This window comes from Sinorhizobium chiapasense (assembly GCF_036488675.1).
In the GTDB taxonomy this organism is placed as follows: Bacteria; Pseudomonadota; Alphaproteobacteria; order Rhizobiales; family Rhizobiaceae; genus Sinorhizobium; species Sinorhizobium chiapasense.
On the sequence record NZ_CP133148.1, the window covers coordinates 3,286,035 to 3,343,705 of the forward strand.

A 57,671-nucleotide genomic window follows, 5' to 3' on the forward strand; every position below is an offset into this window, starting at 1 on the left:
GTCATGGTGATCATCGTCGCCGGCCTCAACCAGGTGCCGAAGGAGTTCAGGGAGGCGGCCGAAATCTTCGGCGCCGGACCGTGGACGCGCTTCTGGCGCATTACACTGCCGCTCATCCGGCCGGCACTGCAATCGGCGCTCATCCTGCGCACGGTGCTCGCCTTCGAGGTCTTCGCGGTCGTCTATGCGCTCGGCGGGCGCAATTTCCCGGTCCTCGTCGGCGAAGCCTACACATGGCAGAACCAGAACCAGAATTACGGCGTCGCGGCGGCCTATGCCGTGCTGATCATGATCATCTCGCTCGCTGCCACGCTTATCTATCTGAAAGCCATCAAGGTCGACGCGGAGCGCCTGCCATGACTGCGCAAGCAACGAGTACAGCAACCCCGGCAGGCTTCGTATCCTCCCGCCGCTGGCTCCTCTGGAGTGGTATCGCAGCGCTCTGCGCCTGGGTCCTGGCGCCGATTTACCTCGTGGCCCTCGGTGCGCTCGGCGGCCGTCAAGGGGTTTACCAATGGCCGAAGACCGGTCTGCCGACTGGCATCTCGCTCGACCCCTTCATCCTGTTCCTGAAGACGGAGGGCGTGCTGCAGTCCTTCCTGAATTCGCTGGGGGCGGCCGGGATCACCGTGGCGCTTTCCATCCTGCTTGGCGCACCGGCGGGTTACGCGCTCGCCCGTTACAATTTCCATGGCAAGGACAGCTACCGGCTGCTGGTGCTGCTCACCCGCGCTTTCCCGCTGGCGATCCTGGCGCTGCCCCTCACCGTTTCCTTCATCAAGCTCGGCCTCTACGATACGATCGTCGGCGTCGGTCTGATCCATACGGTGCTTGCCCTGCCGTTTGCCGCGCTCGTCACGCAAGGCATCTTCCTCGGGGTGCCCAGGGAGTTGGAAGAGGCTGCCTGGGTGTTCGGTTGCACCCGCGTTCAGGCCTTCTTCAAGATCGTTGCGCCGCTGGCGCTGCCCGGCATCGTCGCAACGGCGGTCTTCGCCTTCGTCATTTCCTGGAACGAGGTGTTCGCGGCCTCGGTGCTGACGGTCCGCAACCGCACGCTGACGGCCTATTTGCTGACGGTCCTGTCCGAAAGCCCGATGCACTACCGCTTCGCCGGCGGCCTGATGCTCATCCTTCCCTCGGTCGTCTTCATTTTCGCGGTGAGGCGCTACCTCTTCGCGATCTGGGGCATTTCCTCCAAGTAACGGGACCATATCCATGGCCAACATTGTCATTGACCGCATCCGCAAGAGTTTCGGGACCTTCGAGGCGCTGAAGGAGGTCTCGCTGACGATCAACGACGGCGAATTCGTTTCGCTGCTCGGTCCTTCCGGCTGCGGCAAGACCACGCTTCTGCGCATCATTGCCGGATTGGAAACCTCCACCTCCGGCGATGTTCTGATCGGCGGCAAGTCGGTGATCGGTCTGCCGCCCAAGGAGCGTGGTCTGGCGATGGTCTTCCAAAACTACGCCGTCTTTCCGCATATGACAGTCTACGAGAACGTCGCCTTCGGCCTGCGCATGCAGAAGACCGATGGTGCGCGGGTGAAGGCGCAGGTCGAGAAGGCGGCGGGCCTGCTCCACATCGAGCAGTATCTCGATCGCTATCCGAACAAGCTCTCCGGCGGCCAGCGCCAGCGCGTCGCGGTTGCCCGTGCGTTGGCGGTCGAGCCAAAGGTTCTGCTGATGGACGAGCCGCTTTCCAATCTCGACGCGCTGCTGCGCCTCGAAATGCGCACCGAGCTCAAGACAGTTCTGCAATCGGCCGGCACCACGACGATCTACGTCACTCATGATCAGACGGAGGCGATGGGGCTCTCCGACCGCATCGCCGTCATGCACAACGGCGTGGTCGAGCAGGTCGGCACGCCGGTCGACGTCTACAACTACCCCGCGACGCGCTTCGTTGGCGGCTTCATCGGCAACCCGCCGATGAACTTCATCAAGGTTCCAGTTACCAACGGTCAGGTGGCCGCCGGCAGCGAGCCGCTTACGGCGCCCAAGGAAACCGGCAATGAAGTGATCCTCGGCCTGCGCGGCGAGGCCGTCCAACTGGCGCCTCTGCCCGCGGGGCTGGAGATGAAGGTCCGTGTCGCCGAGCCGATGGGGTCGCATTTGCTGCTGACCGGCTCGATCCACGACCAGCCGGTCCGCGTCATCCTGCCGTCTTCCGAGACGGTCAGAAGCGGCGACGTCATCGGCCTCAAGCTCGACCCGAAGCGCATCACCTGGCTTTCGCCCGAAAGCGGCAAGTCCTTTCCGGCCGCAACGGCCTGATAATTTTGGAGTACCCGGCATGAACATGCATATCGACCAGGCCAAGCGGATTCTCGTCGCCAACGATCGCGGCGGCTATACCGTGCCGACCGACCGGCTCTATCCCTTCCAGTGGAACTGGGATTCCGCCTTCGTCGCCATGGGCTTCGCGCTCTACGACACCGACCGCGCCTACCGCGAGCTGGAGCGCCTGGTGGAGGGCCAATGGGCGGACGGCATGATCCCGCACATCGTCTTCCACCAGCCGAGCGATACCTACTTTCCCGGCCCGAACGTCTGGCGCACGAAACATACCGTCCAGACCTCTGGCATCACCCAGCCGCCGGTGTTCGCAATTGCGCTGCGCAAGCTCTACGAGGCTGCAGGCAAGCAAGCTGAAGCCCGCACCCTGCCGCTCTACGAGGCGGCGTTGAAATGGCACCGTTGGTGGTACAGGGCCCGGGATCCGGAAGGCACCGGCCTCGTGGCGCTGCTTCATCCCTGGGAAAGCGGAAGCGACAACTCGCCGGCCTGGGACATCGCGCTCGCCCGCGTACCCTCCACCACCGATACGCCCGTGGTTCGCAAGGATACCGGCCATGTGAATGCCGAAATGCGACCGCGCGATGAGGACTACAGGCGTTTCATCCATCTGGTCGACGCCTATGCCGCCTGCGGCTGGGATCCAGCAAAACAATGGGAGGAGGCGCCGTTCAAGATCGCCGAAATCCAGACGACCGCGATCCTCTTGAAAGCCGGCGAAGACCTTGCCCATCTCGCCGACTTGTTCGGCAGGACGGAAGACGCGGCCGAGATCGCCGGCTTCAATAAACGCACCCGCAAGGCCATCCTCGCCCAGTGGCGACCGAAGCTGTCGCGCTTCGTTTCCCGCGACCTGATCTCCGGCGACGATGTGGAAGCCGCAACACAGGCGGGCTTCATCCCCCTCCTTTCGCTTGATCTTGATCCCGGGATTGCCGGCGCGCTGGTGACCGAGATGAAGGCATGGTCGAAGGGCCTCAAGGTTGCCTTCCCGACCACAAAACCGGGCATCGCAGGCTGGGAGCCGAAGCGCTACTGGCGCGGCCCGGCCTGGGCGATCATCAACTGGCTGCTGATCGACGGGCTGAAGCGCAACGGCCATCCGGATGCGGCGGAAGAGCTCAGGAAGTCGACGATTACGGCAATCGAGACGGAAGGTTTCGCCGAATATTTCGACCCGGTAACCGGAGAGGGCTGCGGCGGCCTGGGTTTTTCGTGGACGGCCGCCGCCTATATGTGGCTGATGAAAGCCGCACCTGCAGCGCCGCGCGTCCAATGAGACGCGCAAAGAACGCTTGAAAACTACGCGAATTCCAGAGAGGCGCTCTTCCGTCCCTGATCCGCCCTTTCAGCGAAACGGCGGATTCTTTGATCGAAGCAAGGGGTCCGTCAGTGCGCCACCTGCGATGCCGCCGACATCACCTCGTCGGGCGCCGGAGCACGGAACATGTTGCGGCCGTCAGGCGTCACCTCCGTGAAGCACCAGCGCACCACGCCGTCGCGGTCGAGCAGGAACTGCCCGACCAGCTGGCCCATGCCCGTGGCGACCATCCGGTTGTCCTCGTCCGTCATCTCGTAGTCATCCCTCTTGTCGAGATATTCGGATGCGGCGAACGGGTCCATTGGCTGCGGCAATTCTTCGGGCAGGTCGATGCGCATTTGCATTGCGGTCTGCATACCGATCTTGTGCGGCCAATCATCCTCGTTTTCGGTGAATTCGAGGTTGGGCAGACCGAAGGCGCGGTGCGAAATCCGCTCCGGATCGGCCGCCGCGAGAAGGTTCGGCAGGGGATGGTAGCGGAAGTAGAGCCGCGCCCGTTCGATCGGTGTATTCACAACCGTCAGGCTTTCGACGCCTTTTTCGTTCAACGCGCCCTTGAGCTGCGCCATGGCGGCGATGTGCCGGCGGCAAAACGGACAATGCAGGCCCCGAAACAGGCCAACCAAGACCGGCTTGTGACCGCGAAAATCATCAATAGCGATCTTGCCTTCCCGCGTGATCGCGTCGAGCACGACATTCGGCGCACGATCGCCCGGCTGCAATGGTCCGGTGGTATGATATTCAGCCATGATGCTCTCCTCCCGCTAACAGTTCAGCGCCAGCAATCGAAGTGCGATCCTTAGAATTGCATCATTTCAAAGAGTTAGATCATTTCACTGTTTTCAATGAAACAATTGAACGATCTAGTCGAGAAACGGCAGTATCATCAATGCTTCGGGATCAAGATCGTGACGCGCGCAGATGTCTCGAGCCAGTGTAAAATAGCGCTCGGCCGCCTCCAGATCTCCCGCATCAAGGCAGAGCGCTCCAAGACCATCATAGCACGGAAACAGCACCTGCGCTTCGCTCGTTTCGGCGGCGACGTCGAGCGCTTCGCCATAAAGCCGGCGCGCCTCGTGCGGGCGATCGTGGCACTGGTAAATCTGCCCCAGCACAAGCAGGGACACCGGCAGGTGATCGCGCTGGTCGAGAGCGCGGTCGATTTCGATCGCTTTCTGCGCGGCGGGCACGCCCTCGGCCGCGCAGCGGTCGGTGAAGGTACAGTAGGCTACGGCCAGGTTGGCGAGCAGCCGCGCCTGAAAACCGAGATCGCCGATGCGCCGCGCCATGTCCAGGCCGCGTTGGCAGACGTCGATCGCCAGTTTCGGATCGACGATCGTGTAGAGCACGCCGAGATTCGTGTATCCGCGGCAGGCCGCCTGCATCAGGGTGGCCGCCTCGGCAACGCTAACGCTCTCCTCGACCGCAGCGATCGCCTCGCGCCTGCGGCCACGGCGTGCCAGCGCCACACCCTTGGTGTTCAACGCCTCGGCGGTAACCAGGGCGGCCTCGCGCCGCGTCTCGTCACTTGCGTCGCGTGCCAGGTCCCTGACACGGCTCAACGCGTCGTCCGCCCATTGCGAAGCGGCAAGATAGTCGCCCATCCGAAAAGCGAGATGTCCACGCTCCTGCAGAAGGGAAGCGCTCTCCACCGGCGCATCCGCACTTGCGAGGAGGACGGCCGCATCGCTGAAATTCGCTTGCGCCTGCTCGCGATTGCCGGCCTCCCAGAGGAGATGGCCGAGCTTGCGAAGGATCCGTGCGGAGACAACCGGATCGGTCGAGACCCGCTCATAGCCGAGGAGCGCGCGATAATGCTCCTCCGCAGCGGCGCGCTCGCCGGTCGGCTCCAGGAGATCCGCGACGCGCTCGCGGGCAACGAACCATTCCGGCCTTTCTTCGCTCAAGGCCGCAAGCGCCGCCATGGCTTGCCGGTAGTAGCGGATGGCATCCTCGTTCGCTGAGAGCTGGCGCGCTCGATCGCCGGCCGCCATGAGGTAGCGTGCGCCCTTGCTCCGGTCCGCCGACTGGCTGAAATGGTGGCCGAGCAGCGCCAGTTCCTCGAACCGCTGCGGATTTTCGCCGTAGCGACGCTCGAGCGCCTCGGCGATGGCCGCGTGAACTTCCGTGCGCCGCTTCACGAGCAGGTTGTTGTAGACGGCCTCGTGGAGCAGCGACTGCGTGAAACGGTAGGATTGCGACGATCGCTCGCTCCCGGCCTCCTCTATGATTTCCGTGTCGCAAAGCAGCTCCAGGCCCCGGTCCACATCCGCCGGCGCGACGGCAATGCTTCTCAGCAGGCTCGCGTCAAAGCTCGGCCCTATGACGGCGGCACAGTGAACCAGGCGGCGCACCTCCTGCGGCAACCGGTCGATTCTCGCCAGCAGCATCGCTTCGATCCCGACGGGGATGTCGACCGTCGCTTCACCGCCGGCCACGCGCCAATGGGAACCGTCGCGCCTCAGCGTTTCCAGATCGATCAGGCTGCGAACGATCTCCTCGACGAACAGCGGGTTGCCGCCGGCCCGACGCAGGATCCGCTCACACAATTTGTTAGGCAGGCGACCTTCTCCGAAGAGCGCCGACAGAAGTTGTTGACCATCGGCCGCGGTTAATGGACCGAGCCGCAAGGCGGTGATGCTGGTGCGGCCGGGCGTCAGCCTGTCGAGACCGGCATCCGGGCGCTGCGTCGTCAGGAGCATCAGCGGCCGGCGATCCAGCCTGTCCAGCACGAAACGGAGTGCCTCGAGCGAAGCCGCATCCGCCCAGTGCAGGTCCTCGATGACGAGGAGAAGCGGCGCCTGGTCGAGCCGCCGCTCCAGGATGGTCCGGATGGCGGAGAACAGCTGTCGCCGAACCTGTTCGGGTGCGACATGCTGCAGCATCCCGTCGCGATCGCCGATGCCGAGAATATGAAAGAAGAGCGGCATGAGTTGCTCGATCTCGGCCGGCGGAAAGCCGATTTCGGCAAGACCGAGGGACAGGCCCTCCTGCGTCTGCTCCGGCGTGTCCGTCGAGGATATGCCGTAGGCGCTGCGCAGGACCCGGGCGAGGGTTCCGTAGGAGGTTTCCCCGAGCGGAGAACACCCTGCCCGCCGCACGGCGACGTGCGCAAACTCGGCATCTTCGCCAAGGCCGGCGAGAAACTCGTTGACAAGACGTGTCTTGCCGATCCCGGCTTCACCGGTCAGGCGCACCAATTGCGCCGTGCCGTTGCAGGCCAACGCAAGACAATCACGCAAGCGCCCGATTTCCTTGTCGCGCCCGATCATCGGCGCGCTCAGGCCGAGCGCGTCGAGCCCTCGTGCCGCGCGCGGCACCTCGAGCGCGCCGGTCATGCGATGAACCTGCACGCTGCCGGTCTTGCCGCGCAAGGCGACCGCCCCGAGCGTCTCGTAAGCAAAGGCGTGCCGCGTGAGGCGGTGTGTCACCGGCCCGACCAGTATTTCATCCGGCCCAGCCATCGACTGCAGCCGCTGTGCGGTGTTCACCGTATCTCCGGTGACCGAATAGGATTTGCTGTCGCCCGCACCGAAGGCGCCGGTGACGACGGGGCCGGTATTGACGCCGATATGGAGGTTCAGCGGCAGACCGATGCGTTCCCGCCAGCGTTCGCCCACCAGCGCTGCCCGATGCACCATTTCCAGCGCGGCACGAAGCGCCCGCTCCGGATCGTCCTCATGCGCCACCGGTGCACCGAAGAGGGCGAGCAACGCGTCGCCGATGAACTTGTCGACGAACCCGCCGAAGGTTTCCACGGCCTCCGTCAACGCCTCGAAGAGCTCGTTCTGCAGCGCCTGCAAGATCTCCGGATCGACCTGCTCGCCCAAGGTGGTGAAGCTGCAGAGATCGGCAAAGACGATCGTGACCGTTCGGCGGTCGGCACCACTATCCGCGCTCGAACGGGGCGGAGACACGACCTGAGGCGCCGTGCGGGAAACATCTGGCCGCCGCGCTGGCGCGGACCGAGGCTCCGACGGTGCCGACGCGTCGATCTGGGTGCCGCATTGCGGGCAAAAGGCGAAGTGCGGCGGACAGGAATAGCCACAACCCGGGCACAGGTTCTGCTGTTTCGCACCGCACTTCGGGCAAAATGCAAAACCGCTTTGTATTTCGTAACCGCATTCGTGACAGTTCATCTCGGACGAGCCCCGGAAAGCCATGGTCGCCAGAAATTCGCGGCGGGCAGGCATAAGTGCCCGAATGGCCGCACAGCAAGCGGAAGCAAAGCCGCAACGACATGCGCGTTCCACGTGTCCGTCTGAGGACAATGGACTTGTTGTACTACCTTGGCAAGCGATGCGACATTGTCGCCTCGTCAGCGGCCGCGCCGGAAAATGGCAAGATCGACGGTGATTCCTTCGGGTGCGCGGCAAACCTCCTCGGCATGGCCGTTGCACTCCTCGACAGCGAAATGGATCGCTGCGGCCTCGCTGGTAAACACGCCTCCGACCCGCTCGCGCCGGTCGGACACGACCCACCGGCCACGCCGGTCGCGACCGACGACGAAACGGGCTTGGCCCGAGAACTGTTGCCTAATTTGGTACATGCTACCCATGGTCAGATTCCTTGTTTGAGGAGCTTTTTGGGAGGTTCATTCGGCGAGCCACGGCAAGCTGGCCTGGATGACATAAGCCAGGCCGAGCACGAGCCCGAGCCGCACGACCATTCCCAGAAAGGCGGTGCGCGGGTGGGTGCTGTCGCGACGCTTCTCGAACGCTCCGATCGAATCCTCTCGATCGGTGCTGTTGTCAGGGAAGTCAGGAAAGTGGGGCATGAGAGATCCTTCGCTTGCCAGCGCAAGTGCCTTCGAGGGGCCTGTGCTCGTGGGGAAACGCCCGATTTGAAGGGGAGACGTGCTGGATCGTCGGGGCGCCGGTCTCAACCGGCAACGGCCACGCGCCCTAGTCCGCCGACCTGGCTCACGTTGCGGAGTTCCGTTAGTGCTTCCAGCGCGACGCGAATCTCGGCGGCCGTTTCCGGCAAGACAGGCGTCAGCGGAAGCCGCACTTCGGGGCTCAACCCGCGTAGCAGATGCAGAGCGTATTTGATCGGTCCCGGGTTGGTTTCGCGTTCGAGCGCCGCAAACAGCGGCTGAAGGCGCTGGTGGATCGCTATCGCCGCTTGGCCGTTGCCGGTGGCGATCGCCTGATGCATCGACACCACCAATCGGGGTACGACATTCGCCGCCACCGAGATCGTGCCGTGGCCGCCGCAGAGATTGAAGGGCAAGGCCGTCGCGTCATCACCGGAAAGCTGAAAGAGCCGTGCCTTGACGGCGGGAGAGGTCGACAGATAGCGACCGATATCGCCCGTCGCGTCCTTGATACCCGCGATGTTCGGCAGTTCGACGAGACGCTCGAGCGTTCGCGGCGAAAGATCGACGCCAGTCCGCGCCGGCACGTTGTAGACGATCAGCGGCAGATCGACGGTCTGGGTGATTGCCTGGTAATGGCGATAGAGCCCCTCCTGCGACGGTTTGCTGTAATAGGGCGTCACGACCAGCGCCGCATCGGCGCCAAGCGCCCTCGCCTCGGCCGTGAGCTCTATCGCCGTCTCGGTGCAATTGGTGCCGGTCCCGGCAATGACCGGGATCTTCTTCTCCGCGACCTCGACGCAACGCGCGATCACCATTGCCCGTTCGGCGCGAGAAAGCGTCGCCGCCTCTCCGGTTGTGCCGCAGGCGACGATGCCGGAGACGCCGTGGCGCATCTGCCATTTAATGAGCGACATAAGGCCGACAGTATCGACTTTTCCATCCTTGAACGGGGTGATCAGGGCGGAGATCGCCCCTTCGAGGCGAAGATAGGAAACGGACATGGGAATTCCTTCACATCGGAAGATTAGGGCGGATGTCGCTCGGGACGGGTGCCGCCTGAATGCGGCAGGAGCGCAGGAAGGCGACGAGGATCGCTCCCGCGAGATCGGGGTGTCGCGCCTTGAACGTCACCCTGCCGCCGATCGACGGTGCATAGCGCAGGGAACACGTCCAGAGCCCCTGTTCGTGGCTGACACTGCGCAGACAGAGCTTGGCCGTGGTCGCGTTGGTGAGGTGGATCACCGCATCGACAAGCGCGCTGGCCGCGACGAGCTCGCGAAAACGTCGCGACGGCCAGCCAGCGTCATCGGAGACTGCAAGATCGGGAATGTCGCGGACGAGGCGCACCGTTTCCCAAATATGGTGTTCACGCAGCCAGCGCGCGGCAGCTACGCGCATGATTAACGCGTCTAACGCAACCCTCGGCGTGCGGGACGGATTGTCGACCGGTTCACGTTCGGCAGAGTACTGCTCATCGCGCGAATGAAGACGGAAACTGATGTTGTGAGAGCGCATGGCATTTCATCCGTATTGCATGAAACCATGCTACGTCCGCTTAGGATATGAATTCCATTCCAGCTTTCATCGTCGCGCCTAGTATTTCCATAAAACTATCCAGGATAGCTCTTGGATAGTACAGCGCCGCGCGTCTTGTCAGACGCGCAAAGGACGCTGTAGCACTTTGAATTACTGCATATTTTTATCCTTAAACCGGGTACGATTTAAGGAAACATGCGGTGGGCTTGCATGAAGGCGTGTATGCGAAACACGGAAATAATCTGACGCAAAAGATGACGCGCGCGCAATTTTGCGCTAGTACCCTGCACCGGCGCTCCTGGATCGCCACATTCGCGTAAAGACTTTCGTCCGTGAAGGAATACGTTCATGCCTGCCTATCGCTCCCGCACCACCACCCACGGCCGCAACATGGCCGGCGCCCGCGGCCTCTGGCGCGCAACGGGCATGAAGGACAGCGACTTCGGCAAACCGATTATCGCGGTGGTGAACTCGTTCACGCAGTTCGTGCCGGGCCACGTGCATCTTAAGGATCTGGGCCAGCTCGTCGCGCGCGAGATCGAAGCGGCCGGCGGTGTCGCCAAGGAGTTCAACACGATCGCCGTCGACGACGGCATCGCCATGGGCCATGACGGCATGCTCTATTCGCTGCCGTCGCGCGAAATCATCGCTGACAGCGTCGAATATATGGTCAACGCGCACTGCGCCGACGCCATGGTCTGCATTTCCAACTGCGACAAGATCACCCCCGGCATGCTGATGGCCGCACTTCGCCTCAACATCCCCGCCGTCTTCGTCTCCGGCGGCCCGATGGAAGCCGGCAAGGTCGTTCTGCACGGCAAGAAACACGCGCTCGATCTCGTCGACGCGATGGTCGCTGCCGCCGACGACAATGTCTCCGACGAAGACGTCAAGGTCATCGAGCGTTCCGCCTGCCCGACCTGCGGCTCCTGCTCGGGCATGTTCACGGCGAACTCGATGAACTGTCTGACCGAGGCGCTCGGCCTGTCGCTCCCCGGCAACGGTTCGACGCTCGCCACCCACGCCGACCGCAAACGCCTCTTCGTCGAGGCCGGGCACCTGATCGTCGACCTCGCGCGCCGCTGCTATGAGCAGGACGACGAACGCGTCCTGCCGCGTTCGATCGCGACCAAAAAAGCTTTCGAGAATGCCATGGCGCTCGATATCGCCATGGGCGGCTCGACCAACACCGTGCTGCACATCCTCGCCGCAGCCTACGAGGGCGAGGTCGACTTCAGCATGGACGATATCGACCGGTTGTCGCGCAAGGTTCCCTGCCTTTCGAAGGTCGCACCCGCAAAGGCCGACGTGCATATGGAAGACGTGCACCGCGCCGGCGGCATCATGTCGATCCTCGGCGAACTCGAAAAAGGCGGCCTCATCAACCGCGACTGCGTGACCGTGCACAGCGAGACGCTCGGCGACGCCATCGATCGCTGGGACATTACCCGCACGTCGAGTGAAACCGTCCGCAACTTCTTCCGTGCCGCGCCCGGCGGCATCCCGACCCAGGTCGCCTTCAGCCAGGAGGCGCGCTGGGAAGACCTCGACACGGACCGCGAGAAGGGCGTCATCCGCTCGGTCGAGCATCCTTTCTCGAAGGACGGCGGTCTCGCCGTCCTCAAGGGCAACATCGCGCTCGACGGCTGCATCGTCAAAACGGCGGGCGTCGACGAAAGCATCCTGAAGTTTTCCGGCCCGGCCCGGGTCTTCGAAAGCCAGGACGCCGCCGTCAAGGCGATCCTCGCCAACGAGATCAAGGCGGGCGACGTCGTGGTCATCCGCTACGAAGGTCCGAAGGGCGGCCCGGGCATGCAGGAAATGCTCTATCCGACGAGCTATCTGAAGTCGAAGGGCCTCGGCAAGTCCTGCGCGCTCATCACCGACGGCCGCTTCTCCGGCGGTACCTCCGGTCTTTCGATCGGTCATGTCTCACCCGAGGCAGCGAACGGCGGCACCATCGGCTTGGTGCGCGAAGGCGACATGATCGACATCGACATCCCGAACCGCACGATCAGCTTGCGGGTCGACGACACCGCGCTCGCCTCCCGCCGCTCCGAGCAGGACGCCAAGGGCTGGAAGCCGGCGGAGCAGCGCAAGCGCCGGGTGACGACCGCGCTCAAGGCCTATGCCGCTTTTGCGACCTCCGCCGACCGCGGCGCCGTGCGGGACCTCGGCGACAGATAGTCACCGCCACGGCAAACGTAACAAAGGCTCCCGCCGCCGCGGGAGCCTTTCGTTTTGTAGGCCCGAAATCACATGTGCCTCGTCTCGGCCGGCACATTCCACCAGTTGTTGTGCAGCCCATCCATGTACTGGATCGGCAGCGACGCAAGTGCGGCTGGATCGACGTCGTCGAGACATGCGACGTTGATGGAGACGAAGGCGCCGCCGAGCTCCTCGACATATCCGGTGCCGTAGGGCGCCACACCGCAAGCCGTGCAAAACCGGTGGTGACCGCTCATCGTGTTGAACTGATAGTCGCCGACGCCCGTTTCTTCAGACAGCAGGCGGAAGTCCTCCGGCTTCACCAGCGCGCCCCAGTAGCGGGTTTTCGAGCAATACGAACAATTGCAGCGGCTTGTTCCGGCCTCGAGATCAGCATCGACCTCGTAACGAATCCGTCCGCAATGGCAGCTACCCTTGTAGGTCATCTTCATCGTCGTTCCTCCCACCTGAAAAGCCGCGGCATCGCAGCGACGCGGCGTTTGCCGGCGAGATCAGCACGATCTTCAACGGAAAGCCATCCTCATAATCCAGGGTCTAAGTTGGAAGGCGCTGATTTGCACGTCGGAGCGTGTTTGTGGTTTTCTGCCTGTCCCGGCATCACGTGAACGCAAGGAGATCGGCGCGCAGGCGGTCTGGAACATTCGCGCCGAGCTGTGCATCGACCTCGGCATGCGTTTCCTTCCAGATCGGCACTGCCCGGGCGAGCAACCGCTCGCCTTCCGCCGTCAGCCTCAGGCGGCGCGACCGACGGTCCTCCGGGGCGACAAAGACATCCACGAGCCCGCGACGCTCAAGCGGCTTCAGCGCCGCGGTCAGCGTCGTACGGTCCATGGCAAGCAGCGACGCAACCATGCTGATGCTCGGCGGTTCCGGCCGGTTGAGCGACATCAGCAGCGAGAACTGCCCGTTTGTTATATCGAGCGGTCGCAGCGCCTCGTCGAACCGCCGTGCGAGTGCCCGGGCAGCGCGCTGGACATGCAGGCACAGGCAGTTGTCCCTGACGAGGACGGTGGTGGCAAAAGGTACGAGTGGCGACTTTGACATGGTTGAGTAATGTTGATATCAACGTAATTAGTCAAGTGCTACATTTCGTGAGGAGGAAAGAGCATGAGACCGGACCATGCCGTCGTGTCGCCCGAGGAATGGCTGAAGGCGCGCAAATCGCTTCTCGCCCTGGAAAAGGAACACACCCGCTTGCGGGACCGGATCAATGCGGAGCGCCAGGCTCTGCCCTGGGTGAGGATGGACAAGCCCTATGTCTTCGAAACGCTCGCCGGCCCGAAGACATTGCCGGAGCTTTTCGACGGGCGCAGCCAGCTCGTCGTCTATCACTTCATGCTCGGAGCAAATTGGGAAGCCGGCTGTTCAAGTTGTTCGTTCCTGGCCGACCACTTCGCCGGCATGCTGCCGCATCTCAATCATCACGACGTCACGCTGATCGCGGCTTCGAATGCGCCGCTCGCCAAGATCGAAGCCTATCGCAAGCGAATGGGCTGGCACTTCCCTTGGGTGTCGGCCCAGGGCAGCGACTTCAACAGCGACTTCCATGTGTCCTTCACGCCGGCCGAACTCGCTGGTGACAAGGTCGTCTACAATTTCACCGAAATCGAAAGCGGCGAGGCTTACGAAGAGCTTCCCGGGCTCAGCGCCTTCTACAAGGACGAGGACGGCACCGTCTACCACACCTATTCCACCTATGCCCGCGGCCTGGAGGAACTTGTCGGCACCTTCATGCTGCTCGATCGGGCGCCGAAAGGTCGGAACGAAGGCACGATCATGGACTTCGTTCGCCGCCACGATGAATATGAGGCAGCGCCCCGGCAAAGAGCCTGAGCCTGATGCCAACAGGGGAACCATCGGCGTTTCCGAACGTTGCTATGTCACGCGGCGCTCCAGTCCGGGGCGACGCGTCTCGCCATTGGAGGGATTGATGAAGGCGGAGCCTCAGGAAGAACACCGCTGGCTGGAACAATTGCTCGGTGAGTGGGAGGTCATGTCGACAACTCCGGATGAGTGCCAGTCGCAAACTCCGTGGACGGAAAATGTGCGCTCGATGCAGGGTCTTTGGGTCGTCTGCGAAGGACAAGGCACGATGCCGGATGGCAGCGCCGGCCAGTCAATGATGACGCTTGGATTCAATCCGCTCACGAGCCGCTATGTCGGCACCTGGGTCGGCTCGATGATGACGCATATGTGGATCTATGACGGCGTGCTCGAGGACGACGGCAAGACGCTCACGCTCAACTGTGAGGGGCCGGATTTCGACAGACCCGGCAGAACCGCCAGCTATCAGGACGTAATAACCCTCGTCGACGCCAACCATCGCAGGCTGACGGCCCGTGTCCAGACCGAAGACGGAAACTGGAAGGAGATCATGGCCGCCGAATATCGCCGGCGCTGACGCATGTCGCCCGAAAGTGTGCAGAGGTCTTGGGACAACGACATGCATAAGAACAAAGATCTCAAGCGCGTTGCTTGAATTCGTCTGAACGCGACGCACTTTAATGACGGCAGGCAAACCACGCTGCCGCGAATGACAGCACATTCCCACAGCAAGAAACCGGAGGACTAACAATGACGGGTCAGCATGGGAAATTCGTCTGGTATGAACTGATGACAACCGACACGAAGGCCGCCCAAACTTTCTACGAGAACGTGGTTGGCTGGAGCGGCAGCGATGCCGGTATGCCGGGAATGGACTACACGCTGTTCTCCGTCGGTGATCGGCATGTGGCGGGACTGATGACAATGCCCGAGGGCGCGCTCGAGATGAAGATCCCGCCGGCCTGGCTCGGCTATGTCGCCGTTGATGACGTCGACGCAGCCGCCGCGAAGCTCGCCGCGGATGGCGGCAATGTTCACCGCGCTCCCGACGACATCCCCGGCGTCGGCCGCTTCGCCATCGTCACTGATCCGCATGGCGCGGTGTTCGCGCTTTTCAAGGGAACGAGCGAGGAACCTCCGGCCCTTGAGCAGATGGCTGCTGGAAACGTCGGCTGGCACGAACTGATGGCCGGCGACCTCGATACCGCCTTTCCCTTCTATTCCAACCTGTTCGGCTGGACCAAGGACCAGGCGATGGACATGGGCGATATGGGCACCTACCAGATCTTTGCCTGGAACGGCACCCCGATCGGCGGCATGATGACCAAACCGAAGGACGTTCCCGCCCCCTATTGGCTCTATTATTTCAACGTCGAGGCGCTGGATGCTGCAATCGAGCGGGCAAAATCCGGCGGTGCAAAGATCGTGCTCGAACCCATGGAAGTGCCGGGCGGATCCTGGATCGTCCAATGCATCGATCCGCAGGGCGCGCTTTTTGCCCTCGTCGCACCGAAACGTTGACGGGCGGTGCTTACAGCGCCGTGCGTCCTTCAGGACGCACAAAGGACGCTGTAAGTCTTTGATTCTGCGCATCGTGCTTTCCGAAAATCGATTCCGATTTTCGGGCCGATGCGCTGGAACGCACAACTCGTGACTCTTTAGAAACGAGGGGCGCCGTTTCGTGCGGGCGCCCCTCTTCCATTCGAGCCGATCATACGCCGTCTCACGCCGGCGCGGTCTTGAGTTCAGCCTGATGATCGCTCGCCCGCGCGACCGGTTCCGGCGGCACTCGAGCACTCCTACCAAGAAAGTCGAGGACGGCCCGAATACGCGCGGGAAGCGCGCCGCCCTGGCCGAGGAAGACGGCATGAATCTCTTCCAGATCGCCGGGATTCAAGTTCTCCAGCACGGGAACGAGCCGCCCGGCGTCGATGTCTGCGCGCACGGTGAATTCCGCAAGCCGCGCCAGTCCGGCGCCGGCAAGGGCGAGATGGCGGAGCCCCTCGCCGTCGCTCACCTGCAGCGTCCCGGAAGCCGGCAGAACGATCGTTTCTCCCTCGGATCGGATCGGCCAGCCGTCTACGGCGCGCGCGTAGCAGAAGCCGAGCCGGCTATGGACCTCGAGCTCTGCGATGTCCGAGGGCGTCCCGTACCGATCGAGATAGGACGGCGCCGCCACGATCACCATTCGCGTCGCGCCGAGCTTGCGGGCGATCAGCGCCGAACTCTTCAGTGGCCCTGATCGGATGGCGATATCGGCATGCGCCTCCATCAGGTCGACCACCGCGTCCGTCTGGACAATGTCGAGCGAGACGGCGGGAAAGCGCTCCCGGAATTCCGGCAGGAGTGGCATCAGGATATGGGTTGCGAAAGAAGCGCTGACATTCAGCCGGACCCGGCCCGTCGGTATCTCGCCTCCGACCGCACAGCGTTCGGCCTCCTCGATGTCGGCGAGGATGCGGGCGGTGCGCTCGTAGAAGGCACAGCCCTCCGGCGTCAGTTGCAGCCGCCGTGTGGACCGGTTGACGAGGCGGACTCCCAGCCGATCCTCGAGCCGCAGGACGAGCTTGCTGACCGCCGAAGGCGTCATGCGGAAATGGCGCGCTGCCGCCGAGAAGCCACCGAGTTCGACTGCCTTGGCGAACACTTCCATTTCCCCTGATCTGTTGACCGAAAGCCGGGACATATGACTTCAACTCACAAATGATATTCCGGGCAGCAGTCTATCTCCAAAAGGCGGGCAGCTCCATCTTCATGTCTCCAGACACATAGAGATGACAAGGGAGTTGCGAAATGGAGTATCGACGGCTTGGCTCGTCCGGCTTGAAGGTTCCGGCACTGAGCTTCGGCGCAGGCACGTTCGGCGGCAAGGGTCCGCTGTTCGGCGCCTGGGGCACGACGGACGACGCGGAAGCGCGCCGCCTTGTGGACATCTGCCTCGAGGCCGGCACCAATCTCTTCGACACGGCGGATGTCTATTCGGATGGCGCCTCGGAGGAAGTGCTCGGCGCGGCGATCGAGGGCCGCCGCGAAAAGGTGATCCTTTCCACCAAGATGTCGCTGCCGGTGGGCGACGGCCCGAACGACGCCGGCTCATCCCGCTCGCGTCTCATCCACGGCGTCGAAGCGGCGCTGAAGCGTCTCGGAACCGACTATATCGATCTCATGCAGTTGCACGCTTTCGATGCCGGAACGCCAATCGAAGAAGTGCTCTCGACACTCGACATTTTGGTTCGCGCCGGCAAGCTCCGCTATGTCGGGGTCTCCAACTTCTCCGGCTGGCAGCTGATGAAATCGCTCGCGCTCGCCGAGAGACACGGCTATCCCCGTTACGTCGCCAACCAGGTCTATTATTCGCTGGTCGGCCGCGACTACGAATGGGAACTGATGCCGCTCGGGCTCGACCAGGGTGTCGGGGCGCTCGTCTGGAGTCCGCTGGGCTGGGGACGGTTGACCGGCAAGATCCGCCGCGGGGAGCCGTTGCCGGCCGGAAGCCGGCTGCACGACACCGCCGCCTTTGGACCGCCGGTCGATGACGATAAGCTCTACGACATCGTCGAGGTGCTCGATGCCCTGGCAGAGGAAACCGGCAGGACGGTGCCGCAGATCGCCATCAACTGGCTTCTGCAGCGGCCGACCGTTTCGAGCGTCATCATCGGCGCCCGCAACGAAGAACAACTCCGGCAAAACCTCGGCGCGGTCGGCTGGTCGCTCTCTGCCGATCAGGTGGCGCGCCTCGACGAGGTCAGCGCCACGACGGCGCCCTATCCCCATTTCCCCTACTACCGGCAGGAGGGCTTTGCCCGCATCAACCCTTCGCCGGTCTGAGCAGCCGACGGGGTGCACGGGGAAAGCCGGCCGCGATCGCGTCCCCGGGTTTCGGCTTGCTTTCTCTCTTCGCATTGCACAAAATTCCCGTGAATGGCCGGCGACGGACCGGCTATCGAGGGGAAAAATCTGCATGTCGATCAAGGCCAGTATCTACCACCTCACGCACTACACCTACGACCGGCCGGTAACGCTCACACCGCAAATCATCAGGCTGAAACCGGCCGCGCATTCCAAAACCAAGGTCATCAGCCACTCGCTGAAAGTCTCGCCTGCCAATCATTTCGTCAATTTGCAGCAGGATCCCTACGGCAACTATCTCGCCCGCTACGTCTTTCCCGATCCCGTGACGGAATTGAAGATCGAGGTGGACCTGGTCGCCGACATGACCGTCTACAACCCGTTTGATTTCTTCGTCGAAGAGGAAGCCGAACACTGGCCTTTCCGCTATCCCGAAGATTTGAGCGAGGATCTGAAGATCTACATGACGCCGGAGCCGATCGGGCCGAAGCTTTCGGAATTCATGGAGAGCATCGACCGGTCACGTCGGCGCACCGTCGACATGATCGTCGCCCTCAACACGCGGCTGCAGAAGGAAATCGGCTACGTCATCCGCATGGCGCCGGGCGTCCAGTCGCCGGAAGAGACGCTCGGCATTGCCAGGGGTTCATGTCGCGATTCCAGTTGGCTGCTGGTGCAGATCCTCCGCAATCTCGGTTTTGCCGCCCGCTTCGTCTCCGGCTATCTCATTCAGCTGACGCCGGACCTGAAGGCGCTGGATGGCCCCTCCGGCACCGAATACGACTTCACTGACCTTCACGCCTGGGCCGAGGTCTATCTTCCGGGTGCCGGCTGGATCGGGCTCGATCCGACGTCGGGCCTCTTGACCGGAGAGAGCCACATTCCGCTGGCCGCCACCCCGCACTATCGAAACGCCGCGCCGATATCCGGCGAGTTCTTCGGCGACCCGGAGACGAGAACCGATTTCGCCTTCGACATGAAGGTTGCTCGCGTCGCCGAACATCCGCGCATCACCAAGCCCTTTTCCGACGAGAGCTGGGAAGCACTGAATGCTCTCGGTGATGAGGTCGATCGGGTGCTCGCCGAGAACGACGTGCGCCTGACCATGGGCGGCGAGCCCACATTTGTCTCGATCGACGATTTCGAATCGGACGAATGGAACACGGCGGCGGTCGGCCCGACGAAACGCGAGAAGGCGGATGCGCTCATCCGGCGCCTGCGCGAGCGCTTCGCGCCCGGCGGCTTCCTGCATTATGGACAGGGCAAGTGGTATCCGGGCGAAAGCCTGCCGCGCTGGACCTTTTCCCTTTACTGGCGCAAGGACGGCGTGCCGATCTGGCGGGAGGCTAATCTGATCGCCGAGGAAAACGGCCGGCACCAGATCACCGAGCGGGATGCCGAGCGCCTGCTCGTCGCGATTGCCGGCGAACTCGACGTCGATGCGGACATGGTCGTTCCGGCCTACGAGGACCCAGCCGAGTGGATCATCAAGGAGGGAAACCTTCCGGACAACGTCGATCCGTCCAATTCGAAACTCAAGGATCCGGAAGAGCGCAGCCGCCTCGCCCGCGTCTTCGAGCGCGGGCTGACGACCCCGACGGGCTATGTTCTGCCGGTGCAGGCCTGGAACGCGCGTGCGAGTGACCGGAGATGGATGAGCGAGAAATGGAAGACCCGGCGCGGCCGCGTTTTCCTGGTGCCCGGCGACAGCCCGGTCGGCTATCGCCTGCCGCTCGGCTCGCTGCCCTATATTGCGCCGTCCGCCTATCCCTATGTCAATCCGGTGGATCCGACAGTTTCGCGTGGCGACCTGCCGGATTTCAGCGAGAGCCGGGGCCGGGTGCAACCGTCGCGCTTCCAACCGTCCGAGGAGCCGGCGACGCCGCTGCCGCCCTCTCGCGACGAGATCGACGGCGCTGTCCGCACCGCGATCAGCGTAGAACCGCGCGACGGCCGGCTCTGCGTGTTCATGCCGCCGACGACGAGCATCGAGGAATATCTCGATCTCATCGCCTCGACCGAGCGGGCCGCCGCCGCGCTCGGCATGCCGGTGCATATCGAGGGCTATGCGCCGCCGCAGGATGAGCGCATCAACGTCATCCGCGTCGCTCCGGATCCCGGCGTGATCGAGGTCAACATTCATCCCGCCGCGAACTGGCGGGAATGCGTCGACATCACCACGGCGATTTACGAGGAGGCCCGCCAGAGTCGGCTCGGCACCGACAAGTTCATGATCGACGGCCGCCACACCGGAACCGGCGGCGGCAATCACGTGGTTGTCGGCGGACGCAACCCCAACGACAGCCCGTTCCTGCGCCGGCCCGATCTTCTGAAGAGCATCCTGCTTCACTGGCAGCGCCACCCCTCGCTCTCCTACCTCTTTTCCGGCCTCTTCATCGGGCCGACCAGCCAGGCGCCGCGCATCGACGAGGCGCGCCACGATTCTCTCTATGAGCTGGAGATTGCGCTCTCACAGGTACCGCCGCCCGACGGCGATCGCCCGGCTCCCTTGCCATGGCTGGTGGACCGGTTGTTCCGCAACCTGCTTGTCGACGTCACCGGCAATACACATCGCTCCGAAATCTGCATCGACAAGCTCTTCTCACCGGACGGACCGACCGGGCGGCTCGGGCTGATCGAATTCCGCGGTTTCGAGATGCCGCCGAACGCGCGCATGTCGCTCGCGCAGCAACTGCTCGTCCGCGCGCTCATCGCCCGCTTCTGGAAAAGCCCGATCGATGGCGGCTTCGTGCGTTGGGGCACGGTCCTGCACGATCGTTTCATGCTGCCGCACCATGTCTGGCAGGATTTTCTCGATGTGCTCGCCGACCTGCGCGCCCACGGCTTCGATTTGAGGCCCGAATGGTTCGAGGCACAGCTCGAATTCCGTTTCCCCTTCTGCGGCGAGGTGGAATATGAAGAGGCGAAGCTCGAACTGCGACAGGCGCTGGAACCATGGCACGTAATGGGAGAGCAAGGCGCGATCGGAGGCACCGTGCGCTGTGTCGATTCCTCGGTGGAGCGATTGCAGGTCAAGCTCGAAACCGCCAATCCGGATCGCTACACGGTTGCCTGCAATGGCCGCCCGGTGCCGCTGACACGGACAGGGAAAGGTGGCGTGGCCGTCGCAGGCGTGCGTTACAAGGCCTGGCAGCCCGCCTCCGGCCTGCATCCGGTCCTGCCGGTCAACACTCCCCTCACATTCGATACTTATGATACATGGTCGAATCGGGCGATCGGCGGCTGCGTCTACCATGTGGCGCATCCCGGCGGGCGCCACTATGAGGCATTTCCGGTCAACGGCAACGAGGCGGAAGCGCGCCGCCTGGCGCGCTTCGAGCCCTGGGGCCACACCACCGGCGGGTATCCGCTTCAACAAGAGAACCCGCCGGCGGAATTTCCGCTGACGCTCGACCTGAGACGTCCGGCAGGAGTGTAGATGGCTAAGAAACAGACGGCAGAGGCGGAAGAGAAGGATCGGCTCGACGGCGACCCGGTGTTCGGCTATCGCGCCCTTCCCGGTATCGCCGACGAGATGCTCGATCCGGACGGCAATGTCCGACCGGTCTGGCAGCGGCTTCTCTCGGCCCTTGGCCGCATGGACGAAACGGATCTTGCCAACCGCTTCGCCCGCGCCGACCGTTATCTGCGCGATGCCGGTGTTTTCTACCGGGCCTATGGTGGCCGAGAGAATTCGGAACGAAGCTGGCCGCTGTCCCACGTCCCCGTCCTGATCGACGAGGCGGAATGGACCGTCGTTTCGCAAGGGCTGATCCAGCGCGCCGAACTCCTCGAGCGCGTGGTCGCCGATATCTACGGCGAAAACCGGCTGGTCCAGGAAGGTTTGTTGCCTCCTGCCCTTGTCGCCTCCAATCCGGAGTTCCTGCGCCCGCTGGTCGGCGTCAAGCCGGCCGACGGACATTTCCTGCACTTCTGTTCCTTCGAGATCGGACGCGGGCCGGACGGCAACTGGTGGGTGCTTTCCGACCGGACCGAGGCCCCCTCCGGGGCCGGGTTCGCGCTGGAAAACCGCGTTGCGACAACGCGCGCTTTTTCCGACCTCTATGCCGAAACCCATGTGCACCGATTGGCGGGCTTCTTCGGCGCCTTCCGCGATACGCTGCAGGCCCGAAAGCAGCATCCGGACGACAGGATTGCCGTCCTCTCACCCGGCATTGCCAATGAGACCTATTTCGAGCACGCCTATATCGCCCGCTACCTCGGCTTCATGCTGCTCGAAGGCGAGGACCTGACGGTGGTCGGTGGCCGCGTCATGGTGCGCACCGTTGCCGGCCTCAAGCCTATCGGCGTGCTTTGGCGCCGCCTCGATGCGGCCTTCGCCGATCCGCTCGAACTCAACCAATCCTCCCATATCGGCACGCCCGGGATCGTCGAGGCGCTGAGGGCCGGCTCCGTCTCGATCGTCAACGCACTCGGCTCGGGCATCGTGGAGACCCGCGCCTTCCTCGCCTTCACGCCGGCGATCTGTCGTCACCTGCTCGGCGAGGAGCAAAAGCTGCCGTCGATCGCTACCTGGTGGTGCGGGCAGCAGGCCGAACGCAACAATGTCGCCGGCAATGTCGAGCGCATGGTGATCGGCCCCGCCTATTCGACCCGTCCCTTCTTCGACGACAACGGACAGTCCGTCCTCGGCACCTCACTGTGCGAGGGCGACACCTCGGTCTCGGAATGGCTCGGAACCGGTGGCGGCAAGCTGGTGGGCCAGGAGGTCGTCACCCTGTCGACGACCCCCGCCTGGGTGCGCGGCCGGCTGACGCCGCGGCCGATGAGCTTGCGGGTCTTTGCCGCGCGCACGCGCGACGGCTGGCAGATCATGCCGGGCGGTTTTGCCCGCATCGGCTCCGGCGACGACGTCGCGGCGATCGCGATGAAGGCGGGCGGCACGGCCGCCGATGTCTGGATCGTCAGCAACAAGCCGGTCGAGCACACGACGCTGCTCCCGGCCGAGGAGAGCTTCACGCGCAACATGCCGGGGAGCCTGCCGAGCCGCGCGGCGGATAATCTCTTCTGGCTCGGCCGCTATATCGAGCGGGCGGAAGGCGCTCTCAGGATCCTGCGCGCCTGGCACGGACGCTTTGCCGAAGCCGCCGACCCGAACATGCCGCTTCTGAAGGACGTCACCGACTACCTGGCGGCTCTCGACATCAATGCGCGGCAACCGGTGCCCGACAGCCTGCTTGCCAATATCGACAGCGCGCTCGTCAGCGCCGGCAATATCCGCGACCGGTTCTCGCCCGACGGGTGGCTGGCCCTCAACGATCTGTCGCGAACGGCTCGGAAGTTCGGCGCGACGGTGCAGGCCGGCGACGACGCCACGCATGCGATGACCATTCTGTTGCGCAAGCTTGCGGGCTTTGCCGGTCTCGTCCACGAAAACATGTACCGCTTCACCGGCTGGCGTTTCCTGTCGATCGGTCGCTACATCGAGCGCGGCCTCCACATGACTCGCCTGCTTGGCCACATGTCGGGACCCGAAGCTCCGGACGGGGCCTTTGACATGCTGCTCGAGATCGGCGACAGCGTCATGACCCACCGCCGCCGCTACAACGTCAACACGGCAGCACTGACCGTCACCGACCTGCTCGCCCTCGATCCGCTCAATCCGCGCTCGGTTCTTTATCAGTTGAACGAGATCAAGACCGAGGTGGAGCTTTTGCCGAACGCGTTCGTCAACGGTCAGATGTCACCCTTCTATCGCGAGACGATGCGGCTCCATTCCGGTCTTGCCGTGATGACGCCTGAAGCAATGACCGCGACCGTCTACAAGCAGCTGGAACGGGATCTTGAAAGGCTTTCGGACCTGCTCGCGCAAACCTATCTGGGATAGAGCGCCGCGCGTTCAATGAACGCGCAAAGGACGCTCTAGAACTTTGAACCTAGAGCATCTTTTCTGCTTTCAGTGATTCCACTTGGAAGCAGGATGCTCTAGAGCGGGATGAAGAAAAGTGCGAGCGGTTTTCCGCCCGCATCCCGCTCCAACTTATTGGAAACGAAGGGCACGGCTTGATGCTCTACGACATCAACCTGAAGATCACCTACGGCTACGAGGTCCCGGTCGCCGGCGGACGCCATCTCGTGCGGGTGTTGCCGGCCTCGATCCCCGGTCGTCAACGGCTTGTCGTCGGCTCGATAGGCTGCCAACCGACCCCCGGCGAACGGGTCGAAAGCGTGGACTTCTTCGCGAATCCGACCACATCCATCCTTTTCCGTTCGGTGCATGACAGCCTCGCCATTCGCATGCAGGCGCGCGTTCAGGTGGAACCGCAGGCGCTCACTGCCGATCTCACTCCGCCTCTTGCAGGTCTTCCATCACAGCTCGCCGCATGCTGGTCGGTCGATGCGGAATCTCCGCACCATTTTGTCGGGCCGAGTCCGCTCTTGCAGGACGCCCCGGAGATCGCGGCCTACGCACGCGCGATCGCCGGCGAAGGAATGACCGTGCGGCAGATCGGGACGGCGATCTGCGAGCGCATCCACCGCGACTTCGCCTATGATGCCGAGGCAACGACCGTGAACACGACGCCTGCCGAAGCCTTCACGCTCAAGCGCGGCGTCTGCCAGGACTTCGCACATGTGATGATCGTTGCCCTTCGCAGCCTCGGCATCCCGGCGGGCTATGTCAGCGGTTTCCTCAGAACCTTGCCGCCACCAGGCAAGGAACGGCTGGAAGGCGCCGACGCGATGCATGCCTGGGTTCGCTTCTGGTGTGGCAGCGCGGGCGGCTGGATGGAACTCGACCCGACGAACAATATTCCGGCCGGCACGGATCACATCGTCGTAGGTCACGGCCGTGACTATGGCGACGTCGCGCCCGTCATCGGCATACTCAAGAGCTATGGCAGCCATACGACTGAACAGGCCGTGGACGTCATTCCCGTCGGCTGACCCGAATTGATACAGCCGGGTCCCGTTTCCGGACAACCAACCGCGGGAAAATCGTTTGAAAGCACGGATTTCTTCCGAAATTCATTAAAATTCAAACAATTACCTGAACGAGATTGTAATCCATCGCCGCTAATGTCGGCCCAAGCTTGCAATGTATGGCTTGGGGTGTGCAAAGATGGGAAGACGATCCATGATAAGCCGATCCTTCGGCATGATGTTAAAGGACCGCGGCGGTAATTTCGGAATGATGACGGCGCTGGTGGCGCCGCTGCTGCTGGCGGCGGGCGGTGTTTCCATCGACATGGCCAACATGCTGATGACCAAGAACCAGCTCCAGGATGCCACCGATGCCGCAGCGCTCGCCGCCGCTTCCGCGCTGGTCTCCAACGAACAGCCCAACATCGAAGCGGCCAAGTCGATCGCGCGCAAATTCCTGAAGGCGCAGATGGCAAGCTCGGGCGCGGCCGACACCCCCGCCGATGGCGAGCAGTCAGGAACGGCAACCGCCGGCGCTGCGGACAGCGCAGAGGCCGCTTCCGAGGCGCCGAATTGGGACGATATCAATACCTCGCAGGTGAACATCACCGAGACCCCCAACGGCATCAAGGGGAAATCCTTCGAGGTTTCGATCGTCAACAAGCACCGGATCGAGTTCAACGCGATGACGCGCCTGCTTGGCACGGATTCGATCGAGCTCGAAACCCGGGCAACGGCGGAAAGCTCAACCGAGAGCAAGAACGCGCTCTCCATGTATCTCGTACTCGACCGTTCTGGATCGATGGCCTGGAAAACGAATACGATCGATACGACGAAGACCAAGTGCCCCAACTACACGGAGGCGAACTGGAGCAGGTATCCGAATCTTTCGGCGACCAGCCCGTGCTACGTCACCAAGGTCAACGCGCTGAAAACCGCGGCCAGCGACCTGTTCGCCCAGCTGATGCTCGCCGATCCGGAATCGATATACGTCCGCACCGGCGCCGTCTCCTACAACGCATCGCAGGATCCCGCTGGCAGCCTCGCCTGGGGAACGACGGGAGCAGCAGCTTATGTCAATGCGCTGGTCGCGACCGGCGGCACGGCCTCGGGCAGTGCCTTCAAGACCGCCTACCAGAAGGTGATCGCATCGACGGAAGACACGGCGCACAACAACAAGAACGGCCAGGTTCCGACGAAATACATCGTCTTCATGACCGATGGCGAGAACAACTACGCCAACGACGACACGGTCACCAAGTACTGGTGCGACATCGCCAAGGCCAACAAGGTTGAGATCTACAGCGTCGCCTTCATGGCGCCGGACCGCGGCCAGGCCCTCCTGAAATATTGCGCCACCTCCTCCTCGCATTATTTCGAGGCTGAGGAAGCGGCTGACCTCGTTGCCGCCTTCAAGGCAATCGGCGAACGGGCCTCCGCCATGGTCTCCCGCCTCACCGAATAGTCCGAAGCGAAACCGCTCTTTGCATGCCGCCCGGCCTCGCCGGGCGGCATTTTTCGTTATGCGCAAGTACATGTTGCAAGCGCTTCGGATCGATGCATAAATTGCCTTAACTCCGGTCGGCGCCGGCCCGCGGCCTCCCATACGCAAAAAGGGCAAACAGAAAAAAGGCATGACAGTTCTATGATGAATCGGCTCTCCACCTCCGAACTGCCGCAACCCGCACCCAGGTCGTCCGAGCCCGGCCAACTCGCGGTGGAAATCCTCGAACGCCTCAAATACCGCATCGGCAAGGACCCGAAGGTTGCCAAGCCGCATGACTGGCTGACGGCCGCCATTCTCGTCGCTCGTGACCGCATCACCGACAAGTGGATGGATTCGACCCGCAAGACCTATGCGACCGGCGCCAAGCGCGTCTATTACCTGTCGCTCGAGTTCCTCATCGGCCGCCTGATGCGCGACGCCATGACGAATATCGGCCTGATGGACGAGATGCGCGACGCACTGGCGTCGCTCGGCGTCGATATCGACGTGGTCGCACAGCTCGAGCCCGACGCGGCGCTCGGCAATGGTGGCCTCGGGCGTCTTGCCGCCTGTTTCATGGAATCCATGGCAACGGTCGACGTACCCGCTTACGGCTACGGCATCCGCTACATGCACGGCCTGTTCCGTCAGCAGATGGCCGACGGTTGGCAGGTCGAACTGCCCGAGACGTGGCTGGCCCACGGCAACCCTTGGGAATTCGAACGGCGCGAAAGTTCCTATGAAATAGGTTTCGGCGGCGGCGTGGAAACCGTCAATATCGACGAGGAAGTCCAACGTTATGTCTGGAAACCGGCAGAGCGCGTCATCGCAACCGCCTTCGACACGCCGGCCGTCGGCTGGCGCGCAAAACGCGTCAATACGCTACGCCTCTGGGCTGCGCAGCCGATCGACCCGATCCTGCTCGAGGCCTTCAACGCCGGCGACCATATCGGCGCGCTGCGTGAAAGCAACAAGGCGGAGAGCCTGACGCGTGTGCTCTATCCCGCCGACGCGACGCCAGCGGGACAGGAACTGCGCCTCAGGCAGGAGTATTTCTTCTCTTCCGCCTCGCTGCAGGACATTCTGCGCCGCCACCTGCAGCAATATCCGGACTTCACGTCCTTGCCGGACGCGGTCGCCATCCAGCTCAACGATACCCATCCGGCCGTTTCCGTCGCGGAACTCGTGCGCCTCCTGACCGATGTTCACGGGCTTGATTTCGAGCAGGCCTGGGAAATCACCCGCCGCACCTTCGCCTACACCAATCACACGCTGCTGCCGGAAGCGCTGGAAAGCTGGCCGGTACCGCTCTTCGAGCGCCTTCTGCCGCGCCACATGCAGATCGTCTACGCCATCAACGCCAAGATCCTGATCGAGGCGCGCAGGCAGAAGCACGCGACCGACGAGGAAATCCGCAACATTTCGCTGATCGAGGAGACGGGCGAGCGGCGCGTGCGCATGGGCAACCTCGCCTTTGTCGGTTCGCATTCCATCAACGGCGTCTCGGCGCTGCACACCGAGCTGATGAAAGAGACGGTCTTTGCCGATCTGCACCGCCTCTATCCCGATCGAATCAACAACAAGACCAACGGCATTACGCCGCGCCGCTGGCTGATGCAGTGCAACCCCGGCCTGTTCGGCCTCGTTCGTGAGGCGATCGGCGACGAGTTCATGGACAACACCGAGGCGCTACAGGCGCTCGACGCCTTTGCCGACAAGGCGGACTTCCAAGAGAGCTTCGCCGCGGTCAAACGGGCCAACAAGGTGAAACTCGCAAAGCTCGTCCAGGCAAGCCTCGGCATCCGGCTCGATCCCTCGGCGATGTTCGACATCCAGATCAAGCGCATCCACGAATACAAGCGGCAACTCTTGAACATCGTCGAGGCGGTCGCTCTTTATGACCAGATACGCTCGCACCCCGAACTCGACTGGGTGCCGCGGGTCAAGCTCTTTGCCGGCAAAGCGGCGCCGAGCTATCACAACGCTAAGCTCATCATCAAACTTGCCAACGATGTCGCCCGCGTCATCAATAACGACCCGGCGGTGCGCGGCCTCCTGAAGATCGTCTTCATTCCGAACTACAACGTGTCGCTCGCCGAAGTGATGGTGCCGGCCGCCGATCTTTCCGAACAGATCTCGACCGCCGGCATGGAGGCCTCCGGCACAGGCAACATGAAATTTGCGCTCAACGGCGCGCTCACCATCGGCACGCTCGATGGCGCCAATGTCGAAATGCGCGACTGGGTCGGCGAAGAAAACATCAAGATCTTCGGCATGACCGCCGAGGAGGTGGCAAAGGCGCGGGCGGAAGGGCACAATCCGCGCGCCATCATCGAAGGCTCGCGTGAACTGTCGCAGGCGCTCTCCGCGATCGCCTCGGGCGTATTCTCGCCGGACGACCGCAATCGCTTCTCCGGGCTCGTCGACGGGCTCTACAACCATGACTGGTTCATGGTCGCCGCTGATTTCGAGGCCTATGCGAAGGCCCAGCGCGAGATGGATCAGCTCTGGACCAAGCCAGCCTCCTGGTACGGTCAGGCGATCCGCAATACCGCGCGCATGGGCTGGTTCTCGTCCGACCGCACGATCCGGCAATATGCCGGGGAAATCTGGAGCGCTGGATGACGGTTTCGCCCGGCAAGGACCCAGCGCCCGCACCGTCGGGTGTGCTGCCAGCGCCGGATATCGCGGCAATACTTTCCGGCACCCACGACAATCCGTTCGCTGTCCTCGGCGTTCATGCCGCCGGCCAGAACTATGTTGCACGCTGCTTCATCCCGGGCGCCGAAGCCGTGACGGCAGAAACACTCTCCGGCAAGGAAATCGGCACGCTCAACCGGCGCGACGACGCGGGCTTCTTCGAGGGCTTCGTGTCTCTGCGCAAGGAGCAGCCCATTCGTTATCGCGCCATCAACAGCGGCGGCGAATGGATCGTTGTCGATCCCTACAGTTTCGGCCCCGTTCTCGGGCCGATGGACGACTACTATATCCGCGAAGGCTCGCATCTCCGGCTCTTCGACAAGATGGGCGCTCATCCGATCGCGCATGACGGCGCGGAAGGCTTCCACTTTGCCGTCTGGGCGCCGAACGCACGCCGCGTTTCGGTGGTCGGCAGTTTCAACGACTGGGACGGACGCCGGCACGTCATGCGCCTGCGCGCCGATACCGGCATCTGGGAAATATTCATTCCCGGCGTACCTGCTGGCGCGCCATACAAGTATGAGATCCTCGACAACTCGGGGACGCTCTTGCCATTGAAGGCGGACCCCTTCGCCCGCCGCTCGGAACTGCGCCCCGATACGGCTTCGATGACGACGGGCGAGATCGCGCAGGTCTGGGAGGACGAAGCGCATCGCCAGCATTGGGCCGAGGTCGATCCGCGCCGGCAGCCGATTTCAATCTACGAGGTCCATGCCGCCTCCTGGCAGCGGCGCGACAATGGCGAAATGCTCTCCTGGGACGAACTGGCGGACCGACTCATTCCCTACTGCGTCGACATGGGCTTCACGCACATCGAGTTCCTGCCGATTTCCGAATTTCCGTTCGATCCATCCTGGGGCTATCAGACCACCGGCCTCTACGCACCGACCGCTCGTTTCGGCGAACCCGAGGGTTTCGCCCGCTTCGTCAACGGCTGCCACAAGGTCGGCATCGGCGTCATCCTCGACTGGGTGCCGGCGCATTTCCCCACCGACGAGCACGGCTTACGCTGGTTCGACGGAACCGCGCTTTACGAGCATGCGGACCCGCGCCAGGGCTTTCACCCCGACTGGAACACGGCGATCTACAATTTCGGCCGCCAGGAGGTTCTCGCCTACCTCGTCAACAACGCCCTCTATTGGGCGGAGAAGTTCCACGTCGACGGTCTGCGCGTCGATGCGGTCGCGTCGATGCTCTATCTCGACTACTCGCGCGAGTACGGCGAGTGGGTGCCGAACGAATATGGCGGCAACGAAAACCTCGAAGCCGTCCGCTTCCTGCAGACAATGAACACCCGTCTCTACGGAATCCACCAAGGCGTCCTGACGATCGCCGAGGAGTCGACCTCCTGGCCGAAGGTCTCGCATCCGGTGCATGCGGGCGGCCTCGGCTTCGGCTTCAAGTGGAACATGGGCTTCATGCACGACACGCTGCAATATCTCATGCGCGAGCCTGTGCACCGGAAGTTCCACCACAACGACATGACCTTCGGGCTGCTTTACGCCTTCAGCGAGAACTTCGTGCTGCCGCTGTCGCATGACGAGGTGGTGCACGGCAAGGGATCGCTGATCGCCAAGATGGCCGGCGACGACTGGCAGAAGTTCGCCAATCTCAGGGCCTATTACGCCTTCATGTGGGGCTATCCCGGCAAGAAGCTCCTCTTCATGGGCCAGGAATTCGCCCAGTGGCGCGAATGGTCGGAGGATCGCGCACTCGACTGGAACCTGCTCGAATACAATCTGCACGAGGGAATGCGTCGCCTGATACGCGACCTGAACGGCACTTACCGCTCGAAAGCGGCGCTGCATGCGCGAGATTGCGAGGGCGAGGGTTTCGAGTGGCTGATCGCGGACGACCGGGACAATTCGGTTTTTGCCTGGCTCAGAAAAGCTCCGGGACAAAAACTCGTCGCGGTCGTCACCAATTTCACCCCGGTCTACCGGGAACGTTACGACATACCGCTTCCGGTCGCGGGACGATGGAAGGAAATCCTCAACACCGATGCGGAGATCTATGGAGGGAGTGGCAAAGGCAACGGCGGTGCCGTGCACGCGGAGCAAAAATCAACGGGAATAACGGTCGCCACCATCACGTTGCCGCCTCTGGCAACACTGATGCTGGAGCAGGACTAGAGCGCCGCGCGTTCAATGAACGCCAAAGGACGCTCCAGGATTTTGAATCCAGGGCATCTTTTGCGCTTCCGTGATTCCACTTGAAAGCAGGATGCTCCAGCGCACTCGTGCGCTGCGAGCGAAGCGAAAAGAATTTGCGTGGGCCGCAAGGCGTCTCAGAAAACCGCCTGGCTGTCCTCGAAAAACAGCGATTTTGGGGAGGACAAACGGTGGAAAAACGTACACAACCTCTGGCCCGCGATGCCATGGCCTATGTTCTCGCCGGCGGCCGCGGCAGTCGCCTGAAGGAATTGACCGACCGCCGCGCCAAACCGGCCGTCTATTTCGGCGGCAAGGCGCGCATCATCGATTTCGCGCTCTCCAATGCGCTCAATTCCGGCATCCGCCGCATCGGTGTCGCCACCCAGTACAAGGCGCATTCGCTGATCCGGCATCTGCAGCGCGGCTGGAACTTCTTTCGCCCCGAGCGCAATGAGAGTTTCGATATTCTGCCGGCAAGCCAACGTGTCTCCGAAACGCAGTGGTATGAAGGTACGGCCGACGCCGTCTTTCAGAACATCGACATCATCGAGGATCACGGCGTCGAATACATGGTCATCCTCGCCGGCGACCATGTCTACAAGATGGACTATGAATTGATGCTGCAACAGCACGTCGACTCCGGCGCAGATGTGACGGTCGGGTGCCTGGAAGTGCCGCGGATGGAGGCGACTGGCTTCGGCGTCATGCACGTCGACAACGAAGACCGCATCATTGCGTTTGTCGAGAAGCCGGCCGACCCGCCCGGCATCCCGGGCAATCCGGAACTGGCGCTCGCCTCGATGGGCATCTACGTGTTCCACACCAAGTTCCTGATGGATCTCTTGCGCCGTGACGCCGCCGACCCGAAATCGAGCCGCGACTTCGGCAAGGACATCATCCCCTACATCGTCGACAACGGAAAGGCGGTTGCCCACCGCTTCACCCGGTCCTGCGTCCGCTCGGATTTCGAGCGCGAGGCCTATTGGCGCGACGTCGGCACGATCGATGCCTACTGGCAGGCCAATATCGACCTCACGCACGTGACACCCGAACTCGATATCTATGACAACACCTGGCCGATCTGGACCTTTGCCGAGATCAAGCCACCGGCGAAATTCGTGCATGACGACGAGAATCGCCGCGGCTCGGCGACCTCGTCGCTCGTTTCAGGCGATTGCATCATCTCCGGCGCCGCGCTCAACAAGAGTCTCCTGTTCACCGGCGTCCGGGTCAATTCATACTCCAGACTCGAAAATGCCGTAGTTCTCCCGGACGTGAGCATTGGGCGGCATTCGACGCTGCGCAATGTGGTCATCGACAGCCGCGTCGTCATTCCTGAGGGCCTGGTCGTCGGCGACGATCCGGAACTTGACGCCAAGCGCTTCCGCCGCACGGAAAGCGGCGTCTGCCTGATCACACAATCGATGATCGACAAGCTGGGAATGTAGCCGCGTATGAACATCCTGTCCGTTGCGTCCGAGGTCTATCCGTTGGTCAAGACCGGGGGGCTCGCCGACGTCGTCGGTGCCCTCCCCGCTGCTCTTGTTCCCCACGGCATCAGGACGCGCACGCTGGTGCCCGGCTATCCCGCCGTGCTGCACAAGCTGAAAAAGAAGAAGAAGGTTGGCGGCTTCGACAATCTCTTCGGCCATCCCGCGACGGTGCTTTCGGCCGAGATCGACGGACTGGACCTGCTCGTCCTCGATCAGCCCGCCCTCTATGCCCGCGACGGGGGACCCTATCTCGATCCGACCGGGCGGGATTATCCCGACAATTTCCGCCGTTTCGCCGCACTCTCGCTGGCGGCGGCGGAAATTGCCGGCGACAACATCATCCCCGGCTGGAAGCCGGATATCGTCCACGTCCATGACTGGCAGACGGCGCTGACGCCGGTCTACATGCGCTTCGGCTCGGCCCCGGACATGCCGACGGTGATGACGATCCACAACATCGCCTTCCAGGGGCAGTTCGGCGCGTCGGTATTTCCGGAGCTCGCTCTGCCGCCGGAGGCCTTCTCCATGCAGTTCGTCGAATATTACGGCGATGTCGGCTTCCTGAAAGGCGGCCTGCAGACCGCGACGGCGATCACGACGGTCAGCCCCTCTTATGCCCAGGAGATCCTGACGCCCGAGTTCGGCATGGGAATGGACGGGCTGCTCGCAACCAGGGTCGACAGTCTGACGGGCATCGTCAACGGCATCGACGCCGACACTTGGAACCCTGAGACGGACCCTCATATCGCGGGCCACTACGGCCCCGGCACACTTAAGCGGCGCGCCGCCAACCGCAAGGCGCTGGAAGAGCGTTTCGGACTGGCTAGCAGCCCCGGCCCGATCTTCTGCGTCATCAGCCGCCTCACCTGGCAAAAGGGGATGGACCTGCTTGCCGAAGTGACGGACGATATCGTGGCGCTCGGCGGCAAGGTCGTCGTGCTCGGCTCGGGCGACGCGGCGCTCGAAGGGGCGTTGCTCGCCGCCGCCTCGCGCCATCGCGGCCATATCGGCATGGTGACCGGCTATGACGAACCTTTGTCGCATCTGATGCAGGCGGGCGCCGATGCAATCATCATCCCGTCGCGCTTCGAACCGTGCGGACTCACCCAGCTCTATGGGCTGCGTTACGGCTGCGTGCCGATCGTGGCCCGTACCGGCGGCCTTACCGACACGATCATCGACGCCAACGAGGCTGCGCTTTCGGCCAAGGTCGCCACCGGGTTTCAGTTCAGACCGGTCACCGCCGACGGATTGCGCCTTGCGATCAGGCGCGCCTTCCGTGCATACAGCGAACCGAACGTGTGGGCACGCATGCAAAATCAGGGCATGAAGTCCGACGTTTCCTGGGCCAAGAGTGCGGAACGCTATGCCTCACTCTATTCCGGTCTCCTCGCGAAAGGCTAAGAAAGATGATTAAAACCGTCTCCACCAACCCCTATGGCGATCAGAAACCCGGCACGTCCGGCCTGCGGAAGAAAGTTCCGGTATTCCAGCAGAAGAACTATGCCGAGAACTTCATCCAGTCGATCTTCGACTCGCTCGAAGGCTTCGAGGGCCAGACGCTGGTGATCGGCGGCGACGGCCGCTACTACAACCGCGAAGTCATCCAGAAGGCCATCAAGATGGCGGCCGCGAATGGCTTCGGCCGCGTGCTTGTCGGCCGCGGTGGCATCCTGTCGACTCCGGCTGCCTCCAATATCATCCGCAAATACAAGGCCTTCGGCGGCATCGTGCTGTCGGCGAGCCACAACCCCGGCGGTCCGACCGAGGACTTCGGCATCAAATACAATGTCAGCAACGGCGGTCCGGCGCCGGAAAAGGTAACGGATGCGATCTTCGCCCGTACCAAAGTCATCGACAGCTACAAGATTGCGGACGTCGCCGACGTCAATCTGGACCTGGAAAGCTCCCACCAGATCGAGAATATGACGGTGACGGTCATCGACCCGGTCGCGGACTACGCCGAGCTTATGGAGAGCCTGTTCGACTTTGCGGCGATCCGCAAGCTCATCGCCGGCGGCTTCCGGGTGGTGTTCGATGCGATGAGCGCGGTCACCGGGCCATACGCCAAGGAGATCATCGAGAGGCGATTGGGAGCGCCGAAAGGCTCGGTGATGAATTTCATACCGTTGCCCGACTTCGGCGGCCACCATCCGGATCCGAACCTCGTGCACGCCCGCGCCCTTTACGAAACGATGATGGCGCCGGACGCCCCGGATTTCGGCGCCGCTTCCGACGGCGATGGAGACCGCAATCTCATCATCGGCAAGGGCATCTTCGTGACGCCTTCGGACAGCCTGGCAATGCTTGCGGCCAACGCGCACCTGGCACCCGGCTACGCCAAGGGACTGGCGGGGATCGCGCGCTCTATGCCGACTAGCGGCGCCGCCGACCGCGTGGCGGAAAAGCTCGGCATCGGCATCTACGAGACGCCGACGGGGTGGAAATTCTTCGGCAACCTGCTCGACGAGGGTCTGGCGACCATCTGTGGCGAAGAAAGTGCCGGCACCGGGTCCAACCATGTGCGCGAGAAGGACGGGCTCTGGGCGGTGCTGCTCTGGCTCAACATCCTTGCCGTGCGCAAGGAAAGCGCACTCGATATCGCCCGCAAGCACTGGGCGACCTATGGCCGCAACTATTATTCGCGCCACGACTACGAAGAGGTCGACACCGACGCGGCAAACGGCCTGATCAGTGCCCTGCGCGACAAGCTCGCCGCCCTGCCTGGCAAGAGCTTCGGCGCTCTCGCGGTCGAGACGGCCGACGACTTTTCCTATAACGATCCGGTCGACAAATCGGTGAGCAAGAACCAGGGCATCCGCGTCCTGTTCAAGGGCGGATCGCGTGTCGTCTATCGCCTTTCCGGCACCGGTACATCCGGCGCGACGCTCAGGGTCTATATCGAGCGGTTCGAAGCGGACCCGACACGCCACGACCTCGACACGCAGGCGGCACTTGCGGACCTCATCGCCGTGGCCGACGAGATTGCCGAGATCAGGACGCGAACCGGCCGCGATCAACCGAGCGTCATTACCTAAGGCGCTGTATCGAGGAGGGCCGCGATGCGCGGCCCTCCCTCTCCGGCCTTCTTACCCCTTCTGCCCTGCCGGGCATCTCCCCCACAAGGGGGGAGATCGGCTCGCGGCGAGCCCCTCGCTCCAACAGGGAACCCTTACAATTCGAAGCCTTGCGATGGGGCACCGAGCGGGCCACATCCATTCTCCCCCCTTGTGGGGGAGATGCCCGGCAGGGCAGAGGGGGTGAGCGGGACATGACGTCAACCACATCAGAAGGGGGCCCTTCATGCCGACGACCGGAACTCCACCCCTCGGCGTGACGCGCACGCCGGACGGAACGCGCTTTGCAGTCTGGTCCCGCCATGCTGCTCGCATCGAGCTTTGCCTGTTCGACAGATCGGGCGACAAGGAACTCCGTCGCCTGCCGACGCTGCGCGACGGAGACGTTCACAGCCTGACGCTTGACGATGTGCCTGTCGGTACCCGCTATGGCTTGCGGGCCGACGGCATCTACTCGCCCGATCATGGGCTCTGGTTCGATCCTTCGAAGCTTCTGGTCGATCCCTACGCGATCGAACTTGATCGTCCCTTTCGCCATGATCCTCGCCTGACGATCTTCGGCGAGGAGACCGCCGATCTGGTCCCGAAGGCGATCGTGACCGAAACCAAGGCGGTGAAGGTGGGACCACCGCTGTTTGAGCCCGGCGGATTGATCTACGAGGTGGCTGTCAAACCATTCACCATTCTGCATCCGGATATTCCCGAGAAGAAACGCGGCACAGTCGGCGCACTGGCGGAACCGGTGATCATCGACCACCTGAAGCGCCTTGGCGTCTCGGCCATCGAACTGATGCCGATCGTCGCCTGGATTGATGAGCGGCACCTGCCGCCGCTCGGCCTTCACAACGGCTGGGGCTACAATCCGATCGCCCCGATGGCGATCGACCCGCGGCTCGTTCCCGGCGGCATCGAGGAACTGCGCAACACTGTCGGGGCACTGCACAGGGCCGGCATCGGCGTCATCCTCGATCTCGTTTTCAACCATTCCGGCGAGAGCGACCGCCTCGGCACTACCCTATCGATGCGCGGCCTCGACAACCTGACCTATTACCGCCACGCGACCGATCGGCCCGGCGAACTCATCAACGACACCGGCTGCGGCAATACGATTGCCTGCGACCATCCGGTGGTACGGCACCTGATCCTCGACAGCCTGCGCCATTTCGTGCTTGCCGCCGGCGTCGATGGATTCCGCTTCGACCTCGCGTCGATCCTCGGGCGTGATATGAGCGGCTTCCACCGCGACGCCGCTCTCTTTGCGGACATAGCCGCGGATTCCGTCCTCGGCGATCGCATTCTTATCGCCGAACCCTGGGATACCGGTCCTGGCGGCTATCAGCTCGGCAATTTCCCCGAGCCCTTCCTCGAATGGAACGACCGCGCGCGTGACGATATTCGCCGCTACTGGCGCGGCGACCGGCATGCGATTGGCGCACTCGCGACCGCACTCGCGGGCTCCTCCGACACATTCTCGCGATGGGGCGAGACGGCGACCCGCAGCGTCAACTTCATCGCCGCGCATGACGGCTTCACGCTGACGGATCTCGCCTCTTATGCGCGCAAGCACAACGAGGCGAACGGGGAAGGCAATCGCGACGGCCACGACGAGAACTATTCGTGGAACAATGGCGCCGAAGGCCCCATCGACGATCCGGAGATCCAGGCCGCGAGACAAGCGGACGCCATGGCGTTGATCGGCACGCTTTTCGCTTCGCGCGGAACGATCATGCTGACCGCCGGCGATGAAGGCGGACACAGCCAGGGCGGCAACAACAATGCCTATGCGCAGGACAACGCCGTGACCTGGCTCGATTGGGCGAAGCTCGATCCGAAGCTCGTCGATCACACGACCGCGCTCTCAGCGATGCGACGGCGTTTCGATGTCTTCGCGCAGACAGGCTTCTTCACCGGCAGGGGCGATGTCGATTGGCTGCGTCTCGACGGCCATCCATTGACGGTCGAGGATTGGGAGCACCCGGCGACCGACAACCTCGCCATGCTCCTTACAACCGGGGACCGGGAACAGCGACGGGCGACAAGGCTCGCCGTGGTTGTGAACCGCGGTCATGCACCGCATCCCTTTCAGCTTCCTGCGAGCCTCGACGGCGAGTGGCGCGACGCTCTTTCCGACACGGCGGCGCCCTCATTCGCTGCTGCCCGCTCTGTCGCCTTCTTCGTCGAGGTTTTCTGAGTTTTTACGACTACTTGCTAGGGTTGCCCCTGCCAGCATATAGATCGGTTGGGAGGCCCGTGGAGCGGGATGAGGAAAGTGTGAGCCCGCATTCCGCTCTAGTCTTTTTAGAGGCGATCAGGACAATCAAATGCCGCAGGAAATTTCACTTTCAGAGGTCAAGGGTCTGATCGGCAAGGAGCTCGGCGTCTCCGACTGGATCACCGTGACGCAGAAGACCATCGACAGTTTCGCCGAGGCGACGGGCGACTTCCAGTTCATCCACACCGACCCGGTGCGCGCAGCGGTCGAAACGCCCTTCGGAGGCACGATCGCCCATGGCTTCCTGTCGCTCTCGCTGCTTTCGGCGATGAACTACAATTGCCTGCCGAAGATCCGCGAACAGACGATGGGCATCAACTACGGCTTCGAGAAGGTGCGCTTCGTGGCACCGGTGAAGAGCGGCGCACGCGTGCGCGGTCGTTTCAACATGGCAGACGCCCGCTTCCGCGGCGCCGGCATGCTGATGATCACCTATGACACCACTGTCGAAATCGAGGGCGAAAGAAAACCGGCGCTGACGGCGACATGGCAGACGATCATCCAGTTCGATCCAAAGGACCGGCCGGCGGATGCCTGAGCAAGCGGAAACCGAGGAGCGGGTCCGTCGAGCCTTTCGCGGCCAGGGCAAGTCCTGCGAAGAACTCGGTTCTCCTTTCATGGGCCGGCTCTGCCGGCTGGCCGCCGAGCGCCTCGATCGCAAGAGCCTGGTCGGCAGCCGCATCTTAGGTTGGGAAGGCGATCCCTCCTCCAAGGCGGACTCCGTGGCGCTGCGGCTTTGCGGTGCGCTGCATGCCCTTGTGTTGCTGGATCGCGACCAGACACTGATTTTGTGTTACCCACCGAATGTCACCGATGACGAGACGCTCTGGGCAGCGTGCGAAGCGGCGTTTCGGAAGCACGGAGATTTGATCCTCGAGCGGCTCTCGTCTGCGCCGCAAACGAACGAAGTGCGCCGCTCTGCCGCGCTGCTAGCCGGCTTCCTCGCGGTCGCTCACACTTTCGGCAAACCACTTGTCCTTTCCGAAATCGGCGCGAGTGCCGGGTTGAACCTTCATTGGGATCGCTACGGCTACGCGCTTTCCGGCAGCCACTGGGGCGATATGGGATCCGGGGTCGTCATCTCGCCCCAATGGTCGGGATCAGCGCCGCTCAGCGGGTCGGTCGAAATCGCCGGACGGGCAGGATGCGATATCAACCCGCTTGATCCAATGAGCGAGGAGGACCGGCTACGCCTGCTCTCCTACATCTGGGCCGACCAACCGGACCGGCTCGAGCGGACCCGAAACGCGTTGGCGATCGCGGCTGCCCATGGCAACCTTGTCGAGCGTGCAGACGCGGTGGACTGGCTGAAACAGCGCCTCGCCCTTCCCTTCCCCGGCAAGGTTCACGTCGTCTATCACTCGGTCGCTTGGCAATATCTGCCCGAGTCCGCCCAGCAAGAGGGCGCGGCGCTGATCGCGGCTGCGGGCGCGGCTGCAACGGCGGATGCACCGCTTGCCTGGCTGCAGGTGGAAGCGGACGGCTTAAGGCCTGGCGCGGCGCTGTCTCTCCAGACTTGGCCCGACGGTGAGAAGCATCTGATCGGTCGGGCGGATTTCCATGGTCGATGGATAGACTGGATCGGCCTGCCGAAAAACAGATGATTGCCGAAGCCACAAATTCAGAACGTGATCACGTGGCGGATGACCCGCCCCTGATCGAGAAGATCGAACGCCTCGTTGATCTCTTCGAGCGGCCCCGTGCTCGACAGCAGCCGGTCGACCGGCAACCTGCCGCGCTGGTAGAGGGCAATGAATCGCGGGATATCGCGGCTCGGCACGCAGCTTCCCATATAGCTGCCGCGAACTGTGCGTTCCTCGGCGACGAGGCTGACCGCAGGGACGGCGATCTGGCTCGATGGGTGGGCAAGTCCCGCTGACGCCGTCAAGCCGCCGCGCCGGGTGATCCGGTAGGCAAGCTCGAAGGCTTTCACCGATCCCGCCGCCTCCACGGCATGATCGACGCCGCCGCGGGTCGCCTCGCGGATCTTTTCGGCGGCATCCGGATCGCCGGCCAGGAACGCGTCGGTCGCGCCGAGCTGGAGCGCCAGCTTCAGCTTCTCCTCCGCAAGATCGACCGCGACGATACGTTCGGCGCCGGCGGCGATCGCGCCGAGAACGGCCGCCAGCCCGACGCCACCAAGGCCGACAACGGCAACGGACTGACCGGGCCTGACCTGGCAGGTGTTGACGACTGCACCGACGCCGGTGAGCACAGCGCAGCCGAACAGGGCCGCTTCGACCATCGGCAGGTCCGCCTCGATCCTGACGGCGGAGTGGCGCGAGACGACGGCATAATCGGCAAAGGCGGAAACGCCGAGATGGTGATGCACGGGAACCGCAGCGCAGCGCAGACGGCGCCCGCCTGAAAGCAACGTGCCCTTGCCGTTCGCCTCCGCACCCGGAATGCAGAGCGCAGGCCTGCCTTCCGCGCAGGGCAGACAATGGCCGCAGCTCGGCATGAAGCTCATCACCACCCGATCACCCGGCGCAATGTCGCGCACGCTGCTGCCGACCGCCTCCACGGTACCGGCCGCCTCGTGCCCAAGCGCCATCGGCACCGGACGTGGCCGATCGCCATTGATGACCGAGAGATCGGAGTGACAGAGGCCGGCAGCGCCAATTCTGACCAGAAGCTCGTCCGGTCCCGGCGGATCGAGATCGACGGTCTCGATCGAAAGGGGCCGGGTGTTGGCATAGGGTCTTTCGACCGGTGATTTCCTCAGCACCGCCGCGTGTGTCTTCACGCTCGCTCCTCCGCTTTTCACCCTCATGATTCTCGGCCGAATCGAAGGGAAATTAACGTAATCGGTTCTCGTAAGTCGAGACGTCGGAGGCGTGGACTGCCCCTCACGCTGACCCTCTCCCCGCAGGCGGGGAGAGGGGACTTGGGCGGTGCGGCATATCCCTTCTCCCCGCCTGCGGGGAGACGGTGGCGGCAGCCGGATGAGGCGCACACGAGACGCGAGCGCTCACAAAAGAAAAGCGGCGGATCGCTCCGCCGCCTGCAAGTTCGAGATAAACGCCCCTTCAGTGCCCCGCGTCCTCGGCACCTTCGGAGAGAAGGCCGAAAACAAAGGGCGAGAACGACCGCCAGCACTCGACGCGGAATGTATCCTCGGCCGTGCGGAGGAGCACGATTTCCGCCTTGCCCAGAACCGTCCGAGAACAAGCGCCGACCGGGAAGATCGCGAGCGACAGGTCCTGCGGGCAACCGCTGTTGATCGCCACCTCGGCGCCCGGGCCGCTGACGATGACGGCCGTGTTGCGATGGGAAATGTCGACCGCCGAATGCATGACGTCACTGGACGCGGCGGCCGCCATCAAATCCTTGCCGTCTTCGTCGATCACCAGCCACTCGTCCGGACCGAGCCAGAGCGCGTGGCGCTTTCCGGTGGAAGCGGACGTCTTCGGCCGCACCGGCAGAGTGACCCCGAGCGCAGCGGAGAGCGCCGAAACCGCGTCCGGTGACGCACGCAGCGATATCCGCGAGGCGGGTGCCGCAGGCGTCAGGATCGCCGCCGGCGAGCCGCCACGGAGGCCGGCGAGCGGTGTATTGCGGATTGCAGTTGCCTGGTCAGCCATGGAGGCGACCTCCTTCCTTATCAAAGAACACCATGTCGCTTACCTCGACGGCGATCGTCCGGTCGGCCATCGGGATGTAAAGGGTTTGCCCGAGGCGCTCGCGTCCGCCGGCGACGACCGCCAGCGCAATCGACCGGCCGCAATTTTCCGACCAGTAGGACGAGGTGACATGGCCGAGCATGGTCATCGGCTTCGGTTCGTTCGGATCGGCCACGATCTGCGCGCCTTCCTCCAGGACCACCTTCGGATCCTTGGTAAGGAGACCGACGAGCTGCTTGCGACCGTCCTTGACGAGGTCCGGGCGCTTCAGCCCGCGAATGCCGACGAAATCCGGCTTCTTCTTCGACACCGCCCAGGAAAGGCCGGCATCCTCCGGGGTGACGGTCCCGTCGGTATCCTGGCCGACGATGATGTAGCCCTTCTCGGCGCGCAGCACGTGCATCGTCTCGGTGCCGTAGGCGCAGGCGCCCATCGGCTCCGCCCGGGCCCAGATCGCCTCCCACACGGCCTGGCCGTAGTCCGCCGGAACGTTGACTTCGAAACCGAGTTCGCCGGTGAAGGACATGCGGAAGAGCCGCGTCGGCACCCCGCAGATCCGCCCTTCGGCAACGCTCATGTGCGGGAAGGCCTCGTTCGAAAGATCGATGCCTTCGACGAGCGGTGCGATGATCTCGCGCGCCTTCGGTCCCTGCACCGCAATGACCGCCCACTGCTCGGTGGTCGAGGTGAGCCAGACCTTCAGGTGCGGGAACTCCGTCTGCAGGTAGTCTTCCATGTGGTGCATGACGCGCGGCGCGCCGCCGGTCGTCGTCGTCACGTGGAAACGGTCCTCGGCCAACCGGCCGACGACGCCGTCGTCATAGACGAAGCCGTCGTCGCGCAGCATGATGCCGTAACGGCAGCGGCCGGGCTTCAGGTTGTCCCAGGCGTTCGTGTACATCAGATTGAGGAACTTGGCCGCGTCGGGGCCAACGACCTCGATCTTGCCGAGCGTCGACGCATCGAAGACGCCGGCCGCCTCGCGGACGGTCTTGCATTCGCGCGCAACCGCTTCGTGCATGGTCTCGCCGGCCTTCGGATAGAACCAGGCGCGCTTCCAGTTGCCGACATCCTCGAACTCGGCGCCCTGCGCCTCTTCCCAGGCATGCATCGGCGTCTTGCGGGCCGGATCAAAGAGGCTCCCGCGAGAATGGTTGACGATCGCGCCGAATGTCACCGGCGTGTAGGGCTGGCGGAAGGTCGTCAGCCCCACCTCGGGGATCCCCTTGCCGAGCGCTTCCGCGGCGATCGCGAGCCCGTGCATGTTGGAGAGCTTGCCCTGGTCGGACGCCATGCCGTTGGTGGTGAAGCGCTTGATATGCTCGACGGAGTGCATGCCTTCGCGCACGGCAAGGCGAATGTCCTTGGCGCAGACGTCGTGCTGGAAGTCGATGAAGGCCTTGACCGTCGTGTCCGGCCCCGCCCCTTCCGCTGCGCCAATCATGCCGCCCGTCCAGGCGAAGGCGTTCTCGCCCGAGATTGCGAGCTGCGATCCGTTTTCAGCACCCGCGGCGCGCGCTGCCAGTTCACCGGCGGCGAGCGCCTCGTCGATCGTCGCCTGGAGATCGTCCGTGCCGTTGCAGGCACCGATCGAGAGGCAATCCTGCGCATAGGTACCCGACAGGAAGCGCTCCGTCGCGGCGTCGAACTTCACCTTGCCGCGCGACTGCGAGAACAGGTGCACCGACGGCGTCCAGCCGGCAGAGACGAGCAGCGCATCGACGGCGATCTTGCGCGCCGCACCGCCACCCCTTCGGGATACGCTGATCGAGGAGATCCTGAGCTTGCCCGTGGTGTTGACGACCGAATGGCCGGTCAGCACCTCGATGCCGAGCCGGCGTGCTTCGTTGAGCACCGCCTCGCCGGGCTTCTCGCGGCTGTCGACGATCGCCGGCACGGTGACGCCCGCCTTCCTGAGATCAAAGGCGGCCTCGTAGGCGGAATCATGCGCCGTGTAGATGCCGACCATGGTACCGACGGCGACGCCGAAATGGTTGAGATAGGCGCGACCCGCCGACGCCAGCATGATGCCCGGCCGGTCGTTGTTGGCGAAGACCATGTGACGCTCGATAGCGCCGTTGGCGAGGATGACCTTCTTCGCCCGCACCTGCCACAGCCGCTCGCGCGGCAATGTCTTGTCCGGCGCGGAGAGATGGTCGGTTACCCGTTCGACGAGACCGATGAAATTGTGGTTGTAGTAGCCGAACGCCGTCGTGCGGGTCAGTACGGTGACATTGTCCCTGTCCGCAAGCGCCCTGCCGGTCGCCTGCGCCCACTCGTAACCGGGTTTGCCGTCGATGACCGTGCCACTGTCGTAGTGGAGCGCACCGCCCACTTCCGACTGCTCGTCGCAGAGGATGACCTTGGCGCCGGCCTGCGCCGCCGCAAGCGCCGCCGAAAGACCGGCAACGCCCGCACCGATCACCAGCACGTCGCAATGCACGTACCGGCTCGCATAGTGATCCGGATCGGCTTCCGTCGGCGCAACCCCGAGGCCGGCCGCACGCCGGATGAAGGGTTCGTAGAGCGAGTGCCACGCCGCCTTCGGCCACATGAAGGTCTTGTAGTAGAAGCCGGCGGCAAAGAAGGGCGAGAGCAGGTCGTTGAACCCGCCGACATCGAAGGCGAGCGAGGGCCAGCGATTTTGCGACGAGACCTTCATCCCGTCGAAGACCTCCTGCACCGTGGCGCGCACGTTCGGCTGTCTGCGTGCCGCGTCGCGCGATACGTCGAGCAGCGCGTTCGGTTCCTCGGCACCGGCGGAGAGAATGCCGCGCGGACGGTGGTACTTGAACGAACGGCCGACGAGATGGATGCCGTGGGCAAGCAGCGCCGAGGCGACCGTATCACCCTCGAGCGCGGTCAGCGTCCGTCCATCGAAGGTGAACCTGGCGGTGCGGGCGGGCGTCAGGCGGCCCGCACCCGAAATGCGATTGGCTCCGCTCATTGCGCTGCTCCTTCCAGGGGCTCGTAGGTCTCGGCCGTCGCGCTCGTCTTGGGCTTGGCATCGAGGTCGGGCTTCGGCTCGCCGGCCTTGTAGGTGGTAAGGAACCGGTCGCTCACCGTGTCACGGGCCGCATTGAAGAAACGACCGCAGCCATGGATGTGCCGCCATCTTTCGAAGATCACGCCTTTCGGATTGTCGCGCAGGAAGAAATAGGCCTCGAACTCTTCGTCGCTGATCTCGGCGATATTGGTCGGGCGGGCGATATGGGCATCGCCGGCATTGCGGAACTCAAGCTCGGAGCGCTCTTCTTCGCAATAGGGGCAGTAAATCAGAAGCATCTGGAATGTCCTCGCATCAGAGCGCCGCGCCTTCCACAGAAGGCGCCAAGGTCGCTCTATCCTTCTAGTGCGCAACGGCGGCAGCGGCCGCCTCGTCGATGAGCCGCCCGGTGCGGAAACGCTCGAGCGTCAGGCCGGCAGCGAGCCTGTGCGGTTCGCCGCGCGCGATGAGATGGGCAAAGAGGTTGGCCGAGCCCGGCGTCGCCTTGAACCCGCCCGTTCCCCAACCGGCATTGAGGTACAGACCCGGCACCGGCGTGACACCCTGGATCGGCGAGCGGTCCTGCGTCACGTCGACGATACCGCCCCATTGCCGCATCATCTTGACGCGGCGGAACATCGGGAAGAGTTCGCAGATCGCGTCCAGCGTATGGGTGATGATCTGCAGGCCGCCGGTCTGCGAATAGGAATTGTACTGGTCGGTGCCGGCGCCGATGACGAACTCGCCCTTGTCCGACTGCGAGATATAGGCATGCACCGAATTCGACATCACGACGCAGGGGAAAATCGGCTTCAACGGCTCGGAAACGAGCGCCTGCAGCGGCTGGCTCTGCAGCGGCACGCGCACGTCGGCCATCTGCATCAAGACTGAGGAGTGACCGGCAGCAGAGATACCGACCTTCTTCGCGCCGATGAAGCCGCGATTGGTATCGACGCCGATAACGCGACCGGTCGCGTCGCGGCGAATGCCCGTCACTTCGCAGTTCTGGATGATGTGGACGCCGCGGTCGGAAGCCGCGCGCGCATAGCCCCAGGCGACCGCGTCATGGCGTGCGGTGCCACCGCGCCGCTGCAGCGCCGCGCCGTTGATCGGATAGCGGGCGGTCTTCGAGATATCGAGCGGCGGACAATAGGCCTTGGCCTGCTCCGGCGTCAGCCACTCGTTGTCGATGCCGTAGAGGCGGTTGGCATTGATGTGCCGCTTGAAGGACTGCTGGTCATGGATGTTGTGCGACAGCATCATGACGCCGCGCGGCGAATACATGACATTGTAGTTCAGGTCCTGAGACAGATCCTCCCAGAGCTTCAGCGAATGCTCGTAGATGTCCATGCTCTCTTCATAGAGATAGTTGGACCGGATGATCGTCGTGTTGCGGCCGGTGTTGCCGCCACCGATCCAGCCCTTTTCGAGCACCGCGACATTGGTGATGCCATGCTCCTTGGCGAGGTAATAGGCGGCGCCCAAGCCATGCCCGCCCCCACCGATGATGATGACGTCATATTCGTTGCGCGGCTCCGGCGAGGCCCAATGCGGCCCCCAGCCCTTGTGGCCGCGCAGCGCCTCGCGCGCCACGGCAAAAACAGAATATTTGCGCATCCGCCTGCTACTCCATGAACCCCGAGAAAATGTGTTGTTGGCGTTAGAAATCGCAAATCTGAGAGCCATGCAACGTTTCTTTTGCGACGCGATTCGGCGAACTTGGGCGGAGTTGCGACATTGCGCAGACACCCCGCGAAAGCCGGTCTTCTGGCCTGTCACGCGCGCCGGAGCCCGGCGTTGTGCATTTTTTCCGGTCCACTCGCATTGTCGTCACTGGACTTTCCCGGCCCGATCTGGTATCCGCTCCCTTAATCGTAGAGCTTCCAGCTCAGCGAATACATATTCTTTGCCTCCCATACCTGACGGTGAGGCTGACAACTCGAAGCAAAGGAACGGGATTCACGTGCAGGTACTTGTCCGCGATAACAATGTCGACCAGGCGCTCCGCGCTCTCAAGAAGAAGATGCAGCGCGAAGGCATTTTCCGCGAAATGAAGATGCGTGACTTCTACGAAAAGCCGTCCCAGAAGCGTGCGCGCGAAAAGGCTGAGGCCGTCCGCCGCGTTCGCAAGCTGGCTCGCAAGCGCGCACAGCGTGAAGGCCTTCTGGCCCGCTGATTTGTCGTTTTTTCGACGCTTTCCAATGTAAGTCGTGGCGGGGGCGAGGTATCGCCGCCGCCTTTTTAGTATGGACACCATGTCCGTCGGCAAGCTAGCGTGACGTGTCAGCTTGCGACGGTCAGGCGCCCGGACGGGATAAGCCGGTCGGATCGCCGGAGGATCTGATGAACCCCTGGCTGGAGCCCCGCGCATCTGCCGGTCTCCGTGAACGGAAAGCCGACGGCTTTCGGATCTTGTCGCATTGAGGGATCGACTTTGACACTTGCTGCCATGACTGCGGACGTCTCCGCCATTAATGAGGCGCACCGCCGCCACCAGCGCAGGCCGAAGCTTGCCGCCATGCTCATCCTCGGCTCCACCCTGCTTCTCGCAGGCTGCCAGACCGACAACTCCGAATCGATGATCCGCGTCGAGCGGGCGCAGGGCTCGGAGGAAAACATCGCCTCGCTTTCGAACGTCATCGCCTCCAATCCGAGCGACCCGGAAGGCTACAACGTACGCGGCTCGGCCTATGGCCGTGCCGGCGAGTTCCGTCGCGCACTCGCCGATTTCGACAAGGCCATCGAGCTCAATCCGCGCTTCTACCAGGCCTATGCCAACCGTGCGCTCGTCCAGCGTAACATGGGCAACCAGCAGGCCGCGGTCTCCGACTACAATACCGCCCTGCAGCTCAACCCGAGCTATGATGTCGCCTATATCGGCCGCGGCAATCTCTACCGACAGGCCGGTCAGCTCGACGCCGCCTTCAACGACTTCAACAAGGCGGTCCAGCTCGACACCACCGACCCCCGCGCCTATCACAATCGCGGCTTGATCTATCAGGCGCGCAACGAGCATGGGCAGGCGATCGAGGATTTCTCGACGGCGATTTCGCTCTCGCCGAGTTCGCCGGAACCCTATAACGGCCGCGGCATTTCCTATGTCGCACAGGGGGACGACGACAATGCCTTTTCCGACTTCAACACCGCCATCAACCTGAACGGCAAAGTGGCGGAGTCCTGGGCAAACCAGGCTCTGATCTACGAGCGCCGCGGCGACAAGGCAAAGGCGTCGAAGTCCTATTCGCATGCGCTTTCGCTCGATCCCAAATACGAGCCGGCCCGGGCGGGTCTCGCCCGCGTGAAATCGGTTTCCTGATCGGAATTTTCCCGATCTTTCGACGCCCGCGACGATCTCGCGGGCGTTTTTGTGCTCGCTCGCGTATGGCGGCCAAGTCCCCGGTCGTGGAACCTTCACGGTCTTGAAGCCGTTTGACCAATGGCTTCAATAACGGAGACTGAGCCATGATCAAGCAAACCTTCATTGCAGTGGCCGCCCTTGCTGCCCTTTCGGGTGCTGGACCCGCTGCTGCGCAAAGCTATGTCACGCTCGGCCGCCTCACGTGCGGCTCGGAAGGCGGCACAGGTCTCATCATCACATCGACGAAGAACCTGATGTGCACCTACAGGCCTGCCAATGGCGCACCGACGGCCGTCTACGCAGGCATGATCAGGAAGTTCGGCCTTGATGTCGGCGCGACCGGCAAGACCGTGATGGTTTGGGACGTGCTGGCCAAGACTGGCACGCCGGTAACGGCGCACGCCCTTGCTGGTGAGTATTACGGTCTCGGCGCCGATGCGAGCTTTGCCGTCGGTGCCGGTGCCAAGGTAATCGCCGGTGGAACGAACAAGGCCTTCATGCTGCAACCGGTGAATGTCCAGGTCCAGGAAGGGCTGAACCTTGCCGTTGGCGTCGACCAATTGACGCTGGCGCCTGCAGGCTGATCATCATGCTACGCGCCGCGCGTCTTATCAGACGCGCAAACGACGCTGTATCGCTTTGAGTTGCGGCATGTTTTTATCCTTAAATCGGCTGCGATTTAAGGAAACATGCGGGAGAAAAACCGCGATATGACGGGACGGAAAAGAGATTCAGGGGCCCTGGTCAAACCGGGGCCTTTGTCGTTCCGCCTTTGCATGCCCGCAAGCCGGCCAGACAGGGCGAACTGCAACTGGTCGAACGACCAAATGTCGAATAGTTTATGGCATCGGTCATTTGCCCCCGCAGGTGACAGCAAAAAGCAGATGTCGTCTCGACAGGAAGAATGATGAACGACCAGCAGATCCACGAATTGGTGCTATGGACATCCGAGCAGGGAATCCGGGGGAGCGAGGAGCCAGAGCTGCTCGCCGGCTTCTGCGAGAGGTGCCAGCAGGCCGGGCTCCCCATCGAGCGCGCGCTTGGCCTGATCGACACACTTCATCCTGAAATCGAAGGCCGTTCCTTCACCTGGGACAGCGAAAGCGGGGAAGCCCCCGAGGTCACTCCCTATGGATCAACCGCCACCGGCGAGATGCAGGCGAGCTGGCACCGCTCGATCTTCTATCACATGCTCGTGGAGCACCAGGCCGAGCGACGTATCCGGCTCGCTGCTGAAAAGTCCGTTCCCTACAATTTCCTCGATACGTTGAGGGCGGAGGGCCACACCGACTGCATCAGCATGATCCATTATTTTACCGACCAGGGCCGCGTCGGCGAGATGGACTGTTTTTATTCCTATTGGACGACGAAGAGGGCGGACGGCTTCAGCGAAGATGACGCCAACGCGTTGAGAGTGCTGCTGCCGACGCTCGCACTCGCCGTCAAAGCGGCCTCATGCGTGCGCATCATCGGCACGCTTGCCGACGTCTATCTCGGTCACGACGCCGGTCGGCGCGTGGTCAAGGGCAGCATCGAGCGCGGTGCGGCCGAGAAAATCGAGACCGTTATGTGGTTTTCCGACCTGCGCAACTATACGCGGATATCCGAGACGGTCGCGCCGGAGGAGATTATTCCGCTTCTCAACGACTATGCCGGTACCGTGATCACCGCCATACACGATCATGGCGGCAGCGTCCTCAAGCTGATAGGCGACGGCGTTCTGGCGATCTTCAACGCCGGCGACCGCGCCAGCGCCTGCGCCTCGGCGGTCGCCGCCGAGCGGCAGTTGCGCCTGATGCTGAACGAGCTGAACGCAAAGCGGCTCGATAACGGACTGCCGACGACCGACGTCTACCTGGGCCTGCATATCGGCGAAGTCTTTTACGGCAACATCGGCAGCCAGAACCGGCTCGACTTCACAGTCGTCGGTCCGGCGGTCAACGAGGTGAGCCGGATCGCGTCGATGTGCCGGTCTGTCGAACGGCATGTCATCATGTCCTCGGAATTTGTCGAAGCCTGTCCGCCTATCTTGCGCGCCGATGCCGTTTCACTTGGCCGTTTCGCGTTGCGCGGGATCGCCCGGGCAAAGGAGCTGTTTACCTGGGACCCGGAGATTGCCGCCACCTGATGCTCACGGTGTCGCATCTGCGGAACGCCTTTCAGCGAAGACCTTGACCAGCCAATCGATGAACACGCGCACGCGTGGAGAAAGCTGCCGACTGCGCGGATAGAACAGCGAGACAGGGGTGGGCGTCGGCCGGCAATGCCTCAGCACCTCGACGAGCGCGCCGCTCTGCAGATCGCCCTCGACGTGGTAGAGGGGCACCTGAACGAGGCCAAGCCCCAGCCGCGCCGCTGCCACGAAACTTTCCGCCGCGTTGACGGCGATGGTCGCCGGAAGTGTCGCCGTGCGAACGCCCCCCTCCTCGACGAACTCGAGCGGCAACAGGTTGCCTGTCGCCGACGAGCGAAACCCGATCATCCTGTGTCCATCGAGGTCGTCGATCGCCCGAGGCACGCCGAACCGGGCGATGTAGCCCGGTGACGCACAGGTGATCTCGTCGAGCATTGCGACCCGGCGGCCGATCATGTCGCTAGTTTGCGGTTCGCCGACACGCAGCACGCAGTCGATGCCTTCCCGGACCAAATCCACCAGCCGATCGCCCTCGCTCATGTAGAGCTCGATATCGGGATAGGTTTCGAGAAAGGCCGGTAGCCTGGGCAGAACGAAGTGTCGTGCCAGTGTGCCATGAACATCGACCCTGAGGAGCCCCTTCGGCTTCGCCCCGGCAAACGCCCCCTCGGCGTCCTCGATATCGTCCAGTATGGTGATGCAGCGCTGATAATAGGCTTCGCCATCGAGCGTCGGGCTCACATGCCGCGTCGTGCGCTGCAGGAGCCGTACGCCGAGCCGCGCTTCGAGCTGCTTGACCGCATCGGTGACGGTCGAGCGCGGCAGACCGAGATCCTCTGAAGCGAACGTGAAGCTCTTCCGCTCGACGACCCGGGAAAAGACCCGCATGGCGTCCAACCTGTCCATTGTTCGATGCCTCCGGATAGTATTGACGAATAACGCATGATTATCCGCAATTAGAATGGAGGCATCTTCTCTCGTGTCAACGGCGCACAGCGCTTCAATCGAAGGAGAGACGAGATGTCTGCAAACACGAACAAGGTCGCGATCATCACCGGCGCCTCGCGCGGCATCGGCGCCGCCATTGCCGAACGCCTGGCGAAGGACGGGTTTACTGTCGTCATCAACTATTCCGGCGATCCCGCACCCGCCGAGGTGCTGGCGCGCGCGATCGAGGAAGGAGGCGGCAAGGCCCTGACCGCCAGGGCGGATGTCAGCAGCGTCGAAGCCGTCCGCCGGATGTTCGATGCGGCCGAAGCCGCCTTCGGCGGCGTCGATGTCCTCGTCAACAATGCCGGCATCCTGAAAACCGTGGCGCTGGCCGACACGACCGACGAGGAATTCGACCGGCACTTTGCCATCAATGTGAAAGGCACGTTCAACACGATGCGCGAGGCCGCAAGGCGGATGCGGGATGGCGGTCGGATCGTCAACTTCTCATCGACGACACTGGCACTGAACATGCCGGGCTATGCCGCCTACAACGGCACCAAGGCAGCGGTCGAGGCCTTTACGCATGTCTTCGCCAAGGAGTTGCGCGGCCGCAATATCACCGTCAACGCCGTGGCCCCAGGCCCGATCGCAACCGATCTCTTTCTTACCGGCAAGAGCGACGAACTGATCGCCCAGTTCACCAAGATGCCGCCGCTCGAACGACTCGGCCAGCCGGAAGACATTGCCAATGTCGTCGCTTTCCTCGTTGGCCCCGATGCCGGCTGGGTCAATGGCCAGGTTCTGCGCGCAAACGGCGGGGTCGCCTGATCGGTCGCCATTCATTCGAACCACGCCAATGGAAGGATCAAGATCATGAACAAGGAAGTTATCGTCATCACCGGCGCCTCCAGCGGTTTTGGCGCCCTCACCGCCCGCGCACTCGCAAAGGCAGGGCATGTGGTCTATGCCGGCATGCGCGCAATCGAAGGCCGCAACGCCCCCCAGGTCGAGGCGGCGAGAATATTCGCCGCCGAACATGGCGCCGATCTTCGGCCGATCGAACTTGATGTCATCTCCGATGCCTCCGTCGAAGCGGCGATCGCCAGGATCGTTGCCGATCAAGGCCGCATCGATGTCATCGTGCACAATGCCGGCCACATGTCCTTCGGCCCCGCCGAGGCATTCACGCCGGAACAGCTCGCCGAGCTTTACGACGTCAACGTGCTCTCGACGCAGCGCGTGAACCGGGCTGCCCTTCCCCTTATGCGCGAACAGGGCAAGGGTCTTGTGGTATGGGTTTCGTCTTCCAGCACCCGGGGCGGCACGCCGCCCTTCCTGGCGCCCTATTTCGCCGCCAAGGCCGCAATGGACTCGCTCGCCGTATCCTACGCCGCCGAACTCACGCGCTGGGGCATCGAAACCGCCATCATCGTGCCAGGCGCCTTCACCAGGGGGACCAACCATTTCGCCCATTCCGGCGCACCCGCCGATGCGGCACGCGCCGGTGCATACGGCGAAGGCCCATACAGGGGTGTCGCAGAACAGGCGCTTAAGGGTCTGGGTGCTCTCGAACCGGCCGATGCCGACGCGGGCGCCGTCGCTGCCGCTATCGTCGATATCGTCAACATGCCCTTCGGAAGCCGTCCGTTCCGCACCCATATCGATCCGTCACAGGACGGCGCGGAAATCGTCAACGGCGTCGCCGACCGTGTGCGGGCGGAAATGTACCGCAACATCGGCCTTCAGGATCTGCTGAAGCCGCACGCCATCGGCTGACCTTCAAGGGTCGGGTTTGCTTACCGATGGCAGGCGACGTGCCGTCCGGGATTTTCGTCTGAGTTGTACCGATCGCGTCAGTGGTTGATCGCCTTGACGATCTCCTCGGTGACCTTCTTGGCGTCGCCGAGCAACATCATCGTGCCGTCCTTGTAGAACAGCGTGTTGTCGATGCCGGCATAGCCGGAGCCGAGCGAGCGCTTGACGAAAAGGCAGGTCTTGGCCTTGTCGACGTCGAGGATCGGCATGCCGTAGATCGGCGAGGTCTTGTCGTCGCGCGCCGCCGGGTTGGTGACGTCGTTGGCGCCGATGACATAGGCGACGTCGGCCTGGGCGAATTCCGAGTTGATGTCCTCGAGTTCGAACACCTCGTCATAGGGCACGTTTGCCTCGGCGAGGAGCACGTTCATGTGCCCGGGCATGCGACCGGCGACAGGATGGATCGCGTATTTGACCTCGACGCCCGCTTCCTTGAGCCTGTCGCCCATCTCGCGCAGCGCATGCTGCGCCTGCGCCACTGCCATGCCGTAGCCCGGCACGATGATCACTTTCGAGGCGTTCTGCATCAGGAAGGCGGCGTCGTCGGCCGAGCCCTGCTTCACCGTCCGCTGGATGCCGTCGTCGGCGCCAGCAGCCGCCGTCTCGCCACCGAAGCCGCCGAGGATCACCGAGATGAACGAGCGGTTCATGCCCTTGCACATGATGTAGGAGAGGATCGCACCCGACGAGCCGACCAGCGCACCGGTGATGATCAGCGCCAGGTTGCCGAGCGTGAAGCCGATGCCGGCAGCCGCCCAGCCGGAATAGGAGTTGAGCATCGAGACGACGACCGGCATGTCGGCGCCGCCGATCGGGATGATGATCAAGACGCCGAAGACGAGCGATAAAAGAACGATTGCCCAGAAATCGAAATGGCTTTCGGTCAGCGCCAGACCGATGATGAAGAAAACGACGAGTGCGACCAGCGCGATGTTGATCGCATGGCGGTAGGGCAAGAGGATCGGCTTGCCGGACATGCGGCCGTCGAGTTTCAGGAAGGCGATGACCGAGCCGGTGAAGGTTATCGCACCGATCGCAACGCCGAGGGCCATCTCGACGAGCGCCTGGGCGTGGATCGCGCCGATTTCGCCGATGCCGAAGGAGGACGGCGCATAAAGCGCGCCGGCGGCGACCAGCACCGCGGCAAGACCGACGAGCGAGTGGAAGCCGGCGACGAGCTGCGGCATCGCCGTCATCGGGATGCGCTTGGCGATATAGGCGCCGGCACCGCCGCCAAGCGCAAGCCCGAGCACGATCAGCAGAAAGCCGCCGATCGAAGGCATGGCGAGGAAAAGCGTCGTCGCGATGGCGATGCCCATGCCGATCATGCCGTAGGCATTGCCCCGGCGGCTGGTGGTCGGATGCGACAGGCCGCGCAGCGCCGTAATGAACAGCACGCCGGAGACGAGGTAGAGGAAGGCTGCGAAGTTAGCGTTCATCGGCCCGCCTCACTTGTCTTTTTTCTTGTACATGGCGAGCATGCGCTGGGTGACCAGGAAGCCGCCGAAGATGTTGACCGAGGCGAGCACCAGCGCCACGAAGCCGAAGCCGGTGGCAAGCCCCGAGGCCGAAATGCCGACCGCAAGCAGCGCGCCGACGACGATCACCGACGAGATCGCATTGGTCACCGCCATCAGTGGCGTGTGCAAAGCCGGCGTCACCGACCAGACGACGTAGTAGCCGACGAAGATCGCCAGCACGAAGATGGCCAGGCGGAAGACGAAAGGATCGATCGCGCCGCCGGTGGCACCGTGCGCCACCGCACCGGCGGCATCCGGCACGTATTCGGCCGCGGTCCTGACCGCTTCTACGGCCCGATCGAGATCGGCCAATGCCTTGTCGAGAAGTTCATTCGCCATTACTTGTCCCCCTCTTTCGCGCCGCCGAAGGCCGGATGCACCACGGCGCCGCCGTGGGTCAGCGCCGTCGCCTTGACGAGCTCGTCCTCCATGTTGAGCGCCAGTGCCTTGGTCTCCTTCGAGACCATCGTCTCGAGGAAGGTGACGAGGTTCTTGGCATAAAGCAGCGAGGCGGAAGCGGCGATGCGGCCCGGCACGTTCAGGTGACCGACGACCTTGATGCCGCCGACCTCCACGACCTTTCCGGTTTCCGCTCCCTCGACATTGCCGCCGCGCTCGACGGCGAGGTCGACGACGACCGAGCCGGGCTTCATGGCATCGAGCATTTCGCGGGTCACGAGCCGCGGGGCCGGACGGCCCGGGATCAGCGCCGTTGTGATGACGATGTCCTGCTTGGCGATATGCTCGGCGACGAGTGCGGCCTGCTTGACCTGGTAGTCCTTCGACATTTCCTTGGCGTAACCGCCGGCGGTCTCGGCCGCCTTGAACTCCTCGTCCTCGACGGCGATGAACTTGGCGCCGAGCGAGGCGACCTGCTCCTTGGCGGCGGGGCGAACGTCGGTCGCCGACACGACCGCGCCGAGGCGCCTTGCGGTGGCGATCGCCTGCAGCCCGGCAACGCCTGCGCCCATGACGAAAACCTTCGCCGCCGGCACTGTGCCGGCCGCCGTCATCATCATCGGCAGCGCCCGGTCGTATTCATGGGCCGCATCGATCACCGCCTGGTAGCCGGCAAGGTTCGCCTGCGACGACAGGACGTCCATCGACTGCGCCCGGGTGATGCGGGGCATCAGCTCCATCGCAAAGGCGGTCAGCCCTGCTCCCGCCATCGCCGCAATCGCTGCCTCGTTGCCATAGGGATCCATGATCGCGATAACGATCGCGCCGGACTTGTAACCGGCGATCTCGGCATCGGTCGGGCGCCGTACCTTCAGCACGACGTCGGCGCTCGCCGCATCCACCGCCGACCCGATCCGCGCTCCGGTCTTCTCGTATTCCGAATCGAGGATCCGCGAGCGCAGGCCCGCGCCCGCCTCGACGACGACGTCGAAGCCCAGCGACTTCAGTTTCTTGACGCTTTCGACCGAACCCGCGACGCGCCCTTCGTGCGCATCCGTTTCCTTCGCGATAAAGACAATCTCGCTCACAAGTCCCCTCCCGACTCGCAGTCGAGCCGAAGCCGGGCCGCGAGCATCTTGTTCGACTGCTGGAGCGCCCCCGTCAGGCGGCCGCATCCATGGTGACAGGCACTCTTCCGTCGAAGGCAGGCGCTGCCCGCCGTCGAAAACGCTCCTCACGCGGTGAGGTGATGCCGGATTGCGTCCGACGGCCGAAGACGGGGCACCCTCCTGCCCCGCATCCAGCAAGAAATGTCAGAGAAACCGGTTAGCGAAGAAAGAAGAAACCGGCCACATTGAGGATGATCAGCAGCACGAGCGAGCTGAAGAAGCCCATCGTCGTGAAAAAGGCTGCAGCCATCGCGATCAGCAGCGAGGCGCAAAACAGCGTGCCGTATTTCGTTGCGTTCAGGAAGAGGTTGTAGGTCTTCTCATGCTCGGAATAGTCCATCGGAGCGCCCGTTTCGACCGGTCCCGAATGATGCTCTGCCATCTTCCAATTCTCCCAGAATGCTGCGGCGCGGCCAATGGCCACGTCCGCCTTTCAACCTTGATCCACGAACGGAGCCGCCTGCCAAGCGGATGAGCGGACAGTCCTTTAGCTCCGCATACACAATGCGCAAGCCATGCGCAACGAAAACCCGCCCGCGAGACCTGCGGCATAAACGATATCCTGTTTGCGCTGTCCCGTTAGCTGAGGCCGACGGACCGGTCAGCCGCCTGCGAATGCACGGGCGTAAGCGCGACCGTAGCTGCCTTGCGCAATTCGCGCCGTGGGCAGGATCGTCAGCGGCGCGAACGGCACTTCGTGGCGGTCCGCGAACATCATCCGGCGCTCGAACGGTTCGGAATCGAAAATCGGATAGCGATCGAGGATCGAGGGGCGCTGTCCGCGAACGCGCGCGGCCAAGAGGGCACCGTCGGCATTGTAGACGCCGAGGTTTTCCCGGCACGCCACGATCGTCTCCGAGGCAAAGATTCGTTTGTAGAAAGCGGTATGGCGCGGCCGGCAAGCCGTCAGGCAGCGGTCGGCGGAAAAATATTCACAGGCCATCGCAACCGGTCGGAGCGTCAGATAGGGCAGTGCCCGCATCTCGTCACCGAGCACTTCCGGGTCCACCGCGAGCCTGCCCGGATCGATCAGCACCATGCCCGCGTCGAGAAAGGTATCGATCTCCGGACCGAAGATAATCCCGGACGTGCTTGCCCGATGGTCGGGCGTCACATGGTGGACACGCACCGTGCTGACCAGGTTCTCGTCGAGATAGATGCCGAACACATAGGCATGACTATCGAAGTCGAGGTCGTCTATCAGCGTCGACCCCGTCAGCTCCATCAGGTTGACGGCCTTGTAGGCCTTGTACCTGAGCCGCGCGATGTCTTCGATGTCCTCGCCGGTTTCGACGCGCCTGTATTCGACGCGGTCGAGCAGCTGCATCAACTTCTCTGAAAAAATCCCAGGCTCCGCCTGGCGCCCATCAGCACCCATCAGTCGACCCCCATAATTAACAAAGGGTTAACCTATTGACGGCTGACGAGCTCGCAACCACAAAATGATACACACTGCGTTTAACCTTTTATTAACCTTAACAAATGGTTAAATTTAATAGTGAATCCGGAGGTTGAAGGCCGACAAACCTCGGCGAGGCCTGATGCGGACGGTATGGCGGAACGGACGCGGGCGTTGGATCGAAGTGCAGCGGGACGTTCAGGCGATGCGCTGGCTCGACGGCTTCGTGGCTCGTTTCCGTGCACCTTGCTTGCACAAGGCGTCGATCGCGGAGGCCGGCATCGGTGCCGCGAAGACAAAACCCTGTATTAGATCGGCGCAGTTGTATTCGTTGATGAGCTGGAGCTGGTCCGCGGTCTCTACCCCTTCGACCACCGTCTTCAGGCCAAGCGCGCGGGC

The 57,671-nt window shown here is 63.1% G+C and carries 48 protein-coding genes (2 of these 48 cut by a window edge); 27 read left to right on the forward strand and 21 right to left on the reverse strand.

Features of this window, described 5'->3' with window-relative positions; genetic code table 11:
• The 4 genes in view from RB548_RS15840 to RB548_RS15855 are tightly spaced (at most 19 nt apart) and all read left to right on the forward strand, a layout consistent with a single transcriptional unit that may run on beyond the window.
• On the forward strand, positions 1–360 hold the end of the coding sequence (locus tag RB548_RS15840) for a carbohydrate ABC transporter permease (protein ID WP_331372205.1). The gene continues 492 nt to the left of window position 1, outside the view; only the last 360 of its 852 coding nucleotides appear in the window; its start codon lies off the left edge, out of view; it ends in the stop codon at positions 358–360.
• Complete coding sequence (locus RB548_RS15845) at positions 357–1,202, forward strand: carbohydrate ABC transporter permease (protein WP_331372206.1); 846 nt, start codon at positions 357–359, stop codon at positions 1,200–1,202. The genes RB548_RS15840 and RB548_RS15845 overlap by 4 nt, the downstream gene beginning before the upstream one ends.
• A gap of 13 nt (positions 1,203–1,215) precedes the next feature.
• Positions 1,216–2,274 carry an ABC transporter ATP-binding protein gene (locus RB548_RS15850; RefSeq protein ID WP_331372207.1) on the forward strand — a complete coding sequence of 353 codons (1,059 nt, stop codon included), beginning with the start codon at positions 1,216–1,218 and terminating at the stop codon, positions 2,272–2,274.
• A gap of 19 nt (positions 2,275–2,293) precedes the next feature.
• Positions 2,294–3,574: an MGH1-like glycoside hydrolase domain-containing protein gene (locus RB548_RS15855; protein ID WP_331372208.1), complete on the forward strand. Its 1,281-nt coding sequence runs from the start codon at positions 2,294–2,296 to the stop codon at positions 3,572–3,574.
• 110 nt (positions 3,575–3,684) lie between these two features.
• On the opposite strand, the gene RB548_RS15860 is transcribed toward RB548_RS15855, so the two are convergent.
• The 6 genes from RB548_RS15860 to RB548_RS15885 form a co-directional block, all read right to left on the reverse strand.
• Positions 3,685–4,365, reverse strand: a complete 681-nt coding sequence (locus RB548_RS15860) for a peroxiredoxin-like family protein (RefSeq protein ID WP_331372209.1) — start codon at positions 4,363–4,365, stop codon at positions 3,685–3,687.
• A gap of 114 nt (positions 4,366–4,479) precedes the next feature.
• Positions 4,480–7,755 (reverse strand): adenylate/guanylate cyclase domain-containing protein, encoded by a 3,276-nt coding sequence (locus RB548_RS15865; RefSeq protein WP_331372210.1) that lies wholly within the window; start codon positions 7,753–7,755, stop codon positions 4,480–4,482.
• Positions 7,756–7,934: 179 nt separating this feature from the next.
• Positions 7,935–8,174: a hypothetical protein gene (locus RB548_RS15870; protein WP_331372211.1), complete on the reverse strand. Its 240-nt coding sequence runs from the start codon at positions 8,172–8,174 to the stop codon at positions 7,935–7,937.
• A gap of 36 nt (positions 8,175–8,210) precedes the next feature.
• On the reverse strand, positions 8,211–8,393 hold the full coding sequence (locus tag RB548_RS15875) for a hypothetical protein (protein WP_331372212.1): 183 nt from the start codon (positions 8,391–8,393) through the stop codon (positions 8,211–8,213).
• A 104-nt stretch (positions 8,394–8,497) separates the two neighbouring features.
• Positions 8,498–9,436 carry a 4-hydroxy-tetrahydrodipicolinate synthase gene (gene dapA, locus RB548_RS15880; RefSeq protein ID WP_331372213.1) on the reverse strand — a complete coding sequence of 313 codons (939 nt, stop codon included), beginning with the start codon at positions 9,434–9,436 and terminating at the stop codon, positions 8,498–8,500.
• 10 nt (positions 9,437–9,446) lie between these two features.
• Positions 9,447–9,833 (reverse strand): hypothetical protein, encoded by a 387-nt coding sequence (locus tag RB548_RS15885; protein WP_331372214.1) that lies wholly within the window; start codon positions 9,831–9,833, stop codon positions 9,447–9,449.
• Between the two features lie 486 nt (positions 9,834–10,319).
• Here RB548_RS15885 and ilvD point away from each other — a divergent pair, with 486 nt between their 5' ends.
• Complete coding sequence (gene ilvD, locus RB548_RS15890; RefSeq protein ID WP_331372215.1) at positions 10,320–12,158, forward strand: dihydroxy-acid dehydratase; 1,839 nt, start codon at positions 10,320–10,322, stop codon at positions 12,156–12,158.
• A 68-nt stretch (positions 12,159–12,226) separates the two neighbouring features.
• On the opposite strand, the gene RB548_RS15895 is transcribed toward ilvD, so the two are convergent.
• Both RB548_RS15895 and RB548_RS15900 read right to left on the reverse strand, forming a co-directional pair.
• On the reverse strand, positions 12,227–12,631 hold the full coding sequence (locus tag RB548_RS15895) for a GFA family protein (RefSeq protein ID WP_331372216.1): 405 nt from the start codon (positions 12,629–12,631) through the stop codon (positions 12,227–12,229).
• 166 nt (positions 12,632–12,797) lie between these two features.
• Entirely contained in the window at positions 12,798–13,244 is a 447-nt protein-coding gene (locus RB548_RS15900; RefSeq protein WP_331372217.1) for a MarR family winged helix-turn-helix transcriptional regulator, read from the reverse strand.
• Between the two features lie 63 nt (positions 13,245–13,307).
• Here RB548_RS15900 and RB548_RS15905 point away from each other — a divergent pair, with 63 nt between their 5' ends.
• From RB548_RS15905 to RB548_RS15915, 3 genes are all read left to right on the forward strand, one after another.
• Positions 13,308–14,033, forward strand: a complete 726-nt coding sequence (locus RB548_RS15905; protein WP_331372218.1) for a DUF899 domain-containing protein — start codon at positions 13,308–13,310, stop codon at positions 14,031–14,033.
• Between the two features lie 97 nt (positions 14,034–14,130).
• Positions 14,131–14,601, forward strand: coding sequence for a DUF1579 domain-containing protein (locus RB548_RS15910; RefSeq protein WP_331372219.1), 471 nt, complete (start codon positions 14,131–14,133; stop codon positions 14,599–14,601).
• Positions 14,602–14,774: 173 nt separating this feature from the next.
• Positions 14,775–15,545 (forward strand): VOC family protein, encoded by a 771-nt coding sequence (locus tag RB548_RS15915; RefSeq protein WP_331372220.1) that lies wholly within the window; start codon positions 14,775–14,777, stop codon positions 15,543–15,545.
• Between the two features lie 202 nt (positions 15,546–15,747).
• Here RB548_RS15915 and RB548_RS15920 read toward each other — a convergent pair whose 3' ends face one another.
• Positions 15,748–16,710 carry a LysR family transcriptional regulator gene (locus tag RB548_RS15920; RefSeq protein WP_331372221.1) on the reverse strand — a complete coding sequence of 321 codons (963 nt, stop codon included), beginning with the start codon at positions 16,708–16,710 and terminating at the stop codon, positions 15,748–15,750.
• Positions 16,711–16,817: 107 nt separating this feature from the next.
• Between RB548_RS15920 and RB548_RS15925 the strand changes: the two genes are divergently transcribed.
• The 13 genes from RB548_RS15925 to RB548_RS15985 all read left to right on the forward strand — a co-directional run bounded on the left by RB548_RS15925 (position 16,818) and on the right by RB548_RS15985 (position 39,540).
• A complete protein-coding gene (locus tag RB548_RS15925) occupies positions 16,818–17,852 on the forward strand; it encodes an aldo/keto reductase (RefSeq protein ID WP_331372222.1) in 1,035 nt (344 codons plus the stop codon).
• Positions 17,853–17,985: 133 nt separating this feature from the next.
• Complete coding sequence (locus RB548_RS15930) at positions 17,986–21,312, forward strand: transglutaminase family protein (protein ID WP_331372223.1); 3,327 nt, start codon at positions 17,986–17,988, stop codon at positions 21,310–21,312.
• Complete coding sequence (locus RB548_RS15935) at positions 21,313–23,721, forward strand: circularly permuted type 2 ATP-grasp protein (RefSeq protein WP_331372224.1); 2,409 nt, start codon at positions 21,313–21,315, stop codon at positions 23,719–23,721.
• A 179-nt stretch (positions 23,722–23,900) separates the two neighbouring features.
• Complete coding sequence (locus RB548_RS15940) at positions 23,901–24,779, forward strand: transglutaminase family protein (protein ID WP_331374989.1); 879 nt, start codon at positions 23,901–23,903, stop codon at positions 24,777–24,779.
• A 175-nt stretch (positions 24,780–24,954) separates the two neighbouring features.
• Positions 24,955–26,220: a vWA domain-containing protein gene (locus tag RB548_RS15945; protein WP_331372225.1), complete on the forward strand. Its 1,266-nt coding sequence runs from the start codon at positions 24,955–24,957 to the stop codon at positions 26,218–26,220.
• Positions 26,221–26,400: 180 nt separating this feature from the next.
• Positions 26,401–28,866, forward strand: coding sequence for a glycogen/starch/alpha-glucan phosphorylase (locus RB548_RS15950; RefSeq protein WP_408642376.1), 2,466 nt, complete (start codon positions 26,401–26,403; stop codon positions 28,864–28,866).
• A complete protein-coding gene (gene glgB / locus RB548_RS15955) occupies positions 28,863–31,073 on the forward strand; it encodes a 1,4-alpha-glucan branching protein GlgB (RefSeq protein ID WP_331372226.1) in 2,211 nt (736 codons plus the stop codon). The genes RB548_RS15950 and glgB overlap by 4 nt, the downstream gene beginning before the upstream one ends.
• A 245-nt stretch (positions 31,074–31,318) precedes the next feature.
• A complete protein-coding gene (gene glgC / locus RB548_RS15960; protein WP_331374991.1) occupies positions 31,319–32,542 on the forward strand; it encodes a glucose-1-phosphate adenylyltransferase in 1,224 nt (407 codons plus the stop codon).
• Between the two features lie 6 nt (positions 32,543–32,548).
• Positions 32,549–33,991, forward strand: a complete 1,443-nt coding sequence (glgA, locus tag RB548_RS15965; protein ID WP_331372227.1) for a glycogen synthase GlgA — start codon at positions 32,549–32,551, stop codon at positions 33,989–33,991.
• 5 nt (positions 33,992–33,996) lie between these two features.
• The gene (locus tag RB548_RS15970) at positions 33,997–35,625 is read left to right on the forward strand and encodes an alpha-D-glucose phosphate-specific phosphoglucomutase (protein WP_331372228.1); all 1,629 of its coding nucleotides are present in this window, start codon (positions 33,997–33,999) and stop codon (positions 35,623–35,625) included.
• A gap of 265 nt (positions 35,626–35,890) precedes the next feature.
• On the forward strand, positions 35,891–37,855 hold the full coding sequence (gene glgX, locus RB548_RS15975) for a glycogen debranching protein GlgX (protein WP_331372229.1): 1,965 nt from the start codon (positions 35,891–35,893) through the stop codon (positions 37,853–37,855).
• A gap of 130 nt (positions 37,856–37,985) precedes the next feature.
• Positions 37,986–38,474: a MaoC family dehydratase gene (locus tag RB548_RS15980; protein WP_331372230.1), complete on the forward strand. Its 489-nt coding sequence runs from the start codon at positions 37,986–37,988 to the stop codon at positions 38,472–38,474.
• A complete protein-coding gene (locus tag RB548_RS15985; protein WP_331372231.1) occupies positions 38,467–39,540 on the forward strand; it encodes a DUF2332 domain-containing protein in 1,074 nt (357 codons plus the stop codon). The genes RB548_RS15980 and RB548_RS15985 overlap by 8 nt, the downstream gene beginning before the upstream one ends.
• 17 nt (positions 39,541–39,557) lie before the next feature.
• Here RB548_RS15985 and RB548_RS15990 read toward each other — a convergent pair whose 3' ends face one another.
• The 5 genes from RB548_RS15990 to RB548_RS16010 form a co-directional block, all read right to left on the reverse strand.
• Positions 39,558–40,682, reverse strand: coding sequence for a zinc-dependent alcohol dehydrogenase family protein (locus RB548_RS15990; RefSeq protein ID WP_331372232.1), 1,125 nt, complete (start codon positions 40,680–40,682; stop codon positions 39,558–39,560).
• Positions 40,683–40,965: 283 nt separating this feature from the next.
• Positions 40,966–41,520, reverse strand: a complete 555-nt coding sequence (locus RB548_RS15995) for a sarcosine oxidase subunit gamma (protein WP_331372233.1) — start codon at positions 41,518–41,520, stop codon at positions 40,966–40,968.
• The gene (locus RB548_RS16000; RefSeq protein ID WP_331372234.1) at positions 41,513–44,506 is read right to left on the reverse strand and encodes a sarcosine oxidase subunit alpha; all 2,994 of its coding nucleotides are present in this window, start codon (positions 44,504–44,506) and stop codon (positions 41,513–41,515) included. The genes RB548_RS15995 and RB548_RS16000 overlap by 8 nt, the downstream gene beginning before the upstream one ends.
• Positions 44,503–44,844, reverse strand: a complete 342-nt coding sequence (locus tag RB548_RS16005; protein ID WP_331372235.1) for a sarcosine oxidase subunit delta — start codon at positions 44,842–44,844, stop codon at positions 44,503–44,505. Before RB548_RS16005 ends, RB548_RS16000 begins: the two co-directional genes overlap by 4 nt.
• A gap of 64 nt (positions 44,845–44,908) precedes the next feature.
• Positions 44,909–46,162, reverse strand: a complete 1,254-nt coding sequence (locus tag RB548_RS16010; protein ID WP_331372236.1) for a sarcosine oxidase subunit beta family protein — start codon at positions 46,160–46,162, stop codon at positions 44,909–44,911.
• A gap of 346 nt (positions 46,163–46,508) precedes the next feature.
• On the opposite strand from RB548_RS16010, the gene rpsU reads away from it, so the two are divergent.
• From rpsU to RB548_RS16030, 4 genes are all read left to right on the forward strand, one after another.
• Positions 46,509–46,721: a 30S ribosomal protein S21 gene (gene rpsU / locus RB548_RS16015; protein ID WP_012709405.1), complete on the forward strand. Its 213-nt coding sequence runs from the start codon at positions 46,509–46,511 to the stop codon at positions 46,719–46,721.
• A 273-nt stretch (positions 46,722–46,994) separates the two neighbouring features.
• The gene (locus RB548_RS16020; RefSeq protein ID WP_331372237.1) at positions 46,995–47,861 is read left to right on the forward strand and encodes a tetratricopeptide repeat protein; all 867 of its coding nucleotides are present in this window, start codon (positions 46,995–46,997) and stop codon (positions 47,859–47,861) included.
• 146 nt (positions 47,862–48,007) lie between these two features.
• Positions 48,008–48,487 (forward strand): DUF992 domain-containing protein, encoded by a 480-nt coding sequence (locus tag RB548_RS16025; protein ID WP_331372238.1) that lies wholly within the window; start codon positions 48,008–48,010, stop codon positions 48,485–48,487.
• A 323-nt stretch (positions 48,488–48,810) separates the two neighbouring features.
• Positions 48,811–50,031: an adenylate/guanylate cyclase domain-containing protein gene (locus RB548_RS16030; protein WP_331372239.1), complete on the forward strand. Its 1,221-nt coding sequence runs from the start codon at positions 48,811–48,813 to the stop codon at positions 50,029–50,031.
• Between the two features lie 3 nt (positions 50,032–50,034).
• Here the strand turns inward: RB548_RS16030 and RB548_RS16035 are convergent, their stop codons facing one another.
• Positions 50,035–50,943 carry a LysR family transcriptional regulator gene (locus RB548_RS16035; protein ID WP_331372240.1) on the reverse strand — a complete coding sequence of 303 codons (909 nt, stop codon included), beginning with the start codon at positions 50,941–50,943 and terminating at the stop codon, positions 50,035–50,037.
• A gap of 114 nt (positions 50,944–51,057) precedes the next feature.
• Here RB548_RS16035 and RB548_RS16040 point away from each other — a divergent pair, with 114 nt between their 5' ends.
• Positions 51,058–51,798, forward strand: coding sequence for an SDR family oxidoreductase (locus tag RB548_RS16040; protein ID WP_331372241.1), 741 nt, complete (start codon positions 51,058–51,060; stop codon positions 51,796–51,798).
• Positions 51,799–51,843: 45 nt separating this feature from the next.
• Positions 51,844–52,746 carry an SDR family oxidoreductase gene (locus tag RB548_RS16045; protein WP_331372242.1) on the forward strand — a complete coding sequence of 301 codons (903 nt, stop codon included), beginning with the start codon at positions 51,844–51,846 and terminating at the stop codon, positions 52,744–52,746.
• Between the two features lie 77 nt (positions 52,747–52,823).
• Here the strand turns inward: RB548_RS16045 and RB548_RS16050 are convergent, their stop codons facing one another.
• From RB548_RS16050 to RB548_RS16075, 6 genes are all read right to left on the reverse strand, one after another.
• Positions 52,824–54,224 carry an NAD(P)(+) transhydrogenase (Re/Si-specific) subunit beta gene (locus RB548_RS16050; protein ID WP_331372243.1) on the reverse strand — a complete coding sequence of 467 codons (1,401 nt, stop codon included), beginning with the start codon at positions 54,222–54,224 and terminating at the stop codon, positions 52,824–52,826.
• A 9-nt stretch (positions 54,225–54,233) separates the two neighbouring features.
• Positions 54,234–54,644, reverse strand: a complete 411-nt coding sequence (locus RB548_RS16055) for an NAD(P) transhydrogenase subunit alpha (RefSeq protein ID WP_066878745.1) — start codon at positions 54,642–54,644, stop codon at positions 54,234–54,236.
• Positions 54,644–55,792 (reverse strand): Re/Si-specific NAD(P)(+) transhydrogenase subunit alpha, encoded by a 1,149-nt coding sequence (locus RB548_RS16060; RefSeq protein WP_331372244.1) that lies wholly within the window; start codon positions 55,790–55,792, stop codon positions 54,644–54,646. The genes RB548_RS16055 and RB548_RS16060 overlap by 1 nt, the downstream gene beginning before the upstream one ends.
• A gap of 238 nt (positions 55,793–56,030) precedes the next feature.
• Complete coding sequence (locus tag RB548_RS16065; protein WP_331372245.1) at positions 56,031–56,255, reverse strand: aa3-type cytochrome c oxidase subunit IV; 225 nt, start codon at positions 56,253–56,255, stop codon at positions 56,031–56,033.
• 219 nt (positions 56,256–56,474) lie between these two features.
• A complete protein-coding gene (locus RB548_RS16070) occupies positions 56,475–57,251 on the reverse strand; it encodes an N-acyl amino acid synthase FeeM domain-containing protein (protein ID WP_331372246.1) in 777 nt (258 codons plus the stop codon).
• A 219-nt stretch (positions 57,252–57,470) separates the two neighbouring features.
• Positions 57,471–57,671, reverse strand: partial view of a putative bifunctional diguanylate cyclase/phosphodiesterase gene (locus tag RB548_RS16075; protein WP_331372247.1) — the 3' portion only. It continues 2,109 nt past the right edge of the window; the window shows 201 of its 2,310 coding nt (coding positions 2,110–2,310); the start codon falls outside the window, past its right edge; its stop codon occupies positions 57,471–57,473.

What these genes read in the sequence shown, in the direction of transcription:
- RB548_RS15845 (WP_331372206.1), top strand. Translation starts at nt 357, where the DNA reads ATGACTGCGCAAGCAACGAGTACAGCAACCCCGGCAGGCTTCGTATCC.
- RB548_RS15850 (WP_331372207.1), top strand. Translation starts at nt 1,216, where the DNA reads ATGGCCAACATTGTCATTGACCGCATCCGCAAGAGTTTCGGGACCTTC.
- RB548_RS15855 (WP_331372208.1), top strand. Translation starts at nt 2,294, where the DNA reads ATGAACATGCATATCGACCAGGCCAAGCGGATTCTCGTCGCCAACGAT.
- RB548_RS15860 (WP_331372209.1), bottom strand. Translation starts at nt 4,365, where the DNA reads ATGGCTGAATATCATACCACCGGACCATTGCAGCCGGGCGATCGTGCG.
- RB548_RS15865 (WP_331372210.1), bottom strand. Translation starts at nt 7,755, where the DNA reads ATGAACTGTCACGAATGCGGTTACGAAATACAAAGCGGTTTTGCATTT.
- RB548_RS15870 (WP_331372211.1), bottom strand. Translation starts at nt 8,174, where the DNA reads ATGGGTAGCATGTACCAAATTAGGCAACAGTTCTCGGGCCAAGCCCGT.
- RB548_RS15875 (WP_331372212.1), bottom strand. Translation starts at nt 8,393, where the DNA reads ATGCCCCACTTTCCTGACTTCCCTGACAACAGCACCGATCGAGAGGAT.
- dapA (WP_331372213.1), bottom strand. Translation starts at nt 9,436, where the DNA reads ATGTCCGTTTCCTATCTTCGCCTCGAAGGGGCGATCTCCGCCCTGATC.
- RB548_RS15885 (WP_331372214.1), bottom strand. Translation starts at nt 9,833, where the DNA reads ATGCGCGTAGCTGCCGCGCGCTGGCTGCGTGAACACCATATTTGGGAA.
- ilvD (WP_331372215.1), top strand. Translation starts at nt 10,320, where the DNA reads ATGCCTGCCTATCGCTCCCGCACCACCACCCACGGCCGCAACATGGCC.
- RB548_RS15895 (WP_331372216.1), bottom strand. Translation starts at nt 12,631, where the DNA reads ATGAAGATGACCTACAAGGGTAGCTGCCATTGCGGACGGATTCGTTAC.
- RB548_RS15900 (WP_331372217.1), bottom strand. Translation starts at nt 13,244, where the DNA reads ATGTCAAAGTCGCCACTCGTACCTTTTGCCACCACCGTCCTCGTCAGG.
- RB548_RS15905 (WP_331372218.1), top strand. Translation starts at nt 13,308, where the DNA reads ATGAGACCGGACCATGCCGTCGTGTCGCCCGAGGAATGGCTGAAGGCG.
- RB548_RS15910 (WP_331372219.1), top strand. Translation starts at nt 14,131, where the DNA reads ATGAAGGCGGAGCCTCAGGAAGAACACCGCTGGCTGGAACAATTGCTC.
- RB548_RS15915 (WP_331372220.1), top strand. Translation starts at nt 14,775, where the DNA reads ATGACGGGTCAGCATGGGAAATTCGTCTGGTATGAACTGATGACAACC.
- RB548_RS15920 (WP_331372221.1), bottom strand. Translation starts at nt 16,710, where the DNA reads ATGTCCCGGCTTTCGGTCAACAGATCAGGGGAAATGGAAGTGTTCGCC.
- RB548_RS15925 (WP_331372222.1), top strand. Translation starts at nt 16,818, where the DNA reads ATGGAGTATCGACGGCTTGGCTCGTCCGGCTTGAAGGTTCCGGCACTG.
- RB548_RS15930 (WP_331372223.1), top strand. Translation starts at nt 17,986, where the DNA reads ATGTCGATCAAGGCCAGTATCTACCACCTCACGCACTACACCTACGAC.
- RB548_RS15935 (WP_331372224.1), top strand. Translation starts at nt 21,313, where the DNA reads ATGGCTAAGAAACAGACGGCAGAGGCGGAAGAGAAGGATCGGCTCGAC.
- RB548_RS15940 (WP_331374989.1), top strand. Translation starts at nt 23,901, where the DNA reads ATGCTCTACGACATCAACCTGAAGATCACCTACGGCTACGAGGTCCCG.
- RB548_RS15945 (WP_331372225.1), top strand. Translation starts at nt 24,955, where the DNA reads ATGGGAAGACGATCCATGATAAGCCGATCCTTCGGCATGATGTTAAAG.
- RB548_RS15950 (WP_408642376.1), top strand. Translation starts at nt 26,401, where the DNA reads ATGATGAATCGGCTCTCCACCTCCGAACTGCCGCAACCCGCACCCAGG.
- glgB (WP_331372226.1), top strand. Translation starts at nt 28,863, where the DNA reads ATGACGGTTTCGCCCGGCAAGGACCCAGCGCCCGCACCGTCGGGTGTG.
- glgC (WP_331374991.1), top strand. Translation starts at nt 31,319, where the DNA reads ATGGCCTATGTTCTCGCCGGCGGCCGCGGCAGTCGCCTGAAGGAATTG.
- glgA (WP_331372227.1), top strand. Translation starts at nt 32,549, where the DNA reads ATGAACATCCTGTCCGTTGCGTCCGAGGTCTATCCGTTGGTCAAGACC.
- RB548_RS15970 (WP_331372228.1), top strand. Translation starts at nt 33,997, where the DNA reads ATGATTAAAACCGTCTCCACCAACCCCTATGGCGATCAGAAACCCGGC.
- glgX (WP_331372229.1), top strand. Translation starts at nt 35,891, where the DNA reads ATGCCGACGACCGGAACTCCACCCCTCGGCGTGACGCGCACGCCGGAC.
- RB548_RS15980 (WP_331372230.1), top strand. Translation starts at nt 37,986, where the DNA reads ATGCCGCAGGAAATTTCACTTTCAGAGGTCAAGGGTCTGATCGGCAAG.
- RB548_RS15985 (WP_331372231.1), top strand. Translation starts at nt 38,467, where the DNA reads ATGCCTGAGCAAGCGGAAACCGAGGAGCGGGTCCGTCGAGCCTTTCGC.
- RB548_RS15995 (WP_331372233.1), bottom strand. Translation starts at nt 41,520, where the DNA reads ATGGCTGACCAGGCAACTGCAATCCGCAATACACCGCTCGCCGGCCTC.
- RB548_RS16000 (WP_331372234.1), bottom strand. Translation starts at nt 44,506, where the DNA reads ATGAGCGGAGCCAATCGCATTTCGGGTGCGGGCCGCCTGACGCCCGCC.
- RB548_RS16005 (WP_331372235.1), bottom strand. Translation starts at nt 44,844, where the DNA reads ATGCTTCTGATTTACTGCCCCTATTGCGAAGAAGAGCGCTCCGAGCTT.
- RB548_RS16010 (WP_331372236.1), bottom strand. Translation starts at nt 46,162, where the DNA reads ATGCGCAAATATTCTGTTTTTGCCGTGGCGCGCGAGGCGCTGCGCGGC.
- RB548_RS16020 (WP_331372237.1), top strand. Translation starts at nt 46,995, where the DNA reads ATGACTGCGGACGTCTCCGCCATTAATGAGGCGCACCGCCGCCACCAG.
- RB548_RS16025 (WP_331372238.1), top strand. Translation starts at nt 48,008, where the DNA reads ATGATCAAGCAAACCTTCATTGCAGTGGCCGCCCTTGCTGCCCTTTCG.
- RB548_RS16030 (WP_331372239.1), top strand. Translation starts at nt 48,811, where the DNA reads ATGAACGACCAGCAGATCCACGAATTGGTGCTATGGACATCCGAGCAG.
- RB548_RS16035 (WP_331372240.1), bottom strand. Translation starts at nt 50,943, where the DNA reads ATGGACAGGTTGGACGCCATGCGGGTCTTTTCCCGGGTCGTCGAGCGG.
- RB548_RS16040 (WP_331372241.1), top strand. Translation starts at nt 51,058, where the DNA reads ATGTCTGCAAACACGAACAAGGTCGCGATCATCACCGGCGCCTCGCGC.
- RB548_RS16045 (WP_331372242.1), top strand. Translation starts at nt 51,844, where the DNA reads ATGAACAAGGAAGTTATCGTCATCACCGGCGCCTCCAGCGGTTTTGGC.
- RB548_RS16050 (WP_331372243.1), bottom strand. Translation starts at nt 54,224, where the DNA reads ATGAACGCTAACTTCGCAGCCTTCCTCTACCTCGTCTCCGGCGTGCTG.
- RB548_RS16055 (WP_066878745.1), bottom strand. Translation starts at nt 54,644, where the DNA reads ATGGCGAATGAACTTCTCGACAAGGCATTGGCCGATCTCGATCGGGCC.
- RB548_RS16065 (WP_331372245.1), bottom strand. Translation starts at nt 56,255, where the DNA reads ATGGCAGAGCATCATTCGGGACCGGTCGAAACGGGCGCTCCGATGGAC.
- RB548_RS16070 (WP_331372246.1), bottom strand. Translation starts at nt 57,251, where the DNA reads ATGGGTGCTGATGGGCGCCAGGCGGAGCCTGGGATTTTTTCAGAGAAG.